The sequence below is a fragment of the Actinoplanes sp. GCM10030250 genome (assembly GCF_042666575.1).
Classification (GTDB): domain Bacteria; phylum Actinomycetota; class Actinomycetes; order Mycobacteriales; family Micromonosporaceae; genus Actinoplanes.
In genome coordinates this window covers 1-57,454 of record NZ_JBHTDO010000037.1, presented here as the reverse complement: position 1 = coordinate 57,454, position 57,454 = coordinate 1, and the positions used below count along the sequence as shown (strand labels likewise).

Below are 57,454 nucleotides of genomic sequence, written 5' to 3'. Positions count from 1 at the left end.
CCGCCGTCAGCCGCCGCCTTCCGGTCTGGCGACTCCCCTGGGTTCACCGAGTTGGCGCGGCAGCTACGGCAGATCGTCGACGACCTCGATCGGGGCGACGTCGACGCGGCCGCCGGCCGGCTCAACACGTTTCTCGTTGAGCATCCCGCGCACCCGCACCTCGCCAAGGAGGACGGCCGGTGGCGGCTGCATCACCACCCGGCCGACGCCGCCCTCGTTCCGATGTGGACTTCCATCTGCGCCGCCTCCATTGCCCGGCTCGTCGGGGCCGGACTCCACGACCGCGTCGGCACGTGCCACGCCCCCGGCTGCGACCTGGCGTTCATCGACGCGTCCAAGAACGGCAGCCGGCGCTTCTGCTCAACGCCCTGCCAGAACCGGGTCAAGGCGGCCACGTTCCGCCGGCGGGCCCAAACCCGATGACGCCGAGCCAGCCCCGCGAGACTGCAGTACCCCGAGACCACCGAACACCCTTCAGGGTGGAGATCCGCGGTGGCTCGAATGCAGGCTGAACTGGGTCCGGCTGGTTGTGGGTGCTGTGTCCAGCACCGCGAGACAGCGCCCAGAGCGGCACGCCGCCTTAACCCGAGATGAGCCAAGCCGCCCCAACCACCGACCCCACCACCCAGCCACCACGAATCCACCCGATCAAAACTTGATTCGTTCCAGAAAAGGCGACTAGAGTCTCGGCATGACGTCCGACTTCGAGACGCAGCTGCGAGCCGTCTCGTTGCGCGTGACACGGCCCCGCCTCGCCGTGCTGGCTGCCCTGCACGACCACCCGCACATCGACACCGACACTGTCATCGCGCTCGTTCGAGCGGATCACCCGACCGTGTCCCACCAGGCGGTCTACGATGTGCTGCGTGCGCTCACCGACACCGGTCTGGTGCGCCGCATCCAGCCTGCCGGTGCGACCGCCCGCTACGAGTCGCGGGCGAGGGACAACCATCACCACGTCGTGTGCCGCTCGTGCCGCGCGATCGCCGACGTCGAATGCGCCACCGGCGCCGCCCCCTGCCTCACCGCCTCGGACGACCACGGTTTCGTGATCGACGAGGCGGAGGTCGTCTTTTGGGGCGTCTGCCCCGACTGCGTGACCTCCAGCACCCTCGAGTCATCCGCCAGTTCGGAAGGAATCTGATGAGCGACACCCGAGACGACCGCCCCGCCAGTGCGCAGGGCGTGGACCAGAAAGCGGCCGAGGGCTGCCCGGTCGCGCACGACTCCGTGACCGCGCACGGCAGCGAGAGCGAGAACCCGGCGATCGACTCGCCGACCCCGAAGACCGGCGGCCGTCCCCGCTCGAACCGCGACTGGTGGCCGAACTCGCTCGACCTGTCGGTGCTGCACGCGCACTCGTCCAAGGGCAACCCGCTGGGCGAGGACTTCAGCTACGCGGCCGAGTTCGCCAAGCTCGACGTGGCCGCCCTCAAGCAGGACATCGTGCAGGTGCTCACCACCTCGCAGGACTGGTGGCCGGCCGACTTCGGGCACTACGGCGGCCTGATGATCCGGCTGAGCTGGCACGCCGCCGGGACGTACCGTATTCAGGACGGCCGTGGCGGCGCCGGCGACGGCGGGCAGCGTTTCGCCCCGCTCAACAGCTGGCCGGACAACGCCAACCTGGACAAGGCCCGCCGCCTGCTCTGGCCGGTCAAGCAGAAGTACGGCCAGCAGATCTCCTGGGCCGACCTGCTCGTCCTGGCCGGCAACGTCGCCCTGGAGTCGATGGGCTTCAAGACTTTCGGCTTCGGTTTCGGCCGCGAGGACGTCTGGGAGCCCGAGGAGATCTTCTGGGGCCCGGAGGACGCCTGGCTGGGTGACGAGCGCTACGCCACGGACAGCACGATGTCCGAGGGTGTCGGCGCGACCGAGATGGGCCTGATCTACGTCAACCCGGAAGGCCCGCGCGGCAACGCGGACCCGCTCGCCGCCGCGCACTTCATCCGGGAGACCTTCGCCCGGATGGCGATGAACGACGAGGAGACCGTCGCTCTCATCGCCGGTGGCCACACGTTCGGCAAGACCCACGGCGCGGCACCGGCCGACGGCCACGTGGGCGCGGAGCCCGAGGGCGCCCCGCTGGAGGCGCAGGGCCTGGGCTGGCTGAGCACCCACGGCAGTGGCAAGGGCGGTGACACGATCACCAGCGGTCTCGAGGTGACCTGGACCGACCTGCCGACGCAGTGGAGCAACCGCTTCTTCGAGATCCTCTTCGGGTACGAGTGGGAGCTCACCACCAGCCCGGCGGGCGCCAAGCAGTGGGTCGCGAAGACCACCGACGAGATCATCCCGGACGCGCACGACCCGTCCAGGAAACACCGGCCGACGATGCTGACGACCGACTTGTCCCTGCGCGTGGACCCTGCGTACGAAAAGATCTCCCGCCGTTTCCTGGAGAACCCGGACGAGTTCGCCCTGGCCTTCGCCAAGGCCTGGTACAAGCTGTTGCACCGCGACATGGGCCCGGTCCCGCGCTTCCTCGGGCCGTGGGTCCCGGAGGCCCAGCTGTGGCAGGACCCGGTGCCGGCCGTCGACCACGAGCTGGTCAGCGACGCCGACTTGGCGGCTCTCAAGGCGAAGGTTCTGGAGTCCGGCCTCAGCACCGCCCAGCTGGTCTCCACCGCCTGGGCCTCCGCGGCGACCTACCGGTTCACCGACAAGCGCGGTGGCGCCAACGGTGCCCGGATCCGCCTGGAGCCGCAGCGCAACTGGGAGGTCAACCAGCCGGAGCAGCTCGCGACGGTCCTGGGCACCCTCGAGGGCATCCAGCAGGAGTTCAACGCCGCCGGCGGTGCGAAGATCTCGCTGGCCGACCTGATCGTGCTGGCCGGCTCGGCCGCCGTCGAGAAGGCCGCGCGTGACGCGGGCGTCGAGGTGACGGTGCCGTTCCACGCGGGCCGCACCGACGCCACCCAGGAGCAGACCGACGTCGAGTCGTTCCGGGTTCTGGAGCCGCGCGCCGACGCGTTCCGCAACTACCTGCGCCCGGGTGAGAAGACCCAGCCGGAGGTGCTGCTCATCGACCGCGCCTACATGCTGAACCTGACCGCTCCCGAGATGACGGTTCTGGTGGGCGGCCTGCGCGCGCTGGGCAACAACGTCGGCGGCGCTCAGCACGGTGTGCTCACCGACCGGCCGGGCGTGCTCACCAACGACTTCTTCGCCAACCTTCTCTCCCCGGGCACCCGGTGGAAGGCGTCAGAGTCTCAGGAGCATGTGTACGAGATTCGCGACCTGGCCACCGACGAGGTGAAGTGGACCGCCACCGCGGTCGACCTGATCTTCGGCTCGAACTCGCAGCTGCGCGCCCTCTCCGAGGTCTACGCCAGCTCGGACGCCTCCGCCAAGTTCGTGACCGATTTCGTCGCGGCTTGGACGAAGGTCATGGAGCTCGACCGCTTCGACCTCCGCTGATCCCCATCACGTAAGCCGAAGAGCCCCGGGGCAATCCCCCGGGGCTCTTCGCTATACAAAACGTCGACATACCAATCACGGCCAGTGACACAACTCATCCGGACGGCGGAGTCGATAGTCGATCAGATGCCCTAGCATCCACAAACATCGAATCGATGCTTGTCAGTGGGGGGCTCGGCATTGAATGTCTTCGGCAAACCCAATCTCCGGCGCTCGGTAACGGTCTTCGCGATCGGTGCCACCGTCGTCACACTCGCGGCACCAGCGGCGAACGCCAAAGCGCCGGCCGACCCGGCGGACCGGACGTACGCCCAGATCGCCGCACTCCAGCAGCTCAAGAAGTCTCTGACCCCGACCGAGCGCAAACTCGACAGCCGTCTCGCCGTCGAATTGCGCAAGCGCGACAACAGGGTGGCGACAAGCGCGCTGCCGAAGCTCACCACCGGCCTCGAGATCTCCAAGTCGGGTACGACCGAGGTCGAGGTCCACGCGAAACAGGTTGATGACAACCTGCTCGACCGGCTCCGCAAGGCCGGCGCCGGGATCCGCTTCCCGTCGCCGAAGACCGGCACCGTGCTGGTCGAGGCACCTCTCACGGCACTGCCGGCGATCGCCGCCTGGCCGGACGTGACCCGCGTCAACGCCGAGCACGGCCAGATCAGCGGCCGGCAGATCGACCCGGCCCGCAAGCCGGACACCGAGGCCAAGGACGAGAAGGCGGCAAGGATCGAGACCGCCCTGCGGGCAGCCGAGGCAGCTCCGCGGGTCGCTGCGGCCAGTCAGGGGTCGGTCGTCTCAGAGGGCGACCGTACGCACGCAGCCGACACAGCCCGTTCCCGATACAAAGTCACCGGTACCGGCGTCAAGGTCTGCGCCCTGTCCGACGGCGTGGACTCGCTCGCCCAGGCGCAGGCGAGCGGTGACCTGCCCGCCGACCTCGACGTGCTGCCCGGCCAGGAGGGCTCGGGCGACGAGGGCACCGCGATGCTGGAGATCCTCCACGACCTGGTGCCGAACGCGAAGCTCGGTTTCGCGACCGCGTTCACCAGCGAGATCAGCTTCGCGGAGAACATCCGCGCGCTGCGCTTCACCGGCAACTGCGACATCATCGTCGACGACGTCGTGTACTACCACGAGAGCCCGTTCCAGGACGGCCTCCCGGCTCAGGCGGTCAACGACGTCACCGCCGACGGCGCGTTCTACTTCAGCTCCGCCGGCAACGAGGGCAACAAACTCGACGGTACGTCCGGCAACTGGGAGGGCGACTTCGCCGACTCGGGCCGCGGTATCGGCAAGTTCGCCGGCGCCGCACACGACTTCGACCCGGGCTCGGGCGTGCAGGTGCTGAACCCGTTGTCGCCGAACAGCGCCAACCGGGTGACCACCCTGTGGTGGGCGGACCCGCTGCTGGGCTCGGCCAACGACTACGACCTGTACCTGCTGAACTCCGCGGGCGAGGTGACGTCGTTCTCGCAGGACGTGCAGGACGGCGACGACGACCCGTTCGAGATCCTCGCCACCGGTGCCGCCGCCAACCAGCGGCTCGCCGTGGTGAAGTTCTCCGGGGCGGCGCGCTATCTGCAGCTCAGCGCGTTCCGCGGCCGGTTCGTCGACTCGCCCGACGGTACACTGAAGGGCTTCTCGACCTCCGGCATCTCGCGCGGGCACAGCGCCGCCGTGAACGCGTTCTCGGTCGCCGCGACCCCGGCCAAGGACCCCCTCGACTTCAACCTCGAGGTCGGTGACCCGCCGAACCCGGCCGGGCCCTACCCGAACGTGCACACCCGGCAGTCCAAGCCGGAGCGGTTCACCTCGGACGGTCCGCGCCGGATCTTCTTCGACGCCGACGGCACCGCGATCACGCCCGGGGACTTCTCCTCCACCGGCGGGACCGTGCGGGCCAAACCGGACATCACCGCTGCTGACGGCGTGAACACGTCGATCGCCGACTTCGCGCCGTTCTTCGGCACCTCGGCGTCGGCACCGCACGCCGCCGCGATCGCGGCGCTGGCTCTCTCCGGCAACCCGGGGCTGACCAACGCCGAGATCCGTGCCGCGCTGACCGGCACCGCGCTGGACCTGGCACCGGCCGGATACGACAACCGCACCGGCCACGGCGTGATCCGCGCCGACCTCCTGCTGCGCAACACCGGTGCCACACCGCAGCCGCTGGTCCGGGCGAGCACGCCGACGGTCACACCGACCACCGGCGACGGCGACGCGTACCTCGAGCCCGGCGAGCAGGCCACCGTGGCGCTGCCGGCCGAGAACGTCGGCGACGGCACCGCAACCGGCGTCAACGTGGTCGTCGAATCGGACGACGCCAGGGCGACGGTCACGCCGCGCGCCTCCTCCTACGGCAACATCGCCGCGGGAGCCACCAAGTCGAAGAACTACACGCTGAAGCTCGCCGCCGGGTATCCGCTGGGCCGCCCGGTCACCCTGCGCGTGCGGGTGACGTTCGCCGGCTACCTCTCACCGACAAGCACCACCCTCGTGATCGGAACCGGACAACCTTCAACAACAGTGCAAGATTTCGCGTACGGTGGCCCGGCTATTCCCATCCCGGACAACGACCCCACCGGCGCCACGGCCACCGTCGACGTCACCGGCGTCGGCTACGCCTCGTCGCTCACCTTCTCCCTCGACGGCACAGCCTGCTCCACAACGGCCGCGTCGCCCACGGTGGGCATCGACCACACCTTCGTCGCCGACCTGGTCGGCACCCTCACCGCCCCCGACGGCCGCTCCGCGACGCTCTTCTCGCGCAGCGGCGGCGGCGGCAACAACCTGTGCCAGGTGGTCTTCGACGACGCCGCCACGACACCGTTCTCCTCGGTGACGTCGACCGGCGCACCGTTCACCGGCACGTGGAAACCCGACAGCGCCCTGTCGTCGCTCCGGGTCTCCTCAGCCGACGGCACGTGGAAGCTCCACGTCCGCGACGCCGTCGGCGCCGACACCGGCTCGATCAGGGCCTTCTCGCTGCACATCGCCGGCTTCGAACCGGCCTGACCCACAAGGCCGTCCACGACCGGACGCCACGACCGGAGCCCGTCTATGCCCCCAGGCATAGGCGGGCTCCGCCGGTAGCAAGATGTGCGGCGACGGGTGGTTCCGTGATGCTGAGCGGCATGACGAACGAGAACAGTTCCGGGCGCCGCGGATGGGTCATCGCGGCGGTGAGTGTCGGCCTGGTCGCCCTGGTCGCCGGAAAGCTGATGGGACCGGCAGAGCTCGCCGACCACGTGCTGGAGACCTGGTACGGCCAGGTGGCCTCGGGCGCGGTCATGATCGGCCTCGTCGCGCTGACGCTCTGGCTGTTCGACCGCGCCTACCGCCGCTGACCGGTGGTCAGAACCAGCAGGGGTGTCCCTCGCGGGCGTCGCCCTTGGTGAGGGTCTGCTCGCCGGTGCCGTCGGCGCGCTGGACCACGACCTTCGGATGGTTGAGGTCGCCGCGGACGAAGGCGAACCACTCGCCGTTCGGGGACCAGGTCGGGTCCATCTCACGCTCGGGCTTGCTGGTGACCTGCTCCGGCTGCGAACCGTCCGTGCCGATCATCCAGATGTCGGTGTTCTCGTCGTCGACCTTCTTCGTGAACAGGACCTTGTCGCCCTTCGGGGAGATCGCCGGGTCGACCGCCTCGCCGAGGCCGGCCGGCGTGATCGGGCGCCCGGGCTCCTGGGGGTCGGCGACGTTCAGTTCGAAGACGGATCGGACACCGTCGTTCTCGGCCCAGTAGATGATGGACCTGCCGTCGGGTGACCAGACCGGGTCGTCCTTTGCCGCTTTCGAGCTGGTGAGCTGCTCGGCGTCACCACCGGCGATCGGCTGGACGAAGATCTGGTTGACCTTCCTCACCTGCTTGACGTAGGCGATCCTGGTGTCGTCGGCCGACCAGGCGACCCGGCCACCGGTGACGTCCTCGGCGAACTGGCTGCGGTCGTTGCCGTTCCGGTCCATCAGGAAGATCGCGTTCTTCCCGCCGGCCTCCCGGTGCGTCAGTGCGATCAGCTGACGGTTGTTGGACCAGCGCGGGAGGACGTCGCCGGCCTCGGTCCCGGGCAGTTCGCGCCGGGTGTCGCCGTCGGGGCTGAGGAAGAAGATCCGGGGCTTCCAGGTCGCCCGGTCGCCCATGTCGCCACCGGTGTCCATCCGGACCAGCATGGTGTCGGTGGGCAGCGGGGCAGGCCCGGCGACCGACGGTGAGGCCGCGGTGCTCGGACCAGCGTTGGAGCGCTCGCCGTCGGGCCAGTTCGACAGGGCCACCCCGGTCGCGGCGGCAGCCAGCGCGACCACGGCGACGCCGGCGATCACAAGCGTGCGGCGGCGGTTACCGGCGGGCGCCGAGGGCGGAGCGTAGGTGGTGGGGACGAACTGGGTGCTGGGCTCGGCGACATCAAGGCCGGAAGCGGGCCCGAGAGCGGAAACGGGAGCGGGAGACGAAGGCGCATCCGCCTGCGTGGTGCCGTCGAACGCTTCGATCCGGGTGGCGCTTCGCGGAACGGGAATGCGCGTGGTGGACGCCTCAGCCGCCGCGGCCAGCGCGGCAGCAGCCTCAGCAGCCTCCGCCGCGGCCCAGGGGTCGGCCGGGGTACGCAGGTCGGTGAAGTCCGCCTGGTGCCCGCGAGCGGGAGACACCGCGGGGCCGCTGAAAGCCGGTGCCGCACCGTTGGGAACCGTAGTGGCCGGCGCCGCCGCCGGTGCCGCCGCCGCCGGCGCCGTGTAGGCCGGCTCAGCCGGCTCGGTAGCAGCTGCACCAGCCGTGGCCCCGGCCGTCGCGTTGGCCGGCGACACATCGGCCAAGGCAGTATCGGTGGCCACCGCAGCGGGAACAGGAGGAGCCGCAGCAGGGGCGACAGCAGCGGGAACGGGTCCGGAAAGGTGCAGCGCCGCCCCGAGCGCCACACTGTGCTCCGGATGCGAATCCGCGATCACCGGCCGCTCGAACTCCGCACCCAGCACCCGGGCGATCAGCGGAATCCGCGACGACCCGCCCGCCAGCAGCACCGCGCTCAACTCGGCCGGCTCCACACCGGCCGACCGCAGGGCACGCCTGGTCGCGTCCACCGTGTCCCGCACCGACGGCGTGATCATCGCCTCGAACTCGGACCGGTGCAGCCGCACCCGGGTGTACCGCCCCGGCAGCGCGATCGGCACCGTCACCTCGGAGTCGAACGAGAGCGACTCCTTCGCCTCGACACAGTCGCGGCGCAGCCGGGCCAGCGCCGGCGCCGTCTCCGGGTCGTCCGGGTCGACGGATTCCCGGCCGCCGTCGAGCGTGCCGAGGATGTGGGCGAGGACCGCCTCGTCGAAGTCGGCCCCGCCCAGCTGGTCCACACCCTCCGGTGTGCCCAGGAGCGTGAACCGGTCGCCGTCGCGGCGCAGCACCGCCACGTCCAGGGTGCCGCCGCCCAGGTCGTACACGACCACCGTCGCTCCCGGCTCGATGCGCCCGGCCGCGGCGTGCCGCTGCGCCACCGCTTCCGGCTCGGAAAGCAGCCGGACCGGTCCGGTGTCGGCCAGCCGGATCGCCTGATCGAGTTGCTCCCGCTTGTACGGCCCCCAGTGCGCCGGATAGGTCAGCGTCACCTCGGCGGGCGGCCCGTCCTGCTGCCGGGCGACCGTGTCGAGCACGTGCCGCAGCAGCTTGGCGGTCAGCGCGTGCGCGGAGAACGGCACCCCACCGGCCAGGATCGGTACGGGGTCACCCAGCCGCCGCTTGAACTCGCGCGCCAGCCGTCCCGGCTCGTCCTGCCCGCGCCGCTCGGCGGCCTCGCCGAACAGCAGCTCGCCGTCGTCCTTGACGAACACCGCCGACGGTATCTCCATACGCCGCGTGCCCAGGCGTACCGACTCGGCCCGCCCACCGGTGCGGACGGCCGCCGCCGTGTGGGTGGTGCCGAGATCGATGCCCAGGCCGTACTCCGCTGTCACGCCACTGACCTTATGGGTTCCCCGCACGCCGGCGGATCCTCCGGTCGGTAGGCATCCTCCGCGTCGCACGCGCCCGTGTGGTCCTGCGAGGTGCGGCTACGGGGAGGGTGCACGCGGTGGCGGCGTTCGCGGCCGGCGGTCTGGCCGGGGGCCTGCTACCCCGGCTGCTCGGGCCGGCGCTAGGCCTGGCCGGGTTCAGCGCCGGGGTGGTCGGCCGGACAAGGGTCGAGCCGTGGCTGCCGGTCGCCGCGGCGGCGCTGCTCGTAGCGGCCCTCGGCGTTGCGATCGTGGTCGAGAGCCTGGCCGGCCGCAGGTTGCGCCTCGGTGAGGTCCTGCGCGTCGGCACGCGGGACTGACCCGGTCAGCCGCTCGAGCGCCTCCTGGGCCCGCTCACGGGCGATCGACGCCCGGTGGTGAAAGGCCGCGGCGTTGGCGACCCGCCGCTCGGCCCGTTCCCGTGCCGCCTTGGCCGCGTCGGCAAGGTCCCGCATTCGCTCGTCCGAGTACATGTCTTCCATCGACCGGGCCGCGACCTCCAGAATCAAAACGGAACCGGCTGGGCGTGCGTTCCGTGAACGAGAAGTGCGCAGCCGGCACAGCGGGCAGACGGGAGGCCGCCGTGAACGCGCCGTCAGCGATGATCCACGTCCGGCGCGCGGACATCGGTACGACCGACATCGCCAGGACCCACGATCTGCTCAGCCGCACCTATGTGGAGCACGAGCCGCGCCTGGCACGACCGGGCGCCGGCTTCGCCTTCCACTCGCGTACGGCGTCCGCGGCCGACCTGAGCATCGACCGGCTGGAGTACCGGGGCGCCGTCGAGGCCACCGCCGACCCGTTCGACTCGATCACCGCTGTCGTCGTCTTCGACGGCTGGTACAGCGTCGACGAGGGCGGCCACACCCGCCGGTACAGCGGCGGTGACGCCTTCCTGGTACCGCTCGGCAGCCGGCTGACCGTCGCCTGGGACCACATCGACCTGCACAACGTCCGGTTCGCCCTGTCGGCCGCCACCCGCGTCGCCGGCCGGCTCGGTGTGGCCGCCGCGGACTTCCGGTTCGACGGCTCGACGCCCGTGTCACAGCGGATGAAGCGGCACTGGATCGCGGCGGCGGGCTTCGTGACCCGCACCTTCGCCGGTACCGAGCCGGCCGTCGCCCACCCGCTCGTCTACGCCAACGCGATCGACACCGTGGCCACCGCCGCCCTCGCCGTGTTCCCGAACACCACCATGACCGTGGCCTACGTCGCCGGTCCCGGCCGGGTGCCACCGGCCGTCGTCCGGCGGGCGATGGCCTACATCGACGAGCACGCCGCGGAGCCGATCACCCTGGAGGACATCGCCGCGGCGGCGCGGATCGGGATACGCGGGCTGCAGGCCGCGTTCGCCAGGCAGGGCGACACCACGCCGATGGGCCACCTCCGCCGGGTACGCATGACCGGCGCCCACCGCGACCTGCGCAGCGGCGACCGGTCCCGGGGGGACACGGTCGCCGCCATCGCCGGCCGCTGGGGTTTCACCACGCCGGGCCGGTTCTCCGTCGAATATCGCAAGATCTACGGCCGGTCACCGGGTCACACCCTGCGAATGTGAGGATCAGCCCCAGATCGCGGTGCTCCACGCCTCGCTGGAGCTGAACCGCGCACCGGTCCACGCGTCCGCCGACCAGGCGCGGCCCGACCAGGCACGGCCGCTCCAGCTCGGGTCGGTCCAGGCCCGGCTGCCACCCCACGGTACCGACGACCACGTCGCCGCGCCCCACGTCTTCGAGGCGAACGACCTGCCGGTCCAGCCGTCACCGGCGATCGGCGCGCCCATCCAGGTGCCACCGTTCCAGGACACCCCGGCCGCCGACATCGCCGCCCAGTTCGCACTGTGGAACGGCCCGAAGATGGTGAACTCGCCGGTCAGCGGCACGTTGTTGCTGACCACCCGGCTGTCGCCGCGGGCGTCGTCGAGTTCGCCGCTGCCGGTGGAGAGCGGGAAGTTCTGGGCGCTGCCCGAGCCGGGCGCCAGACCCAGCGCGGTGTTCACGTTGATCTGCCGGAGCCGCAGCGAGCCGGCCTTGCCGCTGGTCAGGGCGGTGCCGCGCTTGAGCACGTCCTTGACCTGGTCGGGCGTCAGCTGCGGCTTCGCCTGCAGCAGCAGGGCAACGGCCGAGGAGGTGATCGCGGCGGCCTGGGAGGTGCCACTCCCGCGGAAGAGGGTGGTCCCGCTACGGGCTGAGGGGTACGCGTCGTCGATGCTCGATCCGGAGTCCCGCAGCGACAGGATCGACTCGCCGGGAGCCAGTACGTCGATCGGCTTGCCCGCCGTACCGCTGTTGGTGAACGTCGCCAGGTCGTCGTCGGCGGTGGAGAGCGTGCCCTTGGTCGCCGCGGCACCGACCGAGATGACGAACGGGTCGGTCGCCGGGTTGGTCAGCTGCGCCTCGCCGTTGCCGTCGTTGCCGGCCGCGGCGACCACCACGATGCCCGCCTTCCAGGCACGTTCCACGGCGTACTGCAGCGGGTCGGTCGCGGCGGACGGGTTGCCGCCGCTGCCGTACGCCAGGTTCAGCACCCGGATCGGATTGTTCGGGTCGTCGTTGCGGTGCTCGACCACCCAGTCGATGCCGGCGATCACCTGGGAGACGTCGACGGCGCCGTTGGCCGTACCCAGCTTCAGCGAGATCAGCTGGGCACCCGGGGCGAGACCCTTGGTGCCGCTGGCGGCGTCGTTGGCGATGATGATGCCGGCCATGTGGGTGCCGTGACCGTACGAGTCGAGGTAGCGCAGGTTGTCCGCCTGCGACTCGAACGACAGGTCCGGCCCGTTGACCACCCGGGCGGCCGGCAACCCGGCGACCGGTGCCACACCGGTGTCGAGCAGCGCGATGCCGACACCGGCGCCGGTGAGCTTCGCGGCGGCGCCGGCGTCCGCGCCGATGATCGTGCGGACGTCCTTGAGGCTGGTGCCGGCGCCCGTACCGGTCGCCGTGGTCAGCCACGTTCCCGACCAGGCGCGCCCCTGCGGCGCCGCTCTACCCGGGAAGGGCCGTTCGGATATGACACGATCGGGCGCGTCCGGTGCCGGTGCGGCCGAGACCACGCCCGGCGAGCCCATCACGCTGCTGCCGACCAGTGCCAGCGGCAGGGTGGCCGCCGCCGCGGTTCGCCATGCATTTCTCGTACGCGTCATTACGACGTCCTCCGTAGCCTGCCGGTTGCTGTTCGGTCGCAAGCCATCGGCGGGCCCGTACCGGGTCTGAGCTTTTTCCTTTCTTCAGTTCCGCCGTCCGGTGCCGATTACCACGGCCGTGATCCAGGAAGCGCTGTCGGCCGAACTCGACGACCTCGAGAACCACGAGGGTCACGACGTCACGGCCATCCTCGACCGGGCCACCGCCGCCGCGGAGGCAGCGGACCTGCTCGGTGACGTCGTCATGGCGCACCGGGCCAGGCTCGTGCAGGCCGACATGCGCCGCCGCGAGGGTGAGGTCGACCAGGCGGTCCGGGTCTTCCTGACCACGCACCGCTGGGCCGAGCGGCACGAGTGCCGTCCGCTGCTCGCCCGTACCCACTTCCATCTGGCGCTGACGTACCACTACCTCGGTGACCACGCGGCCAGCCTGGAACACTCGCTGAACGCGGTGGAGCTGCTCGACGAGGCGGCGCCGGGCGGGCTGCGGATCATCTACCTGATCCGGCTGGCCAACTCGCTCGCCGAGAACGGCTCGACCGACCAGGCCCGGGAGCGCTACCGGCAGGCGGAGCAGATCGCCGTCGACATCAGTGACGTACGACGTCAGCTGCTCGCCCTGAACAACCTCGCCTACACGGAGCTCGAAGCCGGCAACGCCGCCACCGCCCTCGCCGCCGTCGAGCGGATGTACCGCACCGCCCGCGCCATCGGCCGGGACCTGCTGATCATCGAGCGGGACACGGTCGCCAACATCCACATCAGCGCCGGGCGGTACGCCGAGGCGGAAGCGATCCTCGCCGACGTCTACGACGCACCCCCCTGGTACGAGGCGCACGACGCGGTCGAGGCGGCACTGACCCTCGCCCTCGCTCAGCGGCACCGCAACGCCCTCGACCGGGCACAGGCCAGCCTCGAACACTGCCGGCAGCTCTGCGCCGAGCACCAGCTCAACGCCGTCGCCGTCCGGGTGATGGCCGAACAGGCCGAGCTGTACGCCGCGGCCGGCGACCACCGGGCCGCGTTCGAGGAGTACAAGCGTTACCACTCGGCCAGCGAGCAGCTGCGCTCGACACAGCAGGAGGCCAAGGCCCGCGCCCGCCAGGCCCTGTTCGAGACCGCCGAGGCCCGCCGCGACGCCGAGCGCTACCGCGAGCAGGCCCGCCGGGACCCGCTGACCGGCCTCTACAACCGCCGCTTCGTCGACGAGCGCCTGCCGGACACGCTGGCCGCGGCGACCTCCGGCGCACCGGTCACCCTCTCGGTGATCGACATCGACCACTTCAAGCGCATCAACGACACGCTGTCACACGACACCGGCGACCGGGTGCTGATCGCCGTCGCCGAGGTCCTCTCCGACGAGCAGGACCGCCTCGCCGCCGACGGCTTCGTCGCCCGCCTGGGCGGCGAAGAGTTCCTGCTGGTCCTCCCCGGCATCGGCGCCGGCCGCGCGGACGCGGTCCTGGACGCCATCCGCCTGCGCATCGCCACCCACGGCTGGCATCCGATCACCGGCGACCTCCCCGTCACCGTCAGCATCGGCGCGGTCAGCACCGAAAGCCCCGCCGCCGCCGGCCGCGCCGACCTCCTGGCCGAAGCCGACCGCCGCCTCTACGCCGCCAAACACAACGGCCGCAACCGCGTAATAACCAACTGACCCGCCCACCACCCGCCCACCGGCTGCGCCGGCTGCTCACGGGCTGCGCCGACTGCTCACGGGCTGCGCCGACTGCTCACGGGCTGCGCCGGCTGCTCACGGGCTGCGCCGGCCCGCCCGGCCGGCGCTCACGCACATAATCCGTCGCCCATAAGGTGCGTGAGTGCCGGCTGAGCCCGCCCGGCCGGCAGCCATGCACCTTATCCGGCACTCATAAGGTGCGTGAGTGCCGGCCGGGCGACCGTCTGCCGTGAGCACCTGTGGCAGGGCGGCCGAGTAGCGCGAGGATGTGCTCCAGCGTCGAGCTGTCCGGGGGTACGGGGCGGCGCGGGGCGAACGCAGCCCCCGGCTCCAGGCGGGACGTGTCGTCGGGCACCGCCTCCGCGATCGGCAGAGCAGCATCCAGGACGTCCGGCGGCAGTTCCCAGGGCACACCGAGGGACTGGGCGACATCCCACCCGTGCACCACGAAGTCGACGAAGTGGAAGCTGATCGCCATCCGGCCCGGGATCGGGTACGGCGCCTCGGCCAGCTCAACCTTGCGATCCAGCACGTCGTCCTGTGCGAACGCGGCAAGCACCATCTCCGCCGCCGCTCGATAGGCACCCGAAATGTCCAGCGCGGACGGGGAGGAGGCCGCAGACGGGGAGGAGGCCGCAGATGGGGAAGAGGCCGCGGACGGGGAAGCCCCGAACGCTGCGGCGAAGGCGTGATGCTGCTCCGTCATATGCGCGAGCAACTCCCGCAACCGCCACCCCTCGCACGGCGTTGGCCGATCCAGATCATCGGCACCAACCCGCTCCACCAGCTCGACACTCGCGCGGACCGCGACAGCGTCCAGCGCCCGCAGATCCGGAACATTAATAAGCATTCGCATACTATCTACATCTGCCTACCATCTGTCAATCGGCTAACTTGAGGACGTGAACCGTCCCGACCTGGGCGCGATGCTGATGCGGCTCGCCCGGCAGCTGCTCGCCGTCGAGCAACCCATCCTGGAGAAGCACGACATCTCGATGTGGGGCTACGCCGTCCTCACCGGCCTGGGCGACGGGCCCGACGAGCCGATGCGCACCCAGGCGGCCCTGGCCAGGTCGATCGGCGCGGACAAGACACGCATCATCACGACCTTGGACGAGCTGCAGCGGCGCGGCCTGATCGAGCGCGAGCCCGACCCGGCCGACCGGCGCGTTCGCCTGCTGCGGCTCACGCCCGCCGGCCGGGACCTGCTCACCGCGACACAGACGGCGATCCGGGCAGCCGAAGAGACCGTTCTTGCCCAGCTGCCGCCCGCCGACCGCCGCGTGTTCCTCCAGGCGCTGCAATCTTTGAGCGACGCCGCGGGCTGAGCAACAAAGCAAGCTCAGAGGGGCGCAGCAAGCTCAGAGAGGCGCGGCAGCCGCCGCGGATCTGACAAGACCTGCTTCCGTACGGGTAAGCAGCCCCGCCCCCTCCCAAGCCCGAACCGCCTCCGAAACCCCCCGCACAAACGCCCGCCGATCCCGGAACGGAGCCTGCTCCCACAGCCTGTCGAGGAAGGTCGTGCCGGACGGATCAGCGCGGTTCTCCACCCCCGAGTCCCGCCCCGCGAACACGATCCGCGGCTCCTGACGGCGGAAATAGGCGTGGTAGGGATCGGTGTCACCGAGATAGAACGGCTCGAACGGCACGCCGCCCGCCGTGAACGTCATCGGCTCCGCGCCCGGCTCCACGACCTCCGCGAGATCACCGGAGAGCGGCAGCGACGAGTACCACGACATCGGCAGGTACTGCGTCGAAGCCGACTTCGCGACCAGCGCCACCGGCCCGTAGAGCAGCGCCTGCAGGCCCGGGTCGTCCAGGGCACGCTCGACGTGCAGCCGGTACGGGAGGCGGACCACCACCCGATCGCCGTCACGCCAGTGCCTGTCGACACCGGCGTAGCCGTCGCGGCTCACCCGTACCCCAAAGGGTTTGTCATTGACCGTGACCGCGAAGCCCGAGCGTGCCCACGACGGAACCCGCAGGCGAAGGTCGAGCCGGCCGCGACCGGAAACGGTCAGAGTGGTGGTGGACGAGCGCGGATAGTCGCCGCTCTGGGTGATCGTCAGCCCGCGCTGCTCCCAGCGCAGGGTGGACGCGATGTAGAGGTTGACGTAGAGCTTGTCGCCGCGGGCTGAGCGGAAGTAGATCGAGTCCTGGTACTTGGTGTGGTTCTCCAGGCCGGTGCCGCCGCAGCAGGTCCCGGTGTTGCCGTAACCGCGCCGCGCCCCCGCACCGACCGGAACCATGTAGGTGACGAGCGGGTTCGTCGTGCTGTCGGTGTCCTGGCGGGAGGCGAGGATCTGGTTGACCAGGGCCTTCTCGTAGTAGTCCATGAGGCGGCCGTCCGGCGCGTGCAGGAAGAGGTTCCGGGCGATCTTGAGCATGTTGTAGGCCGCGCACGACTCGGCGTTCGTCGTGGTCACGATGCTCCCGGCGATGACGTCGCGCTTGCGGAACACCTCGCCCTGGCCGGTGCCGCCGTGCACGTAGGTGCGGTGCGGCACGACCATGTCGAAGAAGTTCTCCGCGGCCGTACGGTAGTCCCGGTCCTGTCCCTGCTCGAACATCCGCAGATATCCGAGGAACTGCGGGATGTGCTGGTTGGCGTGTTTGCCGTCCAGGCTGTCGGTGCCGGCGGCGCAGTCGGCCAGCAGCGTGGTGTTGTCGAAGCAGCGGGCGGTCTCCAGGAAGGTCCGGTTGCCGGTCAGCGCGTACAGATCGGCCATCACCTCGTTCATGCCGCCGTACTCGCCGGCGATGTAGAGCGCCCACATCCGGTCGAGCTGCTCGCGGGGGAGCTTGCTGAGCCGGCTGTGCACCCACTCACCCATGCCGCGGACCACGTCGAGCGCCGCCTGGTTGCCGGCCAATGTGTGCGCGTCGAGCAGCCCTCGCATGATCTTGTGGCAGGTGTAGTAGGGCGCCCAGATCGCCGGATAGGTCGTGTACTGCTCGAGCAGGACGAACTGCGTCTCGGGGTAGGCGGCGAGGAAGCCCGCGTGGCTGGGCCCGGGTGCACCGCCGGCGCCGGTGACGACTGCCGCGTCCCAGCCCCGGCCGGAGGAGTCCGCGACAGTGGTGCCCGCCGTCTCGTCGAAGCGGTAGTGGATGAGGTTGCCGGTCAGGTCACCGGCGATCTCCCCGGCGGTCAGCGCCCGGTCGAACAGGTGGAAGTCGTCGACCACGCCGGCCAGCGTGGCGTCGCCGTACTGGGAGCGGCCGATCCAGTTGTTCTTCGGTGCGCCCAGGGCGGCCGGTGTCAGCGTCATCGCGGTGTTGGTGCCGGCCACGGCCCCGTTGACGTAGAGCGTGCCGGTCTGGCCGGTGAGGGTGACCGCCAGGTGCACCCACTCACCCACCGGCAGCGGCGCGGTGCTGGTGATCCGCTGCTCGCCGCCGCTGCCGCCGGTCGTGATGGCGAACCGGGGACCGGTGCCGTCGTGCACGGTCAGGAACATGTTCGCCGCGGTGCCGGTGCCGAAGTCGAACGCCCGCGACCAGGTGCGGTTCTCGCGCAGGTGGAGCCACATGGCGATGGTGACCTGTTCCAGGCCGTCGACCGTCGCGTCGGGCAGCCCGACGTACTGGCCGTCGCCGGTGAGCTCGAGGCCACCACCGGTCCGCCCGGTGGTCCAGGTGGCGGGCGGCGGCGGGGTGCCGGGCTGGCCGACCTTCGCGGTCCAGGCGTCCTGGCACTGCTGGAGCGCGGTGACGATGTAGTCGAGCTTCTCCTTGAAGACGGCCTCGCCGGTGTCGGCCCAGGCCTGGGCGAGCATCGACAGGAAGTGCCCGCTGTAGTGCCCGCGCAGGTTCCCGGTCGCGTCGTCCCAGCCGCCGGGCGGCTGCGCGCCGAGCGTGTCGAGTCCCGCGGCGGCCCGGAAGTTGCTCAGGATGCGGTCGGCCGGATAGGCCCGGGCGTACGCGAGGACGCGGTCGCGCTTCTCGGTGAAGATGCTCGGCCGCAGGTCGACCTGGTCGAGGGAGAACGGCACGGCTCGCCACGAGGAGGGCACCGGGAAGCCGTTGACCCGCGGCCGGGCGGGCGGGACCGCGGTGGCCGGCGCGGGGATGATGGGGGCGGCGACGGCAGCTGTTGCGGCTGCGGTTCCGTACTGGAGGAGTTGCCTGCGGGAGATCATCGCACTCCTAGATTTCGGCAGCAAAGAGTTTTGGCAGCTCAGAATGCTTCGAAAACGTTTTCGAGAACGTAACGCCCGCGCGACGGGATTGTCAAGAACGTCGATTCCCCTCAAGCCCGGCGCCGACCGGCCGATGGCGGATACGTGATGCGGTGGGCGGATTCTCAGGCGAGACAGGCGGGTCATCTGGCCCGGCAGGTACGCCTCAACCTGTGCGCCTTTGCCGCGCTGACCGTGCTGGGCCTGATCCGGGTCGAGCTGACCTGGCAGACCGCGAGCTGGGTGCCGGCGGTGCTGCTCCCGATCGTGCTGCTCATGCTGGCCGCGATGCGCCTGCCCTGGGAGACGATCCTTCAGCGCCGGTGGGCGTACGGCGCGCTGGTGTCCTGGTACGCCACCGCGCTCGGCGTGCTGATGCTCTACAACCTGGCCGACCCCGACCCGGTCGTGATGTTCCCGGTCGGCGCACTCGTGATCACCATGGCCGCCGCCACCACGATCGCCACCCGGGCCACCGTGGCGCTGGGCGCGTCCGGCGTGATCGGCTACCTCGGCCTGGTCACCGTGCGAGCTCCGGTGGACGTGGCGCTCGTCGTGTCGATGACCTGCGTGCTGGCGGTGGTCACCGGGCTGAGCGTGCTCACCGTGCACAACCGCCGGATCCAGCAGAGCCAGCGGGAGGCCGCCGAACAGCGCGCCGCCGCCCTGATGGAGAACGGCTCCGACGCCGTCCTGGCCATCGCGAACGGCGAGATCCGCTACGCGAGTTCCTCCACCGGCCGCATCCTGGGCCTCGATGCCGGCACGCTGACGATCGCCGACCTGATCGCGACAGCCCACCCGGACGAGGTGGACGCCGTCCACGCGTGGATCATCGAGCTACGCGCCTCCGAACCGGGGCACACCACCCGGATCGAGTCGCGCTGCATGCACGCCGACGGCCGCTACCTCGACACCGAGGTGACCGGCACGAACCACCTGGACAACCCGGCCATCGGCGCCATCATCCTGAGCATCCGGGACGTGACCACCCAGAACACTCTGCGCCGCGAGCTGACCCGGCAGGCGTTCGAGGACCCGGTCACCGGGCTGCCGAACCGGGCCCTGCTGCGCGACCGGATCGGCACCGCGGAGCGGCGGCACGCGCGTACCGCCGGGCGGGTGTCGTTGCTGATCATCGACCTGGACGACTTCAAGAAGGTCAACGACACCCTCGGCCACCCCGCCGGTGACGAGTTGCTGCGCCGGGTCGCCGGCCGGATGACCTCGGCGATCCGGCCCGCCGACACCCTGGCACGCCTCGGCGGCGACGAGTTCGCGGTGCTCGTCGAGGACCTGGACGACCTCGGCCTGCGTACGGTGGCGGACCGGCTGCTGGAGGCGGTGCGGGAACCGGTGCGCATCGCCAACCACGACCTGATCGTGACCGCCAGCATCGGCGTGGCCATCGTCAAGGCCGGCGAGACCCCCGGCGGCAGCGCCGTCGACGAGCTGATGCGCGACGCGGACCTGGCCATGTACTCGGCCAAGGGCGCCGGCGGCGACCGGGCCGCGTTCTTCGAGCCCTCGATGTACGCGGCCGCTGTCGCCGAGGCCGAAGCCCGCGGCGAGATGGAGGACGCCCTGGCCCGTGGTGAGTTCACCGTCGTCTACCAGCCGATCGTGGACCTGCCCGGCGCCCTGCCGATCGGGGTCGAGGCCCTGGTCCGCTGGGAGCACCCGACCCGCGGGCTGATCGGGCCCTACGAGTTCATCCCGCAGGCCGAACGGACCGGGATCATCATCTCGCTCGGCGCCTTCGTGCTGCGTACCGCGCTGCTGCAGGTCGCCGGCTGGCACCGCGACATCCCGGGCGCCGAGCGGGTCCGGGTGAGCGTGAACCTGTCGGCCCGGCAGTTCCAGGAGCCGGGCCTGGTCGAGGTGGTCCGGGACGCCCTGATCGAGTCCGGCATCGATCCGGGCCGGGTCGTTCTCGAGATCACCGAGTCGCTGCTGATGACCGACGTCGACGCCACCATCGAGATCCTGCACGCGCTGCGCGACCTCGGCGTCCGGATCGCCATCGACGACTTCGGCACCGGCTACTCGTCGCTGTCCTACCTGCGCCGCTTCCCGATCGACATCCTGAAGATCGACAAGGCGTTCATCGACGGCATCACCGTCAGCCAGGACGACGCGACACTGGTCGAGGCCGTGGTGGGACTCGGCCGCGCGCTGCGGTTGCAGACCGTCGCGGAGGGCATCGAGCAGCCGGGCCAGCACTCCATGCTCTCCGAGCTCGGCTGCACCTACGGCCAGGGCTACCTGTTCGCCAAGCCGGGTTCGGCACAGGAGATCACCGACCTGGTCCGCGCGGCGTACGGCCCCGGCGCATGAGGGCGATCGCGGACGATCACGACGCGGAGTACTGGCACCGGCAGATCCGGGTCGGCGGCTGGCTGGCCACCGGGATCACCCTGTTCGGCTGGCTGCGGATCGTCACCGCCTGGGAGCCCGGCCTGCGGTGGGCGGCCTGGCTGCTGGCCCTCGCCGCGGCCTTCCAGACGCTGCTCACCCTGCGGCCCTGGTCACGGCTCGTACGCCGGCGCGGCGTCCGCGAGGTGCTCTTCTCCTGGTGGGTGCTGGAACTACCGGTGCTGTACACCTTCTGCATGGTCGACGCCAACGGCGACGCCCTCTTCCTGCCCGGCGCCCTGCTGGTCATCACCAGCGCGGCGGCCCTCTACCCACCGCTGTGGGTGATCGGCCTGGGCGCCACGAGCGTGCTGGCCTTCCTGGCCCTGCAGGCCGGCCCGCATCCGCCGAGCCTGACGTTCACCGCGGCGATGGCGCTGCTGCTGGGCGGCGTCGCCACGCTGAGCGCGATGACCGCGGCGAACCGCTGGCGCCAGGACCGGCGCCGCCGCGCCGCCGAACGCCGGGTGGAGATCCTGCTGCGCAACTCCTCCGACGCGGTCGTCGCGGTCACCGCCGACTGGCGGATCTGCTACGCCGGTCCGTCGGTCCGCGCCCTTCTCGGGTACGAGCCGGAAGCCCTCGCCGGCCGCGGCGTCGACGAGTTCATGCAGCCCGAGGACGTGATCGACGCGCACACCTGGCTGCACGACGTCGTGCAGTCCAGCGGCGCGCGCACCGGCCGCCGGGAGCTGCCGCTGCGCCGCGCCGACGGCTCCGAGGTCTACGTCGAGGCCATCGCCGCGGCGCAGACCGAGGACCCGGCACTCGGCGTCGCCGTGCTGAGCCTGCGCGACGTCAGCGCCCGCCGCGCCCTGGAGGAGGAGCTGACCCGGCGGGCGAACACCGACCCGCTCACCGGGCTCGCCAACCGCGCCCTGTTCAACGAGCGCCTGGACGCCGCGCTGGCCGGCCGGCAGGGTTTCGCCCTGCTGGTCATCGACCTGGACGGGTTCAAACCGATCAACGACACCTGGGGGCACGGCGCCGGCGACGAGGTGCTGACCGAGACCGCCCGGCGGCTCAGCGCGCACACCCGGCCCGGCGACACCCTCGCCCGGCTCGGCGGCGACGAGTTCGCGCTGCTCGCCACCGGCCTCGACGCCGCAGAGGCCGACCGACTCGCCGCCCTCCTGACCGCCACCGGCACCGAACCCATCGCGACGGCCGGCACGGCGGTGCGCTGCGGCCTCAGCGTGGGTGCCACCGCGGTACCCGCCGGCGACTCGACAGCGACCGCCGGCGCCGTCCTGAACACCGCGGACGAGGCGATGTACGCGGTCAAGAATTCCCATCGGGGTCACGCGAACATCCCTCACGAATGGCATCATGTACGCCACTGAGGACACTGTGGACCGTGGAAGGATCCCCCGTGGCGGAGCCGTCGAGCCAGCACCTGGACACGAACACCCCACACTCCGCCAGGCTCTGGAACTACTGGCTCGGTGGCAAGGACAACTTCCAGCCCGACCGGGACGCCGGTGACGCCATCGCCGGGATGCTGCCGTCGATCGTCGCCCTGGCCAGGGAGGACCGGAAGTTCTTGCGCCGCTCCGTGGAGTACATGGTCGGCGAGGGCGGCATCCGCCAGATCCTCGACATCGGCACCGGCCTGCCGACGGCCGACAACACCCACCAGGTCGCCCAGGCCGTCGCGCCGGAGACCAAAGTCGTCTACGTCGACAACGACCCGCTGGTCCTCGTGCACGCCCGCGCCCTGCTCGCCGGCTCCGCCGAGGGCGAGACGTCGTATGTCGAGGCCGACCTCAACACCCCCGAGTCGATCCTGGCCGCGGCCCGCGACACCCTCGACTTCTCCCAGCCGATCGCACTGACCCTGCTCGGCATCGTCCACTTCCTCCGCGACGACGACGCCGCCCTGGCCGTCGTGCGTGAGCTGGTCGGCGCGCTCGCCCCCGGCAGCTACCTGGCGATCGCCCACGGCTGCCACGACATCAACACCGCCGAGGCGCACCGCATCGTCGACTTCTGGAACGAGCGCGGCACCCCGAAGATCAAATACCGCAGCGCCGCGGAGATCACCGCCTTCTTCGACGGCCTGCGCCTGCTCGAGCCGGGCGTCGTGCCCTGCAACCAGTGGCGCCCGGACGCCAAGACCGGCACCGAAGACGTCAACCAATACTGCGGCGTGGCCATCAAGGAGTAGGCGGCCGGTGGCCACCGAGGAGTGGAACGAACGGTCCCCCAGATCTGGACAAGCGCGTGATCCGGGTGCGGCACCGGGCGTGTGAGACTGCCCGGCGTGGAAATCTCGGATCGACGCAAGCGCCGCTATTACCAGCTCGGGGCGGTGTTCGCGCTGATTCTGCTCGGCAGCTTCGCCCTGGCCGGGCTGTTCCGCGAAGACGATCCGAACGCCTCACCGCAGTTCATGCCCGGCAGCACTCCGCCCGCGTCCGGCGCGGCGGCTCCGGGCACCGCCGCCTCGGGCACCGCCGCACCCGGCGCTTCCTCCAAACCGGGCACGTCGTCCAAACCGGGCACGTCTTCCAAGCCGGGCAAGACCAAGAAGCCGACGGCCGAGACGCCCTCACCGCGGATCGACGACGACAGCCGGGAGGCGGGCGTCTACTACCGCAACTGCACCGAGGCCGGCCTCGCGAACGCCACCCCACTGCGCAAGGGCGACGAGGGCTACCGCGACGAGCTCGACCCGGACGGCGACGGCACCGCCTGCCCGTAAGGCTGGCGGGCGTCGAGCACACTGGCGGGGGTGAACACGCTCGCCTGCGGCCACGTGGCGCATGCCGGTCACAGCCGCGTCTGCCCCCACCTGCTGCGGCCGGCCGAGGACGAGGACGTCGACTTCGTCCGGCTGCTGACCGGCCGGGGTCTCGACGCCGATCTGTGCTGCACCACCTGCGACCAGGCCCGCGAGAAGGGCGTGCCGGTGAGCCTCGCGGTGATCTGCGAGGGCTGCGTGGCGCTCTACGACGACGAGGACGCCGGCTGTTTCTCCGGCTGGCGGGGTGAGCCGGGCATCGGTGAGCGCCCCGAGCCGGTGGACACCACGGTCGTCACCACACCACTGCCGGTCGGCATGGGTGCCGTGCGTGACATCGCACCGCTGCCCGCCGGCTGGCTGATCCTCACCGAGACCGGCCGGCTCTTCCGGTTCGACCCCGGCTCCGGCGCCCACGAGAGGGTGGCGAAGGTGAGGCTGCCCGCCGAGACGGGCAAGCGGCTCAAGCAGCGGCTGCACACCTCACCGGACGGCCGGTTCGCCGCTGTCGTCAACGACTTCGGCCGGTACGGCCAGGTGCTCGACCTGACCACCGGCAAGGTGACCCTGAAGCTCGACGGCGGCGGCTACCACAACGAGCAGGTCCCGCTGTCGCTGGCGTTCGTGGACGACAAGGTCGTTCACCGTACGGCCTGGAACCGGCTGGACGTCAGCGAGGCGTCAACCGGCCGGCTGCTGACCGCGCGCGAAATGAACCGCGAAGTCGACAGCGGGATGGACCGTGACCGCTCGTCGGGCCTGTTCCGGGGTGAGCTGCGGGTCTCCCCGAACGGCAGGTGGATCGCCGACGACAGCTGGGCCTGGGCGCCGGCCGGTGTTCCGTACCTGTGGGATCTGCGCCGCTGGCTGGACGAGGACGTGTGGGAGTCCGACGACGGCCCCAGCCGGCGGCGGCTGTGCCAGCGGTTCTACCTCTGGAACACCCCGATGTGCTGGGTCGGTGACAACCTGCTGGCCGTCAGCGGCCTCGGCTCCGACGACGAGGACATGCTGGCCGGAGTGCGGATCTTCGACGCCGGGAGCGGGGTGGAGCTGCACACCTTCGCCGGGCCGGAGGGCGACCTGTTCAGCGCGGGCCGGCGGTTGTTCGCCGCGGCACCGGGCGGCCTGGAAATCTGGGATCCGTTCACCGGTGAACGGACCGCGCGGATCCCCGGCTTCCGGCCGACCCGGCACCACCGGGCCGCGGGTGAGCTCGCCGAGATCCGGGACGCCGGGCTGTTGCGCTGGAGAATCCATGAGCGTCTATTGGTGGGATGACCGCTGTCAGCAGACGTGAACTTCTCGCCGGCGTGGCCGGCACCACCGTGCTCGGACCGCTGGCGACCCGGGCCACCGCCGCCGGGACCAACCGGACCGGTCTCGATCAGGGCACCAACCTCGCCGTGCGGCTGTCGCCGGACGGCCGGCGGATCGCGATGGACCTGGCCGGCGTGCTGTGGGTCCTGCCCGCCTCGGGCGGGCCGGCGCGCCGCCTGACCGGCGACCTCTTCGACATCGCCCAGCCGGACTGGTCACCGGACGGTGGCACGATCGCGTTCCAGTCCTACCGGACCGGCACCTTCGACGTGTGGACGATCCGGCCGGACGGCTCCGGCCTGCGGCGGCTCACCTCCGGGCCGTACGACCACCGCGAACCCCGCTTCTCCCCCGACGGCCGCCGCATCGCCGTCTCCGCCGACATCTCCGGCAGCTACGGCATCCACCTACTCGATGTGGCATCCGGGCAGCTCACCGCGATCGCCGACAGCGCCGCCGAGGAGTACGAACCGGCCTGGTCACCGGACGGCCGGCGGATCGCCTTCGTCGTCGCGAACACCCGCATCGACGTCGTCGACGTCACCACCGGCAGCCGCAGCACCGCGATCACCGTGCCCGCCGGGCAGGTCATCCGCGGCCCGGAGTGGACACCGGACGGCGCCGGGCTGATCTACCAGCTCACCCTGGACGGGCGCAGCGAACTGTGGCTCGACGGCGCCCCCGTCGTGACCGGCGAGGAGGTGTTCCCGTTCCGGGTGACGTGGCGGTCCGGCCGCGAGATCGTCTACGCCGCTGACGGTGGCATCCGGCGGCGCACGCTCGGCTCCACGGCACCGGCCGCCCGGATCGGCTTCGCCGCACCGGTCTCGCTGACCAGGCCGCGATACCGCAAGCGCAGGCGGGACTTCGATTCGCGTACGCCCCAGCCGGTCCTCGGCGTCGGCAGCCCGGTGCTGTCGCCGGACGGCCGTTCGATCGCGTTCCGGGCGCTCAACGACATCTGGACCATGCGAATCGGGCAGCCACCCAAGCCGCTCACCCGCGACCACTGGTGGAAGTCGGATCCTGCCTGGTCACCGGACGGGCGCTCGCTGTCCTACTCCACCGACCGCGGCGGCAAGCTGGACCTCTGGATCCGGGACCTGGCCACCGGCGCCGACCGGCAGCTGACCTCGCTGCCCGGCGCGGCAGCGGTGTCCGGGAGCTGGTCCGCCGACGGATCGCACCTCGCGTTCCTGGACCAGACCGGCGCCCTCTACACGGTCGAGGTGGCCACCGGCGCGGTCCGGCAGCTGTTCGCCGCCACCTTCGAGCCGGGACGGCCGAGCTGGTCGGCGGACGGGCGGACCATCGCCCTGGCCGCTGTGGTGCCCTACTCGGCCCGGTTCCGGGAGGGGCTCAGCAAGATCCTGCTGGTCGACGTCGCCACCGGTGCGGGCCGCTACCTCGATCCGCTGCCGCACCGGTCGATCCAGACCCGTGGCGACGACGGCCCGGTCTGGTCTCCGGACGGCCGCAAGCTCGCGTTCGTGCTGGCCAGCGTGCTGTGGGTGGTGGACGTGCACCCGGACGGCAGCTATGCGGGGACACCGCGGCAGATCACTCACGAGGTGACCGACGCGCCGAGTTGGAGCGGTGACTCGGCCCGGCTGCTCTACCTGAACAAGGGGAGACTCCGGACGGTCCATCCGGATGGCGGCCGGCCGTCGACCGTACCCCTGCATTTGCATTGGGCGAATGCCGCGCCGCGCGGCCGGACCGTCATCCATGCCGGCGCGGTCTGGGACGGCACCCGGCGTGACCTGATCCGCGACATCGACATCGTGGTGGAGGGTCATCGGATCACCGCGGTCGAGCCGCACCGTCCCGGCCGGGACGGGCGGCAGGTGGACGCGCGCACCGCGGTGGTCACGCCAGGACTGATCGACATGCATCACCATCGAGAAATGCAGGGGTACGCCTACGGCGCCCGCCAGGGCCGGCTGTGGCTCTCCCTCGGCATCACCACGACCCGCTCCCCCGGCAGCCCGGCCTATCACATGGTCGAGGAACGCGAGTCGATCCAATCCGGTGCACGGATCGGCCCCCGCTATTTCGCCACCGGTGAGGCCATCGACGGCTCCCGGATCTTCTACAACTTCATGCGCCCCACCTACGATCCGCGGCAGGTCGCGCTGGAGCTCGAGCGTGCCGGTGCGCTCGACTACGACCTGATGAAGTCCTACGTCAGGTTGTCGCCGGAGCGCCAGCGCCAGGTGATCGAGTGGGCGCACCGGCACCGCATCCACGCCACCTCGCACTACCACTACCCCGCCTTCGCCTTCGGCGGCGACGGTCAGGAGCACGTCGGCGCCACCAGCCGGTTCGGCTATTCGCGTACGGTGACCGCGCTCGGCAACGTCTACTCCGACGTGGACGACGTCTTCCTGACCACGAGGGCGGCCCGGACACCGACGCTGTTTGCGGCCGTCACGCTGCTGCGCGAGGACGACAGCCTGCTCACCGACCCGCGGGTCCGCACCCTCTATCCCAGCTGGGAATACGCGAACCTGCAGACCATCGCCGCCGCCGCCCGGACCACCGACCAGACCGTGACCCGGGAGAACCTGGCCCGGCAGGTCGCCCACCTGATCCGCCTGTACCGCGGCGGCGGCACCGTCATCACCGGCACCGACTCGCCGATCGCGCCCAACGCGGTGAGCACCCACCTCAATCTGCGCGCCATGGTGGCCTACGGCATGACGCCCTACGAGGCGCTGAGCACCGCCACCCGCATTCCCGGCGAGTTCCTGGAGGAGCCGCTCGGCCTGATCGCTCCCGGACACTACGCGGACCTCGCGGTGCTGGGCGGTAACCCGCTCGCCGACATCACGCAGGCCGCCAACGTCCGCCAGGTGATGTCCGCCGGGGTGCTGCACACGGTCGACGAGCTGCTGGAACCGTTCCTGACGAGACCGGTGACGACGATGGCAGCGAGCCCGGTTCTCCCGTCACTCGCCGCCAACCCCGCCAACGACCGCTTCTGGTGGCACGACCCCGCCTACGTCGAGGAGAGCCGGCACGCCTGCTGCGCCCACTGAAGTCGAGTTTCGCCGCGGCGGGGCGGGCCTCCCGCCCCGCCACGGTCCTCTCACATCCAGCCGTTGCCGACGATGAAGCCGCAGGAGTCCGACGGGTACCAGTAATGGCTGCTCGAGATCACGGCGTGCCGCAACCAGCGCAGCCGCCCGCTTCCGTCGACGCCGTAGATGACCTCACTGTTCGAGTTGTAGCCGCCGGCCTGCACGGTCTGGAACCCGCAGTTGCCGCCGGTCCAGTTCCGGTGGATGACCTGGCCGACGCCCTGGTTGTCCCACCTGTTCAGCGCCCAGTTGTACTGGTAGAACAGCACGTCGCCGTTGGACTGGACGCCGTAGAATTTGCTCTGCGACGCCGTGGCGTACAGGAAGCCGCCCCAGCCGGCGTTGGACATCAGCCCGCTCTCCGTGAAGCCACCACCCTCGCCCGGGACCCCGGAGAAGTGGTAGTAGTACAGCTGGCCGCTGTCGGTGATGCGGTAGACCTGCGTCTCGTATCCGTAGTTGCCGCCGGAGATCAGTTTCTGGGTGCCCTGCCAGCCCTGGCCGACCAGCGTGCCGGCCGGGTTCACCCAGCGCTGCTCGTTGTGCTTCCAGTAATAGGCGTACATGTTTCCGTTCGACGTGGTGGCCAGGTACATGTTGTCGTACGAGTCGTTCACACCGACGCTGATCACCTTGACGAACGCGTTCCAGCCGTCGCCGTGGTCGTAACCCGGGCTGAAGTTGGCGGTGCCGTCGATCCAGCCGTGGTGGTAATACATGAGCAGGTCGCCCCGCGGCGTGATGATGCTGAGGTTGCCGTTCTGACCCACCAGGACCTTGTTCTTCGTGGCCGCCGCGGCGACACGCGACTGCTGGGCGCCGGCCGGTGGGCGGGCGACGGACGCGTCCGGGCCGGCCTGCTGAGCGGTGGCCGCGCCGGCCGGTGCGGTGATCGCCAGGGTGAGAGCCATCAGGAGGCCGCTGAGCCCCGAGATCACTCTGCTTCGTCGGTGCATGGTTGTTCCTCTCCGGTCGTGGGTTCGGAATTTCGGGCATGCGGGCACGGCGCATCGCCACCCTCGCGAGAGGGCGTGCGCGGTGCGTTCGGAGGCGGTGTTAGGGCGTGGGGCTGGGGTTGACGCCCTCAAGGCAGCTGCCGCAGACCGGGCGGGAAAGATCCACGGGCGGTCCCAGCAGGGCGCCGGCGAACCGCGGATCGTCAAGGGGTACCGGTACCGCGGTCAGGGCGCCGTTCACCTCGCCGGGCCCGAAGCAGCCCATCGGGTCGGCCACCCGCAGAGCCGGTTGTTCCGGGGCCGGGCGCAGGTTCCTGACCACACAGACGGCCCAGGTGTCGAGTCCACCCCAGTCCTCGAACGTGAAGGTGACTCGCGGCTCGGTGAGGGACAGGAACGACCTCGGCCCGTACGCCACGCCGCGGCCACCGGTCCGGAACGTGGCGATGGTCCAGGAGGCGCCGATGGCCACGTGGGAGCAGGCCCGCACCGTACCGCTCACCGTGAACGTGTACTGGATCGGCGACGCGGCGATGCTGTACTCGCTGAACTCGACCGGTATGCAGGCCGGGTCCGGCGGGACGGGCATCGTCGGGACGGGCCGGGGCAGAGCCGGTGCGGAATACGTCGGTATCACCGGCAGGGGCGTCGTCGGCACCGGTCGGGGCGGGAACACCGTCGGCGTGGGCTCTGGTGTCGCCGCCCACGCCGGCGTGGCGGCGGCGACGGCCATCGCCGTGACGAGCGAGGCGATCACCCGGTGGATCGACTTCATGACGCCTCCCCGGTCTCGGAGCTCTCAGTCACGGCCGGCCTGCCGGCGGCGCGGACGGCGCCGAGCGCCAGCCCGAGCTGGAAGCGGTTCTCGACACCCACCCGGTCCATCAGACCGCGCATGATGGTGGTCACCGATCGGGCGCTCAGCCGCAACCGGGTCGCCGCGCTGGCGTCGGTGTGCCCCTCGGCGAGCAGGTTGATCAGGGCTCGCTCCCGCTCGGACAGCACGATGTCGGGCATGCCGCACCTCCGTGGATCGACCGCCGAGTCCCAGCGCTGATCGAAGAGCGTGACCAGCGACCGAACCATCGCGGGATGGCTGACTTCCAGATAGCCGCGCTCGATGTCGTCCGGGTCGGCGGGGAAGAACGCCACCCGCCGGTCCACGACGACGAGCTTCATGGGCAGATCGGCCGCTTCCCGGTAGGTGCAGTGCGGCGTGTTCAGCAGGAACGGGTGAACCTGGAGGTCACCGTCGGCGGGCGGCAGGCTGAGCACCCGCAGCTGGATCCCCCGGGCCATCAGCGACCGGTCGAGCGGCGCCGCCGCGCGGGCCGACGGCGCGTCGAAGGACTGCTCGGTGTTGATGGCGAGCTGCTCGTGCCGCTCCACCGCGTTCAGGGCGGCCAGCCGGTCGCGGGCGGCGTCCCGGGAGTCCAGGTAGTGCACCCCGTCGCCGAGCTGCTCCCCCGCGCACGGCCGGACCCGCCCGCCGGTCGCGAACTCCACCGCCCGCCGGTGCGACCGGCTCTGCGTCTCCCGGTCGGCAACCCGCATCCGGCGCGCCCGGAGCCGCTCGACCACCTCGCCGGCGGGTGCGGCCATCCACACCGGCGCGCGCCCCGCACGCCGCTGGATCCCGGCGGTGACGGCACCGGCCTCGTGCAGCTCGGCCAGCGCGGCGTGCACCCGCCGGGCGGACAGCCCCAGCTGGGTGGCGAGCGCCGGCGCCGACCGCACCCCGAGCGTGACAACCGTCCGATAAACAAGATCCGCGTCCTGGGTCACTCCCCAGCGCGCCAGGGACGGAACCGCCGCACCAACCAGCAGCGGCGCCGTCCCGGCCGTTCGACCAGCCATCGTCACCCTCCCCCGTACCGATGCGGTCATAGAACCACCAACCTCGATGCGGGGAACCCCCGTGTCCGATTTATGAGTCCCGATTGCGGAAAACCGCAGTCCCGCCGTCAGCGGGGCCGGCGGAAAGCAGGCGCTCGGCGAGGACGCGGCAGCGGTCGTGCAGTTCCGGCGGCTCGATGATGTCGAAGGGGTGCCCGAGCAGGACCATGTGCATCAGAACGAAGTCCAGGCTGCCCGCACCGCTGAGCAGCTCGCACCGCCCGTCCTCGCGCGCGGTCACCACCGCCGCCGAGGCCGGGACCTGGGCGCGCACCGTCTCGGCCGGGGCGTGCACCAGGAACCGCGCCTGGAACCGGTAGACCCGGCTGGCCACGTTCTCCTGGACGTAGGCGGCGGCGTCCGGCGCCGGGCGCGGGCGGAAGCGCCAGGTCCGGGCGGACACCTCGGTCATCCGGTCGACCCGGAAGTTGCGCCAGTCGTCACGGTCCAGGTCGTACGCCAGCAGGTACCACCGCCGGTCCGAGGCGACCAGCCGGTACGGCTCGACCCGCCGCCGCCACACGCCGGAGGACCCGGACGGGTACTCGAATCCCGCCTCCACCCCGTCCCGGCACGCCCTGGCCAGCGTCATCAGCACCTCCTGGTCGACCGGGGTACGGGCTGAGGTGAACGACTCGACCGAGGACGACAATGCCCGTACCTCATGCCTCAACCGGGCCGGAAGCACCTGATCGAGTTTGGTCAGCGCGCGCAGCGCGGCGTCGTCGGCGCCCGCGCCGGCCAGCAGTGAGACCGCCGTGGCGATGGCCTCCTCGTCGTCGAGCAGCAGCGGCGGCAGGTTCTGGCCCGGTCCCAGCTGGTAGCCGCCGCCGACACCTTGGCTGGCGTGCACCGGATAGCCGAGCGTGCGCAGCCGCTCGACGTCGCGCCGCACCGTGCGGGGCGTGACACCGAGCCGGCCGGCGAGATCCGGACCGGTCCAGACCTGGCGCTGCTGCAGCAGCCCGAGCAGCTTGAGAACCCGCTCCGTGGTCTCCATGGCCGCCACTCTTCCAGAGATAGCGGACCGATCCTGTCCTCCATCTCTGCGAGGGTGGGTGCATGCAGAACTGGAACCGGACGATTCGCGACCAGTGGGAGTTCCACTGGGACAACCAGCTCAAGGCGCGGCTCGACGGCCTCACCGACGACGAGTACTTCTGGGAGCCGGTGCCGGAGGCCTGGAGTGTCCGGCCGCGCGGGAGATCCACGGCGCCGATCCAGGCCGGCAGCGGCGACTTCGTGATCGACTACGCGTTCCCGGAACCGGAACCGCCGGCCTTCACCACGATCGCCTGGCGGCTCGGCCACGTCATCGTCGGTGTGCTGGCGGCGCGCAACGCGTCCCACTTCGGCGCACCGCCCGCGTCCTACGAGAGCTGGGAATACGCGGGAACCGCGTCCGGCGCACTCGACCAGCTGGAGCAGCAGCTCGGAGTCTGGCTGGAAGGGGTGCGCGGACTCGGCGAGGATGGGCTGGGAATGCCGGCCGGCGACAAGGAGCCCTATCCGGACCTGCCGATGGCCGCCCTGATCCTGCACATCCAGCGTGAACTGATCCACCATTTGTCCGAGGTCTGCCTGCTGCGTGACCTCCACTTTCGACAAGGAGCCCTCCGATGAGCCGCGAATTCCAGGTCACCTTCGACGCCCACGACCCGCGGGCGCTGTCCGTCTTCTGGGCCGACGCGCTGGGCTACCTGATCCCCGGGCCGCCCGGCGTCGAGCTCCCCGAGGGCGCCGACCCCTTCGCCGCGTGGGAGGAGGCACTCGCCCGGTTCGGCGTACCGAAGGAGGAGTGGAACTCCCGATCGGCCATCGAGGACCCCGAGGGCAAGCGGCCGCGGATCTTCTTCCAGCGGGTGCCGGAGGGCAAGACCGCCAAGAACCGGCTGCACCTCGACGTCCGCTCGGCGCCCGGCCTCGACGGTGACGAGCGGATGGCAGCGCTGGAGGCGGAATGCGACCGGCTGGTCGGGCTGGGCGCCAAGCGGCTGCGCCGTGACGAGCCCACTCCCCCGATGAGCGCCGGTTACATCGTGATGGCCGACCCCGAGGGCAACGAGTTCTGCCTGGACTGACGGAACTGCTGCGGAGCGGTGCCCCGGACCCGCTTGAACGCGACGGTGAGGGCGAACGCGTTGGCGTACCCCACCTGCCGCGCGATCGAGCTGACCGTGGCGTCGCTGTTCCGCAGCGCCTCGGCCGCCAGGTCGAGGCGCCAGTGCGTCACGTACGTCATCGGCGGCTGACCGACCAGGTCGGTGAACCGGCGCGCGAAGGCCGCCCGCGACGACCCGGTGGCGGCAGCGAGACCGGCCACGGTCCACTGCCGCGCCGGATCGTCGTGGATGACCCGCAGCGCCGGCCCGACCAGCGGATCACCGTGCGCCCGGTACCACCCCGGCGGATCGGCCGCCGGGCGCGCGAACCAGGCCCGCAGCGTCGCGATCAGCGCCAGGTCCAGCAGCCGGTCGAGAACCACCTGCTGTCCCGGCTCGTCCCGGTCCACCTCGGTCGCGAGCAGATCCATGATTGGCGACCGGACCTGCTCGCGCGGCACGTGCACGATCCGGGGCAGCGACGCCAGCAGCCGGCCGCTGACGAAGCTGGAAACCTGATAGGTCCCGCTGGCCAGCACCGTCGAGCCGCCCGCGCTGCCGAGCCGGCTCATCACCGTCTGCCGCTTCGCATCGGTGGTGACGTCGATCCCGTCCAGGCTGATCAGCCGGTTCCCCGGCCGGACGAAGATCGACGGCCGGGTCTCCGGGCTGTCGGCAACCGTGTAGGGCTCGGGCCCCTGAACGATCGCCACGTCACCGGTCCTGATGAGAACCGGCTCGCCCTCATCGAAAATCACCCAGGCGTGGCCCCGCAACGGAATCGCCAGCGCCAGCGGTGCCTCGTCCTCGATCCGCAGCCCCCACGGCGGATCCAGCACCGCCTGGCAGAAGGCCGCGGTGTGCGCCCGCACTCCGTCGAGCAGGTCCCCCAGCGGATCCATTGCCGCAGCGTAGACGATCAGACATGCGAGCGAGCCCCACGAACATGGATCGTCTCGCTCCCTGCCGGTTCACTGGAATCAACCCCAAACAGGCAGGAGATCATCATGTACGCCATCACCGGGATCACCGGGCACGTCGGCGGAGCAGCCGCCCGGGCGCTCAGCAACGCGGGCGAGCCGGTCCGCCAGGTCCTCCGCGACCCCCGCAGGGCCGGCGACTGGTCCGAGGTGGCCGTCGCCGACCTCACCGACCGCGACGCCCTGGCCAAGGCCTTCACCGGCTGCCGCGGCGCGTTCGTGCTGCTACCCACCATCGCGACCGGCGGCGACACGGAGCACCGCGCGATGGCCGGCACGATCGCCGGCGCGGTCGCCGACAGCGGCGTCCCCCACGTGGTCATGCTCTCCTCCTATGGCGCCGACCTCGCCGACGGCACCGGCCCGATCCGCTGGCTGCACCACCTGGAGAACCTGCTGCGCGACACCGGCACCGTGGTCACCGCCATCCGGGCCCCCCACTTCCAGGAGAAGGCCGAGGAACTTCTCCCCGCGGCGACCGGCGCCGGCATCTACCCGGTCTTCGGCGACACCGCCGACGTGCCCATCCCGATGGTCGCCACCCGCGACATCGGCGAGGCCGTCGCGCTCGCCCTCCTCTCCCCACCCGCGGCGAGCGAGGTCGTCGTCCTGGACGCGCCGGCCTACACCGAGCGGCAGGTAGCCGAAACGTTGGGCGACGTGCTCGGCCGCAAGTTGGAGGTGGTCACCGTCCCGCAGCCGGCCTGGCTGGACACCCTGACCCAGACCGGCATCCCGCCCCTGCTGGCCACCGAGCTGGTCGCCCTCTACGACGCCGGCAACCGCGGCCTCCTCGAACCCCGCGGCGACCGCACCCACCCCTGCACCACCGATCTCGCCACCACCCTGCGCGCCATCGTCCACGCGCCATGAGCCTCACCGTGATCGTGACCGGCGCGACCAGCGGTCTGGGCGCGCAGGCGACGCGCGCCCTGGCCGCGGCCGGCCATAGGGTGATCATGGCGTGCCGCGATCCGGCCCGCGCACGCTCCGTCGCGTCCACCATCAAAGGCGATCTTGAGGTACGGGCAATCGACCTCGCCGACCTGACATCGGTACACGCCTTCGCCACCCACCTCGACGAGGAGGTGGACGTCCTGATCAACAACGCCGGCGTGATGGGCGTGCCGCGGGGCACCACCGCCGACGGCTTCGAACTGCACCTGGGCGTCAACCACCTCGGCCCGTTCGCCCTGACCGCCCTGATCATCAACCGGATCCGCGGCCGCGTGGTAACCGTCACCAGCGGCCTGCACCACCTCGGCCGCCTCCCCGCCGATCTGTCCCTGCCCCTCCGCCGCTACCACCGCTGGCCCGCCTACAGCCGTTCCAAGCTCGCCAACCTCCTGTTCGCCTACGAACTCCAGCGCCGCCTGGCCGCATCGGGCCGCCGCACCATCTCGGTGGCCGCCCACCCCGGCGTCACCGCCACCGAGGGCCAGCGCCGGGACACCTCCCTGCAGGGCAAACTCCTCGCGGGCGGCCGGGCGCAGCCTCCGGAGATGGGCGCGCTCCCCCTCCTGTACGCCGCGACAGCCCCCGACATCACCGGCGGCACCTTGATCGGCCCGGACGGCTTCCTCCAGCGCAACGGCCACCCCGCGGTGGTCCGCTCCAGTCGCCGCTCCCACGACCCCGCCCTCGCCACCCGCCTCTGGAACTTCTCGGAACACGCCACCGGCGTCCGTTACCCCCCTCTTGTCTGACAGAAGCGCGGAGATGACATGGCGACGCTGTCCACCCAGCCGGCGCTTGCGTCATGCTGAGTCCACCAGCCGAGCGCTGCCCGGAGGCCTCCGTGGAAGAACAATTCGGCACATTTCTCGCTCAACTTCTGGGCGACGCCTGCATCCGGCTCGGCGCCGACGCGTCGGCCGTCCCGGGACACCGGCTATTCGTCGACCTACTGCCTCTCAGAAAACCCGAAGTCACCATGAAACCCGCCCAGCAGTAACGCCGCCCACCAGCTGATTCCCGGTGCTGCCTCCCGCAAGCCCCACCGCCGCACCGGGAGCCGGCCCGGAAAGCGGAAGCACAATGTGCGTGCGCGCGCATAGTCGCGGCAACTGGGCCGGCTGGGCGTGAGCGGTGCCCCGCAACGCCGCAACCACCCCTCACAGCCAGCCCACCCACCCGGCTGGGCGTGAGCGGTGCCCCGCAAGACAAAAAGCACCGCTCAGAGCCAGCCCACCCAACCAGCTGGGCGTGAGCGGTGCCCCGCAAGACAAAAAGCACCGCTCAGTGCCAGCCGACCGACCGGCTGGGCGTGAGCAGCGGAACGGGAGCGGGCGGGCATTTACGAACCGCTATGTGCGGGACGACCATTCCGGAGACCGTGTCACATCCGCGGGACCGGCGGTGCTCTCCTGGTGTGAACCAACAATTACAGCTGGCCGCGCCCCTGGTGCTGCCGGCAGAGCGAGCCGAGCGGAGGGACGCGGTGGTCCGACCGGACCTGGAGCAGGTCTTCCGTACGGCGTACCCGCGCGTCGTCGCGGTCGCCGCGCGGGTTCTCGGGTCCCGGGACGAGGCCGAGGACGTCGCCCAGGAAGTGTTCCTGACGTTCGGGCGGTCGTCGGTCCCCGCCGGTGAGGCCACCGGGTGGTTGTCGGTCGCGGCGGCGCACACCGCGTTGAACCACCTGCGTACCGGCCGCCGCCGCACCTCCCGCGAGGAGGCGGCCGGTGGTCGTTCCCCGATCTCCCCGGACGTCGCCGACACCGTCGTGGCCCTCGAGGAGCGGCGCCGGGTGCGTGCGGCGCTGGCCAGGCTGCCGCGCAAGCAGGCCGTCGCGCTCGTCCTGCGGCACAGCGGTCTCAGTTATGCCGAGGTCGCCGCCGCTCTTGATCTTTCCCCCGGCAGCGTCGGCACCACCGTGCGGCGCGCCGAGTCCGCCCTACGCGAGGAGTTGAACGGTCATGCGTCATCCCACTGACGGCACGCTGCGCCGGCTGGTGGACGAGCCGGCCGGTGTCGCCGACGCCGATCGTGAGCACGTCGCCACCTGCCCGTCCTGCCTGTCCGCGCTGGCCAACGCCCAGCAGGACGCCGCAGCGGCCGGTGCGGCCCTGAACTACGAGGTCACTCCCGACGTCGACGCCGCCTGGCAGCGCCTGTCCGGCACCGTCGCCACCGCCGAGCCGGCGCGTGTCCCGGCCGCCGACCGGGTGGGGCGCTGGCGGGCCAGGCTGAGCCGGCCGGTGGTAGCGGCCGCCGCCGTGGTCGCGCTGCTGACCGGCGCCACCGCTGCCGCCGCCACGGACTGGCTGCAGGTCTTCCGGACCGAGCAGATCGCGCCGGTCACCATCTCGCAGGCGGATCTACTTCAACTTCCAGACCTTTCGGGGTACGGAGAAGTCAGCCTCACCGAGCCCGCCCGCATACGCCAGGTCCCGGATGCCGCAAAGGCTCGCGAGGCCACCGGGTTGTCCGTCCCGCGGGTGGCGCAGCTGCCGCGCGGCGTGTCCGGGGAGCCGCAGTTCCAAACCGGCGATCGGGTCAGTGCGGAGTTCACGTTCTCCGCCGAGAAGGCCGCGAAGTCGGCTTCCGCGACCGGTCACACGCTGCCCGCGATGCCCGCCGGCCTGGACGGCAGCCGCTTCCGGTTGACCGCCGGTCCGGGTGTCGCGGCGGTCTGGGCCGAGGACCGGGGCGTACCGTCCCTGATCGTCGGCCGGGCCTTCTCGCCCACCGCCTACTCCTCGGGTGTCCCGTTCGCCACGGCCCGCGACTACCTGCTCTCCCTGTCCGGCCTGCCCGAGGACGTGGCGGCTCAGCTGCGCCGGTTCTCCGGTGACGGCAAGACGCTGCCGGTGCACGTGATGGCGGAGGAGCTGACCAGTTCGACAGCCGACGTGAACGGCTCCCCCGCGACGGTGTTCGCCTCCCGCGATCAGGTTCTGGCGGCCGTGGTCTGGGTCCAGGACGGTGTGGTCACCGCGGTGGCCGGTTCGCTGAGCACCGATGAGGTCCTGACCGTGGCGCGCGGGTTGAGGTGGGACAGGTGACGGCCGTACCCGAAGAAGCCACCCGGCAAGCTCTCGCCGGCCTGCCTGCCTCACCCGCGGTGTGGTGTTCCGGCCTGCGCAAACGGTACCGGCGACGGACAGCTGTGGACGGGGTGTCGTTCACCGTCGCCCGCGGCGAGGTGATGGGCCTGCTCGGGCCGAACGGCGCCGGCAAGACCACGGTCATCAAGATGCTGCTCGGGCTGGTTCACCCGGACGCCGGTGAGGTGCTGCTGCTGGGCCGGCCGGCGAAGGACCCGCAGTCCCGGGCCCGCGTCGGCTACCTGCCGGAGCTGTTCCGCTATCAGCCGTGGCTCACTGCCGCCGAAGTGCTGAATCTGCACGTACGCCTGGCGGGCGCCACGATCCCCGACGCGGAACGGCGCGAGTGCCTGGGCCTGGTCGGCCTCGCCGATCGCGCCGGTGACCGGGTGGGCGGCTTCTCCAAGGGCATGCAGCAGCGGCTCGGCCTGGCCGTCGCCCTGGTGGCCCGCCCGGAGTTCGTCGTGCTGGACGAGCCGACGAGCGCCCTGGACCCGATCGGCCGCGCCGACGTCCGGGACCTGCTGCTGTCGCTGCGGGAGCGCGGTGTGGCGGTACTGCTCAACTCGCACCTGATCGGCGAGGTGGAACGGGTCTGCGACCGGGTGGTCATCCTCGACAAGGGCCAGGTCGCCGCGGCCGGCACCCTGCGGGAACTGCTCGGCGGCCGGGAGCTGCGGATGCGGCTCGACGGGGTGACCGGCCCGGCCCGGAGCCGGCTGGCCGCCACCGGTGAGCTGACGCAATCCGGCGACGAGTTCACGGTCGCGATTCCGGACGGGGAGGACTCCGTGGTCGTACCCGATCTGGTCGCTGATCTTGTTTCTCTCGGGGTGCGTGTGCACTCGGTGGAACCCGCGCGGGTCAGCCTCGAGGAGCGGCTCCTGAGCATCCTGCGGGCCGGACACGACACGACCGGACACGACAATGCCGGACAAGGGAGTGACGAATGACCGCGCGCGTCGTACTCACGATCGCCCATCTGACCCTGCAGGAGGCGGCACGGCGACGGGTCCTTCGGTCACTCGCGGTGCTCACCGTCGTACTCCTGGGTCTCAGTGCCTGGGGTTTCTCCCGGATCGACGCGGAGTTCGGCGGCCTGACCAGCGGTGAGGCACGCCTGGCCGCGGCCATGGTGCTGAACCTGGTGATGTTCGGCCTGAGCCTGATCGCCGCGCTGGGCACCGCGTTCCTCGCCGGGCCGACGCTGTCCGGCGAGATCGAGTCGGGCATCGCACTGGCCGTGCTGGGCCGTCCGGTACGCCGCTCGGCGATCCTGCTCGGCAAGTGGCTCGGCCTGGTCTGCTTCGGCAGCGGCTTCGTGGCGGTGGCCGGTTTCGCACTGCTGCTCATCGTGCGCGGCACCGTCGGCTACTGGCCGCCGCAACCGGTCACCGGCCTGGCGCTGCTCGCCGGGCAGGCCATCGCGCTGCTGACCCTGGGCCTGCTGCTGTCCACGGTGATCTCGCCGATGGCGTCGGGCATCGTGGCTGTCGGCCTCTTCGGCGCCACCTGGATCGCCGGTGTGGTCGGCAACGTCGGCGTCGCCCTCGGCAACGCGAGCGTGGAGCGGATCGGCACGGTCTCCCAAATTCTGCTGCCCACCGACGGGCTGTGGCGCGGTGCGATGCGGGCGTTCCAGGATCCGACGCTGTTCGCACAATTCGAGAACGCTTTCCAGGCGCACCCGTTCCTGAGCATCTCGTCGCTGACCGGGGCCTATCTGTCCTGGGCGGGCGTGTGGGTCCTGCTCGTGCTCGGGCTGGCCGCGGTGGCCTTCCAGCGCCGGGACCTGTAGCCGCGGTTCAGGCCGCCGCGCGGTGCAACGCCACCCGGCGAACGTTCCAATCGAAGGTGCCCTCGCACACGACGGTCCCGGCCTCGCTCGTCACACACGCGGACGTCCTGAAACGGACCCGTTGCTCCTCGCCGCCGCAGACGGCGGTGAGGAGCCGCCGGGCATCCTCGGTCAGCTCGCAGGTGGCGAGCAGCCGCCCCCGGGCCGGCGCGAGGAAGCGCAGCGCGGCCGCGGTACCCAGCGGGACGAGCCCGTCGAAGGATCCCTCGCCGGGACAGGCCGAGACGATGGCGGCCAGTCCCGCCGCGTCGATCAGGGTGATCAGGCCGCTGGAGTGCAGCGCGCCGATGACGTTGCCGAACCGCAGCGGCACCTGCACGGCCACCTCACCGACCCCGTCGGCGGACCATACGACGTCGAGACCGAGCGACTGATGTGCCGGGATGGAGCCGAGCAACGAGCGGGCCAGGCCGGTCGCGTCCATCCGGCGAGTGTGACCGGGGCGGATGAACAGCACCTGGCCAGGACAAGTTGCCCGGCTGAAACCTGGAGGCCGGGTGCCGTCGGGGCTCACCTTGTAACGACACACCATGGTTGCCGTTCCCGGTCTGCGGCAGCGTTGAGGCATGAGAAAAGTGACGACATCGCCGATGCCCGACCTGACCGGCCGCCTCGCCCTGGTGACCGGTGCCGGCGGCGGGCTGGGCCTGGGCCTCGCGACCCGGCTGGCCGCCGCCGGCGCCGAGGTGCTGCTCGCCGTGCGTGACGAGGCCAAGGGCGAGGCCGCGGCCCGCCGCATTCGCGACGAGGTGCCGGGCGCCTCGGTCGCGCCGCGGAGCCTGGACCTGGCCTCACTCGCCTCGGTCGCCGCGCTGGCGGACAGCCTGACCGGCGAGGGCCGGCCGATCAACATCCTGGTCAACAATGCCGGCGTGATGGCGCCGGCCACCCGGCACGCCACCGCCGACGGTCTGGAACTGCAATTCGGTACGAACCACGTCGGCCACTTCGCCCTCACCACCCGGCTGCTGCCGCTTCTGCGGGACGGGCGGGCACGGGTGACGACCGTGACCAGCAGCGCTGCCCGGCAGGCGAAGCTCAACCGCACCGGCCCTTATTCGGCGGTTCGCGCGTACGGGCAGTCGAAGCTGGCGAATCTGCTGTTCGCCCTCGAGCTGGACCGCCGCGAGCCGGCCATCGTCAGCAACGCGGCCCACCCCGGCACCACGCTGACCGGCCTCTATGCCGCCGGCCCGAACCTGGGACGCGAACGGCCCGCACCGCACGAGGCGATCATGACGCGGCTGGCCAGATGGGGCGTGCTCGTGCACAGCATCGATCAGGGACTACAACCTATTTTGTACGCGGCAACCAGCCCCGCCGCCGGAGGTGGCAAGCTTTACGGGCCGGACGGATTCGGGCAGTTCACCGGCGGGCCGGCCGAGCTGACGGTCTACCGCTCCGCATCCGATCTCGATCAGGCGGCCCGGCTGTGGGACCAGTCCCTGGAGTTGATGCATGGATCGCGCTCGCTTCGCTGAGTTTCTGCGCACCCGCCGGGAGGCGCTCCAGCCCGAGGATGCCGGACTCCCTCGCGGGCAGCGCCGCCGCACCCGCGGCCTGCGCCGGGAGGAGGTCGCCGTGCTCAGCGACATGTCGATCGACTACTACACCCGGCTGGAACAACCGCGCGGCCCGCACCCCTCCGAACAGATGCTCTCGGCGCTCGCCCGGGGCCTGCGCCTGTCCCTGGAGGAGCGTGGCCACCTGTTCCAGCTCGCCGGGTACGCGACACCGCGCCGCTCGGCGGACTCCGGCCACGTCAACCCGGGCATGCTCCGCATCTTCGACGGCCTGCGGGACGCCGCCGCCCAGGTGGTGTCCCCGCTCGGCGAGACCCTGCTGCAGACGAGGCTGTCGGTGGCGCTGATCGGTGACGAGAGCGTCCACACCGGCCTGGCGCGCAGCCTGCATCACCGGTGGTTCACCGAGCCGGCGACCCGCCTGATCCATCCCGAGCAGGATCGGGCGGAGCAGAGCAGGGTCATCGTGGCGGACCTGCTCGGGTCGTACACCCGGGACGGCCCCGGCTCCCGCGCCGGCGCCATCGTCGACGCGCTGCTCGCGGCCAGTCCGGAGTTCGCGGAGCTCTGGCACGAGCATCCGGTGCCGGGCCCGTACTGCGCGGCGAAACGTTTCGTGCACCCGCAGGTCGGTGTGCTGGAGCTGAACTGCCAGCGGCTCATCGATCCGGATCAGTCACAGCAGCTGGTGGTCTACACGGCCACGCCCGGCAGCTCCAGCCACGCCCGCCTCGAGCTGCTGTCCGTCCTCGGCCCGGTCACCGATTCCTGGGCCGCCCAGTCCTGACCTACTTCGGCCCTTCGCGGCTCGGGTCAGGCTGACCGGGTCGGGCTGACTGGGTCAGGCTGACTGGGTCAGGCTGACCGGGTCAGGCTGACCGGGTCAGGCTGACCGGCTCAGGCTGACCGGGTCAGGCTGACCGGGTCAGGCTGACCGGCTCAGGCTGACCGGGTCAGGCTGACCGGGTCAGGCTGACCGGGTCAGGCTGACCGGCTCAGGCTGACCGGCTCAGGTCAGGCTTACCGTCGCCAGGGCCGCGGTCACCAGCAGGCCCAGGCCGTTGGTGGCCCAGTGCAGAGCGGCTGCCGCGAGGAGGCTCCCGCTGCGGCGGCGCAGTTCGCAGAGCAGCATGCCGGCCACAGCGGTGAAGGCGACGGCCCCGAGCACGGTGAGGATCTGCCCGGCGGCGTCGGTGCCCAGCGCCGACCCGACCGCCTTGTTGGCCTCGGCCAGGCGCAGGGACGGCAGGATGTGCCACAGCCCGAACAGCACCGACGACACGACGCTCGCCCAGGCGGCACCGCGGTGCCGATTGACAAGACCGAGGAGTACGCCCCGGAAGGCCACCTCCTCGAGCAGCACCGTGCCGAGCGGCACCACCACGAACGCGGTCACCAGCGCGGCGCTCAGGTGCAGGTGATAGCGCACGTCCTGAAAAGCCGGCCGGGTAGCCGGGATAGCGGCACCGATCGCGTAGACCACTGCCACCGCAAGGACGGCACCGAGCGCGTACTTCAGACCCGGCACCAGCGTCCGCCTGGACAGCCCGAGGTCGTGCCAGCTCAGACCGGCCCGCCTGCCGAGCAGCACGAGCCCCAGCGCCACGAGCGGCCCGGCCACCAGCCCGGTGTGCGGCGGACCGAACTTGTTGGCCACATTCACCGCCGCCAAGATCACCAGAACCGCGCCGAACACGAGAACCAGCCGCCGGCGGGAAAGCTGGCCGGGCGGGAGAACGAGGGCAAACGTACGGTCGGACACGGGAAACAGACAGTACCCGCGGATCCGCCAAGATAACGTCAAAGGTGACTTCCTGTGACGCTCAACTCGTCACCCTCCCGAGCACCCCGCCCCCGCGCCGGCCCCTCGCCGCCGCGCCCGCCCCTCGCCGCCGCGCCCGCCCCTCGCCGCCGCGCCGGCACCTCGGCCCCGCTCCGGCGCCCTCGTCCGCCTTCCGGGGCCCACACCCCCGGATTCGTCAAGAACAGTGCACTGGCAACTTCCTGTTAAATTGCTGAAGACATCGACCTCCGCAATATCCAAAAGCGGCGGATCGATACTGTAGTAAGTCAGTCGAAATTCTTGTAAACTGCGGCGCAACACGCCAGCGGAGGCCCTCTCAGCGCTTCCGCCATGCTTTGTCGTGCTCGTAAATTCGAGAAATCCCCCGACTGCGCAGGTAAGGACGATGTTCAATCGCACCGTCATGTTCGCCAAGCAGAACACACCCGATTCCCTCAGGGTCGTCGCCCGCCGCACACTGCAGCAGACACACAACGCGCGTCTTCGCCTCACGGTTCCGGTGACCGAGCGCTGTGAATACACAAACATCTATCATTGCGCAGTGCGCAAAACTGCGAGCCAGTGGATTAAGGAGTTGTTCAGCGACCCCATCGTCTACAAGCACTCCGGCCTGCTGACCTACGACCCCCGGTTCTACAACTGGAGCCACCCACGGGTCTGCCCTCCCCAGCGCGTCGCACTCTCCCTCTTCTTCCCCCGCAAGCGCTTCGACAAGATCGAGAAGCCGGAGAAGCACCGCGCCTTCTTCGTCTACCGGGATCCCCGGGACCTGCTCGTCTCGAGCTATTTCTCCACCCGCAATTCGCACGCACCCATGGGCGACGTGCTCGAGGTCCGCAAGGTCCTTCTGGAGAAGCCGAAGAAGGAGGGGATGATCTACCTGGTGGAGCATCTCACGAAGAAGGGGACTTTCAAGGCAATCCGCTCATGGGCGGCAGCTCCGGAGTCGGAAAACATCCGCCTTTTCCGCTATGAGGACCTGACCGGCGAGCACCAGACCGAGCAGGTGGACCGACTGATGCGGCATTGCGGCATCATCATTCCGCCACCCGAGCTGGAGACGCTGCTGTCAAAATACAGTTTCTCCAAAATGAACGACCGCAAAAGCGCCGGCTCGATCTCGCATTACCGCAAGGGCGAACCCGGCGACTGGAAGAACCATTTCGACGACGACATAGCCGAGGCTTTCGACAACTCGACCGGCAACCTCATCGAGCTCCTCGGCTACCCGTCCACCGCCGGTGTCCGCAACGGCTGACGTCCGGAGCGGGTGACGTCCGGAGCGGGTGACGTCCGGAGCGGGTGACGTCAGCGCCTCGCGATGCCGCTCCAACGCTCCTTGTGCCACTCCACGCTCCTTGTGCCACAACGCTCCTAGGTGCCACAACGCTCCTAGGTGCCACAACGCTCCTAGGTGCCACAACGCTCCTAGGTGCCACAACGCTCCTTGGTGCCACCTCAGCGCTCCTGCGGTGGCACCTCACCGTTCCCGCGGTGCCACTGCCTCAACACGGTCCGTCCGCGGTGCATCCGGCGGCGGAGTGTCGTGCCGCATAGTCGGAGAGGCCGGTGGCCAGGTGAGCCGCGCTGCCGGAGAACTGAGCGAGCAGCTCGGCGAAGATTGGTGTGGCCTCGCCGTCACCGCGCGGGCCGGGTCTGCTCCGGCCGGGGACGCCGAGCATGTTGCCGGCCCCGCGGATCCGGCCCGCCATCGACTCGAGCAGCACGAGGTCCAACTGGGCGCGATCGGCCATGATGTTTCCCCCTCACCGGTCACCGTTGTCCCTATATACACGTGACGGGGCCCACCGGTTCAGTGTGGATCATAAAAATGTCTACTCACCGCTGTCGCAGCGTCACTCACACACGACACCCCACCACGCACAGTGATGATCGAGAGCGCCCACTCACCCAACGCTTCCACCCAGGTGAACCTGCCCCGAAAAAGATCAGCCGCAGCTCAGGCCATCCGCGGCACCCGCACCTGGACCCCGCGGACACCGCTCTCACAGCAAGCCCCACCCCATCCAGATCGTTCTCGGACCGTTACCACTCCCCGTGCCGCCTCAACCCGCTCGAGACAGGCTCGAGACGGCACCCACAACTAGCCCAGCCCATCGAGCATCCAATGAGGAAAGTACTTGCCAACCGGGAAAGTGACGGTTACTTTCCTAGCAGGAAAGTACATGCTCGAGGAGGAAGTGATGACCACACCGCACATCCCGCCCGTCGACGCCGAGATCGCTCTGGCCGAGATGCAGGCCCGCCGCGCCCAGGTAGTCGACACCAACCTCGTCCCGCCCTGGTTCTGGTACAGCATCGGCGGCCTCATGGTGCTCTTCGTCGCCGCCGTCGAGAGCGAGATCAACTGGCTCGTCGCCGCCGGCAGCGTCGTCTACGCGCTCGGCCTGGGCGCCCTGATCTTCGCCGTGGTCCGTAAAGCTCGCGTCCAGGTCCGACCGGAATTGATCGGCGTCCGCGGCGCGCTCGCGATCACCGCGTTCACCGTCGTGCTCGTCGCCACGGGTGTCGCGCTCGGCTTCACGCTGGAGGCCCTGGGCGTACCCCTGCCGGCCACCCTCGGCTGTCTCCCGGTCGCGGTGGGCCTGGCCCTCGGCGGGCCGCGCCTGATGGCGTATCTTCGCCGGGTGATGCTGTCCCGGCCGCTCGGCGGCTCCCGGTGAGCGGCACGCCCCGGTTCGACGAGCTGATCCACGCGCCGACCCGGCTCTCCCTCGTCAGCCTGCTGGCCGCCACCGAGTGGGCCGACTTCCGGTTCCTCCGTGACACCCTCGGCCTCTCCGACTCGGCGCTCTCCAAGCAGCTCACCACCCTCGAAGAGGCCGGCTACGTCGAGATCCGCAAGGGTTTCGTCGGCAAGCGCGCGCGTACGTCGGCCCAGCTCACCCCGCAGGGACAGCGGGCGTTCACCGACCACGTCGCCGCACTGCAGAAGATCGTCGCGCAAGCCGGCCTGGCCGTTCTGCCCGACCAGCTGACTCATTGATCCCACCAAGAAGCGATCCGGCCGAAAAGCGCAGCCGGCGAATACCCGGCCGGCCAAAGGCTAGGACCGCAGCGACAGGCAGACGAACGGCCCCCGTACCCCAGCACTGAACCGCTCCGCCGCCCGCAGCGCGAGCCGTACCCGAGCCCGGGGTTTCATCCCCCGCCCCGCCGTCGCGAACAACGCGCCCAGCGCCACCTGATCACCGCAGCCCACCGCCGCGAACCCGTCAGCGGCCTTGCCCACCTGGTAGTCGTCGTGGATCACGAAGAGCCGGCCACGCACCCCGACCAGGAACGTCCCGCCCATCTCCTGCTCCTCCTCCTTACGCGCGTACCCGCCGCTCTTGAGACAGTCCCGCAGCGCGTCGACGAACGTGGTGGTCATGAACCGATCGAGGTCACCTTTCGGGGCGGATGGCGCCAGTGAGTACCGGATCAGCTGGCCCATCCGGAACGAGGTGGTGAACCCGAAGAGGTAGGCGCCGTTGCGGAACACCTTGGTGTCGGCGCGGACGGACAGGTTCATGCCGCTCACACCGGCGCTGTCGCCACCGATGTAGACGGCGCCCTTGCGCAGCAGGCCCACGATCGCAGTCATAGGTTCAGCGGACATCGCCAATCAGCGATCCGTCAACCAGCGATCCGTCAACCGCGAGGCGTCCGCTTCGGCACGGACCGCGGCGTGGATCTGCCGGGTCCGGACCACCGGCCCGAACCCGGGTGGACCACCGGCCAGGACCCCGGCGGACCGCCGGCCCGGACCCGGCGGACCGCCGGCCCGGACCCGGGCACGGGCGCCGTGAAGATCATGCCGGGCCCGGGGATTTCCGCCTGACGCAAACGCCCTTTCGGTGCCGCGCGTACCGGCTGCGAGGACGCTACCAGCGGGATCGACCGCTGATGAGTTTCTATTCGTAACCCGTTGCACATCTTGCCGAAAACGTTTTCGTAGGGGAACCTGACTTCCACAGGGGACAGATGGACGGAGTCCTCGCCCGGGTCACCTCGCGAACCAGGGGCACCCGGCGGCCGGGCACGGCCGCCCGGGAAATGGCCGCGAGCCGGCACCCGGCGATCACAGCTGCGCAATTCACACGGGGGTGCACCACTGTCAAAGGAATAGATGCACGTCTATGTCATGGAGGTTCCATGAGAACACGACCGGTGCGAGCCCTCCTCACGGCGATCATCGCCGTCCTGGTGGGCGCGAGCCTCATCCCGGCCGCCGCGCACGCCGCTCCCCCCACCTGGAGCCCGCCGTCCAACCTGGTCACGCCGCTCAACCAGGTTTGGCAGCACCAGGAGCAGACCTACAACAACGGCAATCTGTACGGGTTCCGCAACTACGGCTGGGACCAGGTCATGGCCAACCGCGGCTACATCAACTACTGCGTTCGCTGGGACTCCTCGGCGACCGTGACCGCGGCACAGCGCGACCAGATCCACGCCGCCGTGGCCCGGCAGTACAAGAAGTGGACCGATGAGTTGGTCGGGCACAACGCCTGGCCGTACTCCAGCGTTCCGGTCCGGGTCGTCGGCTGGGCTGTCCGCAACCGCTCCCAGCTGCAGTGGAGCGACAACTCGGTGGACATCTACGTCAACGACATCCGGGAGAACGCGCCGCAGTGCGCGGCACCGTGCGGCCGGTTCTTCAACCAGAACGGGCAGTACAACAACTGTCCCGGTGGTGCCGCCCGGCACTACGACCAGTCGCTGTGGCTGACCGACGGCTTCGGCGGCGGCGCGGGTGGCGACTGGGGCCAGCGGGTGGGCCGCGAGTACTTCATGAACAACATCAACGCCAACAACATGCACATCCTGCTGCACGAGATCGGCCATACCTGGGGTCTTGACGACTTCTACGACTGGACCCCGAGCGGTGTCAGCAACTTCATCATGCGGGCCGGCAGTTCCACGCAGATCACCGAGTTCGACGCGTGGATGTTCCGCGACTGGTGGCGGCACCTGAAGAGCCGCTACGGCTACTGATTCCCACGCCCCGGCCGGATCCGATCCGGCCGGGGCGCCCGACGAAAGGTGCCACCCATGCCCTCCCGTCGTTCCGTACTGATCGCCGGCGCCGCAGCCGCGGGCGCCTCCGGCGGCCTGCTGTCGACAACCGCCGCCGAAGCGCGCCCGGACAACGGCGTCTCGGCGTACGCGTTCCCGCTCACCGCCGTCCGCCTGCTGCCCGGCCCGTTCGCCGACAACGCAGCCCGCACACACACCTACCTGAAGTTCCTCAACGCCGACCGGCTGCTGCACATGTTCCGGGTGACCGCCGGCCTCTCGTCGTCGGCAACCCCGTGCGGCGGCTGGGAATCACCCACCACCGAACTGCGCGGACACTCGATCGGCCACGTGCTGACCGCATTGGCCCAGGCGTACGCGAGCACCGGCGACACCGCGTACAAGACAAAGGGCGACTACCTGGTCGCGCAACTGGCCCTCTGCCAGCGCTCCAACGGCTATCTGTCGGCCTATCCGGAGAGCTTCATCGACCGGGTGGAGACCGGCCAGCAGGTATGGGCGCCGTACTACACGCTCCACAAGATCGTGCAGGGCCTGCTCGATCAGCACCAGCTGGCCGGAAATGCCCAGGCCCTCACGGTCCTTGCGCGCAAGGCGGCCTGGGTCCAGGCTCGCAACAGCCGTCTGACGTACGCCCAGCGGCAGCAGATGCTGCGTGTCGAGTTCGGCGGCATCGGCGAGACCCTGTTCAACCTCTATCAGCAGAGTGAGAACACCGCGCACCTGACCACCGCCCAGTACTTCGACCACGCCCAGGTGCTCGACCCCCTGGCGAACAACACCGACGCACTCGCCGGTTTCCACGCCAACACCCAGATCCCGAAGGCGCTCGCCGCCATCCGCGGTTTCCACGCCACCGGCACGACCCGGTACCGCGACATCGCCGTCAACTTCTGGAACTTCGTGGTGCGACAGCATTCGTACGCGATCGGCGGCAACTCCAACGGCGAGTACTTCCAGGCTCCGAACCGGATCGCGAGCGAGCTCTCGGACACGACCTGCGAGTGCTGCAACTCGTACAACATGCTCAAACTGACCCGGCAGCTGTTCTTCACCGACCCGGGCCGGGCCGCCGAGCTGATGGACTTCTACGAGAAGGCGCTCTACAACCACCTGCTCGGTGCGCAGAACCCGAACTCGGCGAACGGGCACCACTGCTACTACGTGCCGCTGCGGGCCGGCGGGATCAAGACGTACAGCAACGACTACGACAACTTCACCTGCTGCCACGGCACGGGCATGGAGACGAACACCAAGTTCGGCGACAGCATCTATTTCAACAACGGGACCACGCTGTACGTGAACCTGTTCGTCGCCTCCACGCTGACCTGGCCGGGGCGCGGCATCACGATCCGGCAGGACACCACCTACCCGGAGACCTCCACGTCGCGGCTCACGATCACCGGTTCCGGGGCGATCGATCTGCGCCTGCGCATCCCGTCCTGGACCAGCGGCGCCCAGGTCCATGTCAACGGCACCCTCACCGGCTCACCCGTGCCCGGCTCGTACCTGGCGATCAACCGGACCTGGGCGAGCGGCGACACCGTGGACATCAGCTTGCCGATGGCCCTCACCCTCGAACCCACCCCGGACAACCCGGCGGTCCGCGCGGTGAAGCACGGGCCGATCGTGCTGGCCGGGCAGTTCGGCAGCACGAACCTCGGCTCGCTGCCCACGCTCAGCCAGGGCAGCCTCACGCCCACCGGCACCCCGCTCGAGTACACCGCGGGGTCGGTGCTGCTCCGCCCGTTCTACAAGACGCACGGCCAGCGGTATTCGGTCTACTGGAGCGTCGCCGCGGGCGCCCGGGAAGCGCACTATCCCTTCGACGAGACGTCCGGCACCACAGCGGTCGACGCCACCGGCAACGGCTGGAACGGCACGCTGAACGGCGGCACGACCCGCACGACGGGACGCAGCGGCAACGCGGTCCTTCTGAACGGCGGCAACGCGTACATCAGCCTCCCGGCCGGAATCCTGGCCGGCGCCGCCTCGTTCTCGATCGCCGCGTGGGTGCGCCTCGACGCCGCCGCGACCTGGACCCGGCTGTTCGACTTCGGCAGCGGGACCGGCGCCTACCTGTTCCTCACGCCCCGCAGCAGCGCGGGAACCGCGCGGTATGCGATCTCCGCCGGCGGCGCCGGGGGCGAGCAGCGCATCGACGCACCGGCCGCGCTGCCCACCGGAACGTGGACGCACGTGGCCGTCACCCACACCGGCAACCTCGGCGTGCTCTACGTCAACGGCGCCGAGGTGGCCCGCAACAGCGCGCTGACGGTACGCCCGTCCGCGCTCGGTTCCACCACCCAGAACTGGATCGGCCGCTCGCAGTACGCCGGCGATCCCTACCTGACCGCGGCCGTCGACGGATTCCGGATCTCCAGCCGGGCCCTGTCCGCGTCCGAGGTTTCTCAACTGCACGCCACCGGTCAGTGAAGAGGAGTCAGATGTCCAGGAGGAGATGGCCGGCCGCTCTGTGCGCGCTGGTCACCGCTGTCGCCGCGGTAGCGGTCGCCACCCCGGCCCAGGCCGCCAACCCCATCATCACCAATATCTACACCGCCGATCCAGCACCGCTGGTCGTCGGCAACACCATGTACATCTACGCGGGCCGCGACGAGGCGGCCAGCGGCAACAACAACTTCGTGATGCGCGAGTGGCACGTGCTGTCCTCGACCGACGCGGCGAACTGGACCGACAACGGCGCCCGCGCGAACATCGGCACCTTCCCGTGGGCCGGCGCCGACGCGTGGGCCGGTGAGGTCGAGCCGCGCAACGGCAAGTACTACTGGTACACCTCGATCAACGGCAACGGCGCGGGCTGGATGAACATCGGCGTCGCGGTCGGTGACACTCCGCTCGGCCCGTTCACCGACGCCAAGGGCGGCCCGCTGATCAGCGACAGCACTCCCAACTCGTCCGGGCTCAACATCGACCCGACGGTTTTCGTCGACGACGACGGCCAGGCGTACATGTACTGGGGCGGCTATTGGGGCGTGCGTGCGGTCAAGCTGGCCAGCAACATGATCGACACGGTCGGTTCGGTGGTAACGCCGGCGGGACTCACCAATTACTGGGAGGCCCCGTGGATGTTCAAGCGCAACGGCCTCTACTACATGATGTACGCCGCCAACGACACAAGCGGCTGCGTCACCAACTCCAGTTACGCCTGCCAGCGCTACGCGACGGCGACCAGCCCGCTCGGGCCGTGGACGCACCGCGGCATCGTGCTCGGCCAGACGTCGTCGACCACCAACCACGCGGGGATCGTCGAGTTCAACGGCCAGTGGTACATCGTCTACCACAACGCGAACGCGCCCGGCGGTGGCAACTTCCGCAGGTCGGTGGCGGTGGACCGGCTGTACTTCAACGCTGACGGCACCATCCAGCAGGTCACACAGACCACAGCCGGCCCGCCGCCGAACCCGGGTGGCGGCGGTGGTGGCAGCGGCACCAACATCGCACCGTCGGCGACCGCGTCGACGTCCTATGTGTCCTCGTGGGAGAGCCTCGCGGCGATCAACAACGGCGGGACGCCGGCGAACTCGCAGGATCGGTCGAGTCTCGCCTACGGCAACTGGCCCGAGCAGGGCAACCAGTGGATCGAGTACCAGTGGCCGGCGGCCCGCTCGATCAACCGCAGCTCGGTCTACTGGTTCGACGACAACCAGGGCATCGATCTGCCCGCTTCATGCCGAATCCAGTACTGGAACGGCAGTGCATATGTTGACGCACCCGGCCAGTCAACATGTGGAACCGCAGGCAATGTTGAGAACGTCATCACGTTCAATCCAGTCAACTCAACACGTCTTCGCTTGCTGATCACTTCACGCACCGGTCTCTCCACAGGAGTCCTCGAGTGGAAGGCGTTCCAGTCGTGAGGCGCCGGCTCTCCGCGTACGCGATGACTTTGATCTTGATTGGTGCCGGTCTGACCACTCAGGCCACGCCGGCGCAGGCCGCCCAGCCCATCGGTTATCCCACCTTCACCGGCGCCGGTTCGATCCCGGCGCCGCCGGTCGGCTATTCGACCGGCGACACCATGCGCGCGATCTACGACGCGGAGGCGGGCGGCACCGATTTCTGGATGGATCGGCTGCTCGCCCGCACCGGTAACGACCCGGCCGGGCCCTGGCTGATGACCCGCGGGCGCGCGGCGTTCATGTACACGCACAACCCCGCAGTGATCGGTTTCGGCGGTAACGCCGCCTACTGGGACAACATCAGCAGCCAGAACGCCTACGCGATCACGGCCTCGCCGGGAACGTTCACCGAGCAGCCGGCCCAGCGCCGGCAGACGCCGAGCCACTGGCGCAGCGTGCACACCGGCGGCTCGGTCCGGCTCGACGTCACCAAGTTCATCACCAACAACAACGTGCTGGTCACCAACGTCGCGGTGGTCAACACGGGCAGCGCCTCGGCGACCGTGCAGCTGAACGCCACGTCGCCCTACGCGACAACGGTCAGCGGCACCGAACTGACCGGCACGCGGGCGGTGAAGAACAACCTCACCACGCTCTACCCGCGGTTCTCCGGTGACGGCTTCACGCCCTCGGGCAGCGCCCTGAGCCGATCAGTAACGGTCGCGGCCGGGCAGACGGTCACGGTCAAGGTGCAACTGGGCCTGGTCGCCAACGAGATCCCCCAATCCCGTACGGAGTACGACGCCTACCGGGCTCTGACGGCCCCGAACGCGTTCGCCACCCATGTGCGGGACTACAACCGGTGGTGGGCGGACAACGTGCCCTACATCGACGTGCCGGACGCGGCGATCAAGAAGAACATCTACTACCGCTGGTGGCTGATGCGCTTCAACCACCTCGACGCGGACATCCCCGGGCAGGACTTCCAGTTCCCGCAGTCGATCGAGGGTGTGACCGGCTACAACAACGCGATCGCGCTGACCCAGCCGATGCACATCGACGACTTGAAGTACCTGCGTAACGCCGAGTACTCGTACGGTCCCTACCTGGCGGTCGGGCAGTACTCGGCGAACGGCCGGTTCATGGACAATCCGGGTGACCCGGAGAACTGGTCGAACTCGTACACCCAGTACATCGCCGAGGCGGCGTGGCGGGCCTACCAGATCCACGGCGGACAGCCGGCGATGCTGAACAACTTCGCCCGCTACGCCGAGGGTGACGCCAAGGGTCAGCTGGCGACCTACGACACCAACAACAACGGCGTCATCGAGTACGACTGGGGCGCGATGACCGGCAACGACGCCGATGCGGTGTCGTTCCACTGGCGGTCCGGCAACCTGGACCGGGCCGAGACCGCGTACGTGTGGTCGGCGGCCAACGCGGCCCGCGACGCCTACACGCTGATGGGTAACACCGCCAAGGCGACCGAGATGCAGACGCTCGCCGACCGGATCCGCAACGGCGTGGTGAACACCCTGTGGAACCCGGCCCGGCAGCTGCTCGAGCACAAGCACGTCTCGACGAACACGCACGTGCCGTGGAAGGAGATCAACAACTACTACCCGTACTCGGTGGGGCTGATGCCGAACACCGCCCAGTACCGGGAGGCGCTGCGGCTCTTCGGCGACCAGGCCGAATACCCGATCTTCCCGTTCTACACCGCCAACCAGAAGGACAAGGCGGCGGCAGCGGCGGCCGGCAACCCGGGCAGCAACAACTTCTCCACGATCAACTCGACGGTGCAGTTCCGGCTCTACTCGTCGGTGCTGCGCAACTACCCCAACTCGTGGATGAACAACGAGGACTACAAGAAGCTGCTCTACTGGAACGCCTACGCGCAGTACGTCGACGGCAACACGGCCTGGCCGGACGCCAACGAGTTCTGGGCCGACTGGAACGGCAACTCCATCACGTACCGGTCGTGGATCCACCACAACATCCTCGGCAGCAGCAACTGGACGATCATCGAGGACGTGGCCGGGCTGCGGCCGCGCAACGACGCCCAGATCGAGCTGTCGCCGATCAACATCGGGTGGACGCACTTCGCGGTCAACAACCTGCGCTACCGCAACGCCAACCTGTCCGTGGTCTGGGACGACCCGGCGGACGGCGTGACCCGGTACACCGGCGTACCGCAGGGCTACTCGATCTTCCTCAACGGGACCCGGGTCGCCACTGTGGACCGGCTCGTGCCGTTCGTCTACAACCCGGCCACCGGGGCGGTCACCTTCCCGGGCGCCACCGGCACGGTGTCGTACAACGCGGCCTTCTCCGGGATGCAGGCACCGCAGAACGTGGTGCAGAGCAGCGCGCGGGTGGTCGACATCTTCGCCAAGGCGGGCGTCGACCTCACCTCCACGCGTCCCAACCTGGCCGCGGGGGCGGCGGCTTCGGCGTCGTACACCACCTCCGGCACCTCGCCGGCGGCGGCCATCGACGGCCTGCCCACCAACTCACCGCTGTGGGGAAGTTACGGCAGCGCCAACGCGTCCGACTGGTTCGAGCTCAACTTCGGGGCCAATCGTACGGTCGACGAGGCCTGGATCTACTTCCGCAACGACCGGGCCACCAACCGGTACCGGCCGCCGTCCGCCTACAACGTCCAGTACTGGAACGGCTCGGCCTGGGTCGACGCGGCCTCGCAGGTCAAAACCCCCGGTACGCCACAGTCCAACTACAACAGGGTGACCTTCACGCCGGTCAGCACCGCGCGGCTGCGCATCCAGTTCACCCAGCCGTCCGGCAGCGCCAAGGCCGGCCTCACCGAGGTCAAGCTCTACGGCCAGGGCACCGTCCCGTCCAACCCGAACCTCGCCGCCTCGGCGACGCCGAGCGCCTCCTACACCTCGTCGTGGGAGAACGTCGCGGCCATCAACGACGGCATCGACCCGCCGTCCTCCAACGACACGGTCAACCCGCGCTGGGGGACGTGGCCCAACACGGGCCAGCAGTGGGCGGAACTGACCTGGCCCGCGGCGCAGACCCTGCGCTCGGCCCAGATCTACTTCTTCGACGACGGCCAGGGCATCGACCTGCCCGCCTCGTGGAAACTGCAGTACTGGAACGGAAGCGCCTACGTCGACGTCCCCTCACCGAGCGGTTATCCGGCTGTGGGTAACCAGTACAACCAGGTGTCGTTCGGTCAGATCAGCACGACCCGGTTGCGGGTGGCGCTGACCAGCGGAGCGTCGTCGGTCGGCCTCCTGGAGGTCAAGGCGTACGCCTGACGCGGTTTGCGGGCCCGCATCCCCTTGCGGGCCCGCAAGCTTGGCCGGCGCACAGCCGTTCGCGGGCGGTCGCCGGTCTGATCCGCACCCCCGACCCAGCTGTGACGCCCGGTGGTCGGCCGGGGTGCGGGCCTTTGTGACGCCCGGTAGTCGGCCGGGGTGCGGGCCTTTTGTGACGCCCGGTAGTCGGCCGGGGTGCGGGCCTTTTGTGACGCTCGGTGGTCGGCTGGGTCACGCGCGGGGCTTGCGTTGTGGGTTTGCGGAACCTCGTGGTGGTCAGCACCGCTCCGCGGTTCCGCACAACGGCGAAACGGCCTCAGACCCGCTCACCGTGAGTGCTTGATGGCCCGAGTCACGCGTCCCGCCCACCGCGCTTGCCGGTGGGCGCTGAGCGGGTGGCGTGCAACGTCGCCAGCAAATGCAGGCGGTCGGCGTCGGCGGTGCCGGGTTCGGCGGTGTAGACGAGCATGACCGGGCCGGGGCTGCCGGGCAGGGGGTAGGTGTCCCAGTCCAGGACGATGTCGCCGACCTCGGGGATCCGGAAGGTCTTGGAGCCGCTGACCGATTCGCGGACGTCGTGCCGGGCCCAGAGCCGCCGGAACTCGGCGCTGCGGATGCTCAGCTCGCCGACGATCGCTGTGGCGCGGGGATGGGTGGGGTCGGTGGCGACGGCGGCGCGCATCATGCCGATGTAGTCGAGGGCCTGCCGCTCCCAGTCTGAGCAGGTTCGGCCGCTGGTCAGCATGTCGTCGAACATCAGCAGGAGCATGTTGAGGCGATCGGGCGGGAGACCGTACGGGTCGCCGAGCAGGGCTTCCGCCATCGGGTTCCAGTCGAGCAGGTCCAAGTGCCGGCTGAGGACGACCGCCGGGGTGTCCATCACCCGCAGCAGCCGCCGTGTGCTGTCCGGCACCCGCTCCGGCTCGCGGTTCACCCGGGCGGGCACCGGGCGGCGGGCGGCGTGGGCCAGCGTGAACAGGTGCCGGCGTTCCTCGTCGTCGAGGCTCAGCGCTGCGGCGAGCGATTCCAGGACGTCGTCGGACGGGCGTACCTCACGGCCCTGTTCCATCCGCTGGTAGTAGTCCGTGCTCAACCCGGCCAGCAGGGCCAGCTCCTCACGCCGCAGCCCGGCGACCTTGCGACGGCCGCCCGGCTCCAGGCCCACATCGTGCGGACGCAGCCGGCTGCGACGGGCCCTCAGAAAGTCGCCGAGCTCACGAGCGTACGGATGGTGGCTGCTCATGCCGCAAGTCTGCCGCGGCCCGGACCACCGAAGGTAGGTCCCGCGGACCTAGGCAACCGAGAACGACGGAGGCGCCCCGGATCGCCCCTAACGTCGGCGCTTCAGCACACCGACACCCAGTCGGTGCCTCAGTACACCGACACCCCCAGTCGGTGCCTCAGCACACCAACTCCCGAGGAGCCGCAGATGACCGGATGGACCGCCGACCGCATCCCCGACCAGCACGGCAAAGTCGCCGTCGTGACCGGCGCGAACTCGGGCCTCGGCCTGGTCACTGCCACCGAGCTGGCCCGGCACGGCGCGCACGTCGTGCTCGCCGTGCGCAACACCGCGGCCGGCCAGGAGGCCGCCCGCCGGATCGGCGGCGATGTCGAGGTGCGTGAGCTGGATCTGGCGTCGCTCGATGCGGTACGCGGGTTCGCCTCGAAACTGGCCGCCGACCACCCGGTCATCGACCTGCTGGTCAACAACGCCGGTGTGGTGCTGCTGGGCCCGCGCCGCACCTCCGCCGACGGCTTCGAGCTGCAGTTCGCCACCAACATGCTGGGCCACTTCGCGCTGACCGGACTGCTGCTCGGCAACCTGGCCGCGGCGCGTCGGGCCCGCGTGGTCAGCCTCAGCTCGATCACCCACAAGAACGCGCACCTCGACTTCGACGACCTGATGTTCGAGCGCGACTACCGGGCCGCCTCCGCCTACGGTCGGTCCAAGCTCGCCACCACGATCTTCGGCCTCGAACTGGACCGCCGCCTGCGCGCCGCGGGCTCGCCGATCGTCAGCGCGCTGGCCCATCCCGGCCTCACCCGCACCAACCTAATGGGAGCTACCGGGTCAGCCGCTGGCAGACTCGGTGCCTGGTAGCCGCGAGTGGGTGAGCACTCTCGCCGCC

At 70.2% G+C, this 57,454-nt stretch carries 47 protein-coding genes (1 of these 47 cut by a window edge); 33 read left to right on the top strand and 14 right to left on the bottom strand.

Going from position 1 to position 57,454, the window contains the following annotated elements:
- The 5 genes from ACFQV6_RS35205 to ACFQV6_RS35185 form a co-directional block, all read left to right on the top strand.
- Positions 1 to 423, top strand: partial view of a CGNR zinc finger domain-containing protein gene (locus ACFQV6_RS35205; RefSeq protein WP_378031998.1) — the 3' portion only. Its footprint begins 111 nt before the window's first position; 423 of the gene's 534 nt are visible here — the last part of the coding sequence; its start codon lies beyond the left edge, outside the window; the stop codon is at positions 421 to 423.
- Positions 424 to 691: 268 nt separating this feature from the next.
- Entirely contained in the window at positions 692 to 1,144 is a 453-nt protein-coding gene (locus ACFQV6_RS35200) for a Fur family transcriptional regulator (RefSeq protein ID WP_378031997.1), read from the top strand.
- Entirely contained in the window at positions 1,144 to 3,420 is a 2,277-nt protein-coding gene (gene katG / locus ACFQV6_RS35195; RefSeq protein WP_378031996.1) for a catalase/peroxidase HPI, read from the top strand. The genes ACFQV6_RS35200 and katG overlap by 1 nt, the downstream gene beginning before the upstream one ends.
- Before the next feature lie 165 nt (positions 3,421 to 3,585).
- The gene (locus ACFQV6_RS35190; RefSeq protein WP_378032039.1) at positions 3,586 to 6,435 is read left to right on the top strand and encodes a S8 family serine peptidase; all 2,850 of its coding nucleotides are present in this window, start codon (positions 3,586 to 3,588) and stop codon (positions 6,433 to 6,435) included.
- 119 nt (positions 6,436 to 6,554) lie between these two features.
- Positions 6,555 to 6,767, top strand: coding sequence for a hypothetical protein (locus tag ACFQV6_RS35185; RefSeq protein ID WP_378031995.1), 213 nt, complete (start codon positions 6,555 to 6,557; stop codon positions 6,765 to 6,767).
- A 7-nt stretch (positions 6,768 to 6,774) separates the two neighbouring features.
- On the opposite strand, the gene ACFQV6_RS35180 is transcribed toward ACFQV6_RS35185, so the two are convergent.
- On the bottom strand, positions 6,775 to 9,360 hold the full coding sequence (locus ACFQV6_RS35180) for an Hsp70 family protein (RefSeq protein ID WP_378031994.1): 2,586 nt from the start codon (positions 9,358 to 9,360) through the stop codon (positions 6,775 to 6,777).
- Between the two features lie 116 nt (positions 9,361 to 9,476).
- Here ACFQV6_RS35180 and ACFQV6_RS35175 point away from each other — a divergent pair, with 116 nt between their 5' ends.
- Together ACFQV6_RS35175 and ACFQV6_RS35170 are read left to right on the top strand one after the other, a co-directional pair.
- Positions 9,477 to 9,716: a hypothetical protein gene (locus tag ACFQV6_RS35175; protein WP_378031993.1), complete on the top strand. Its 240-nt coding sequence runs from the start codon at positions 9,477 to 9,479 to the stop codon at positions 9,714 to 9,716.
- Positions 9,717 to 9,979: 263 nt separating this feature from the next.
- Positions 9,980 to 10,957 (top strand): AraC family transcriptional regulator, encoded by a 978-nt coding sequence (locus ACFQV6_RS35170; RefSeq protein ID WP_378031992.1) that lies wholly within the window; start codon positions 9,980 to 9,982, stop codon positions 10,955 to 10,957.
- 3 nt (positions 10,958 to 10,960) lie between these two features.
- Here the strand turns inward: ACFQV6_RS35170 and ACFQV6_RS35165 are convergent, their stop codons facing one another.
- Positions 10,961 to 12,544: a S8 family serine peptidase gene (locus tag ACFQV6_RS35165; protein ID WP_378031991.1), complete on the bottom strand. Its 1,584-nt coding sequence runs from the start codon at positions 12,542 to 12,544 to the stop codon at positions 10,961 to 10,963.
- A 100-nt stretch (positions 12,545 to 12,644) separates the two neighbouring features.
- Here ACFQV6_RS35165 and ACFQV6_RS35160 point away from each other — a divergent pair, with 100 nt between their 5' ends.
- A complete protein-coding gene (locus ACFQV6_RS35160; RefSeq protein WP_378031990.1) occupies positions 12,645 to 14,201 on the top strand; it encodes a diguanylate cyclase in 1,557 nt (518 codons plus the stop codon).
- Between the two features lie 211 nt (positions 14,202 to 14,412).
- Here the strand turns inward: ACFQV6_RS35160 and ACFQV6_RS35155 are convergent, their stop codons facing one another.
- Positions 14,413 to 15,072, bottom strand: a complete 660-nt coding sequence (locus ACFQV6_RS35155; RefSeq protein ID WP_378031989.1) for a TIGR03086 family metal-binding protein — start codon at positions 15,070 to 15,072, stop codon at positions 14,413 to 14,415.
- Positions 15,073 to 15,124: 52 nt separating this feature from the next.
- Here ACFQV6_RS35155 and ACFQV6_RS35150 point away from each other — a divergent pair, with 52 nt between their 5' ends.
- Positions 15,125 to 15,550 (top strand): MarR family winged helix-turn-helix transcriptional regulator, encoded by a 426-nt coding sequence (locus tag ACFQV6_RS35150; protein ID WP_378031988.1) that lies wholly within the window; start codon positions 15,125 to 15,127, stop codon positions 15,548 to 15,550.
- 33 nt (positions 15,551 to 15,583) lie between these two features.
- Here the strand turns inward: ACFQV6_RS35150 and ACFQV6_RS35145 are convergent, their stop codons facing one another.
- The gene (locus ACFQV6_RS35145; RefSeq protein WP_378031987.1) at positions 15,584 to 18,364 is read right to left on the bottom strand and encodes a beta-L-arabinofuranosidase domain-containing protein; all 2,781 of its coding nucleotides are present in this window, start codon (positions 18,362 to 18,364) and stop codon (positions 15,584 to 15,586) included.
- Positions 18,365 to 18,511: 147 nt separating this feature from the next.
- Here ACFQV6_RS35145 and ACFQV6_RS35140 point away from each other — a divergent pair, with 147 nt between their 5' ends.
- The 6 genes from ACFQV6_RS35140 to ACFQV6_RS35115 all read left to right on the top strand — a co-directional run bounded on the left by ACFQV6_RS35140 (position 18,512) and on the right by ACFQV6_RS35115 (position 27,922).
- A complete protein-coding gene (locus tag ACFQV6_RS35140; RefSeq protein ID WP_378031986.1) occupies positions 18,512 to 20,740 on the top strand; it encodes a putative bifunctional diguanylate cyclase/phosphodiesterase in 2,229 nt (742 codons plus the stop codon).
- Positions 20,737 to 22,161 (top strand): diguanylate cyclase domain-containing protein, encoded by a 1,425-nt coding sequence (locus ACFQV6_RS35135; protein WP_378031985.1) that lies wholly within the window; start codon positions 20,737 to 20,739, stop codon positions 22,159 to 22,161. Before ACFQV6_RS35140 ends, ACFQV6_RS35135 begins: the two co-directional genes overlap by 4 nt.
- Positions 22,140 to 22,985: an SAM-dependent methyltransferase gene (locus tag ACFQV6_RS35130; RefSeq protein WP_378031984.1), complete on the top strand. Its 846-nt coding sequence runs from the start codon at positions 22,140 to 22,142 to the stop codon at positions 22,983 to 22,985. Before ACFQV6_RS35135 ends, ACFQV6_RS35130 begins: the two co-directional genes overlap by 22 nt.
- Before the next feature lie 96 nt (positions 22,986 to 23,081).
- On the top strand, positions 23,082 to 23,522 hold the full coding sequence (locus ACFQV6_RS35125; RefSeq protein ID WP_378031983.1) for an excalibur calcium-binding domain-containing protein: 441 nt from the start codon (positions 23,082 to 23,084) through the stop codon (positions 23,520 to 23,522).
- A gap of 30 nt (positions 23,523 to 23,552) precedes the next feature.
- Positions 23,553 to 24,842 carry a hypothetical protein gene (locus ACFQV6_RS35120; RefSeq protein ID WP_378031982.1) on the top strand — a complete coding sequence of 430 codons (1,290 nt, stop codon included), beginning with the start codon at positions 23,553 to 23,555 and terminating at the stop codon, positions 24,840 to 24,842.
- Entirely contained in the window at positions 24,839 to 27,922 is a 3,084-nt protein-coding gene (locus ACFQV6_RS35115) for an amidohydrolase family protein (RefSeq protein ID WP_378031981.1), read from the top strand. The genes ACFQV6_RS35120 and ACFQV6_RS35115 overlap by 4 nt, the downstream gene beginning before the upstream one ends.
- 50 nt (positions 27,923 to 27,972) lie before the next feature.
- Here the strand turns inward: ACFQV6_RS35115 and ACFQV6_RS35110 are convergent, their stop codons facing one another.
- The 4 genes from ACFQV6_RS35110 to ACFQV6_RS35095 form a co-directional block, all read right to left on the bottom strand.
- A complete protein-coding gene (locus ACFQV6_RS35110; RefSeq protein WP_378031980.1) occupies positions 27,973 to 28,920 on the bottom strand; it encodes a hypothetical protein in 948 nt (315 codons plus the stop codon).
- Positions 28,921 to 29,020: 100 nt separating this feature from the next.
- Positions 29,021 to 29,695, bottom strand: coding sequence for a hypothetical protein (locus ACFQV6_RS35105; protein ID WP_378031979.1), 675 nt, complete (start codon positions 29,693 to 29,695; stop codon positions 29,021 to 29,023).
- Positions 29,692 to 30,777 (bottom strand): LuxR C-terminal-related transcriptional regulator, encoded by a 1,086-nt coding sequence (locus ACFQV6_RS35100; protein WP_378031978.1) that lies wholly within the window; start codon positions 30,775 to 30,777, stop codon positions 29,692 to 29,694. Before ACFQV6_RS35100 ends, ACFQV6_RS35105 begins: the two co-directional genes overlap by 4 nt.
- 70 nt (positions 30,778 to 30,847) lie before the next feature.
- Positions 30,848 to 31,816, bottom strand: a complete 969-nt coding sequence (locus ACFQV6_RS35095) for a helix-turn-helix transcriptional regulator (RefSeq protein WP_378031977.1) — start codon at positions 31,814 to 31,816, stop codon at positions 30,848 to 30,850.
- Positions 31,817 to 31,878: 62 nt separating this feature from the next.
- Between ACFQV6_RS35095 and ACFQV6_RS35090 the strand changes: the two genes are divergently transcribed.
- Entirely contained in the window at positions 31,879 to 32,439 is a 561-nt protein-coding gene (locus ACFQV6_RS35090; RefSeq protein ID WP_378031976.1) for a DinB family protein, read from the top strand.
- Positions 32,436 to 32,897 carry a VOC family protein gene (locus ACFQV6_RS35085; RefSeq protein WP_378031975.1) on the top strand — a complete coding sequence of 154 codons (462 nt, stop codon included), beginning with the start codon at positions 32,436 to 32,438 and terminating at the stop codon, positions 32,895 to 32,897. Before ACFQV6_RS35090 ends, ACFQV6_RS35085 begins: the two co-directional genes overlap by 4 nt.
- Here the strand turns inward: ACFQV6_RS35085 and ACFQV6_RS35080 are convergent.
- Positions 32,849 to 33,820: an AraC family transcriptional regulator gene (locus tag ACFQV6_RS35080; protein ID WP_378031974.1), complete on the bottom strand. Its 972-nt coding sequence runs from the start codon at positions 33,818 to 33,820 to the stop codon at positions 32,849 to 32,851. The genes ACFQV6_RS35085 and ACFQV6_RS35080 overlap by 49 nt on opposite strands.
- Positions 33,821 to 33,925: 105 nt before the next feature.
- On the opposite strand from ACFQV6_RS35080, the gene ACFQV6_RS35075 reads away from it, so the two are divergent.
- From ACFQV6_RS35075 to ACFQV6_RS35050, 6 genes are all read left to right on the top strand, one after another.
- Complete coding sequence (locus tag ACFQV6_RS35075; RefSeq protein WP_378031973.1) at positions 33,926 to 34,771, top strand: NAD(P)H-binding protein; 846 nt, start codon at positions 33,926 to 33,928, stop codon at positions 34,769 to 34,771.
- Complete coding sequence (locus ACFQV6_RS35070) at positions 34,768 to 35,604, top strand: oxidoreductase (protein ID WP_378031972.1); 837 nt, start codon at positions 34,768 to 34,770, stop codon at positions 35,602 to 35,604. The genes ACFQV6_RS35075 and ACFQV6_RS35070 overlap by 4 nt, the downstream gene beginning before the upstream one ends.
- 734 nt (positions 35,605 to 36,338) lie before the next feature.
- Entirely contained in the window at positions 36,339 to 36,833 is a 495-nt protein-coding gene (locus ACFQV6_RS35065; protein ID WP_378031971.1) for a sigma-70 family RNA polymerase sigma factor, read from the top strand.
- Positions 36,817 to 37,905: a hypothetical protein gene (locus ACFQV6_RS35060; RefSeq protein WP_378031970.1), complete on the top strand. Its 1,089-nt coding sequence runs from the start codon at positions 36,817 to 36,819 to the stop codon at positions 37,903 to 37,905. The genes ACFQV6_RS35065 and ACFQV6_RS35060 overlap by 17 nt, the downstream gene beginning before the upstream one ends.
- Entirely contained in the window at positions 37,902 to 38,900 is a 999-nt protein-coding gene (locus tag ACFQV6_RS35055) for an ABC transporter ATP-binding protein (protein ID WP_378031969.1), read from the top strand. The genes ACFQV6_RS35060 and ACFQV6_RS35055 overlap by 4 nt, the downstream gene beginning before the upstream one ends.
- A complete protein-coding gene (locus ACFQV6_RS35050) occupies positions 38,897 to 39,745 on the top strand; it encodes an ABC transporter permease (protein ID WP_378031968.1) in 849 nt (282 codons plus the stop codon). Before ACFQV6_RS35055 ends, ACFQV6_RS35050 begins: the two co-directional genes overlap by 4 nt.
- Positions 39,746 to 39,752: 7 nt before the next feature.
- Here ACFQV6_RS35050 and ACFQV6_RS35045 read toward each other — a convergent pair whose 3' ends face one another.
- A complete protein-coding gene (locus tag ACFQV6_RS35045; protein WP_378031967.1) occupies positions 39,753 to 40,229 on the bottom strand; it encodes a PaaI family thioesterase in 477 nt (158 codons plus the stop codon).
- Between the two features lie 142 nt (positions 40,230 to 40,371).
- On the opposite strand from ACFQV6_RS35045, the gene ACFQV6_RS35040 reads away from it, so the two are divergent.
- Positions 40,372 to 41,286 (top strand): SDR family oxidoreductase, encoded by a 915-nt coding sequence (locus ACFQV6_RS35040; protein WP_378031966.1) that lies wholly within the window; start codon positions 40,372 to 40,374, stop codon positions 41,284 to 41,286.
- On the top strand, positions 41,264 to 42,115 hold the full coding sequence (locus tag ACFQV6_RS35035; RefSeq protein ID WP_378031965.1) for a helix-turn-helix transcriptional regulator: 852 nt from the start codon (positions 41,264 to 41,266) through the stop codon (positions 42,113 to 42,115). The genes ACFQV6_RS35040 and ACFQV6_RS35035 overlap by 23 nt, the downstream gene beginning before the upstream one ends.
- A 222-nt stretch (positions 42,116 to 42,337) precedes the next feature.
- Here the strand turns inward: ACFQV6_RS35035 and ACFQV6_RS35030 are convergent, their stop codons facing one another.
- Positions 42,338 to 43,090, bottom strand: a complete 753-nt coding sequence (locus tag ACFQV6_RS35030) for a CPBP family intramembrane glutamic endopeptidase (protein WP_378031964.1) — start codon at positions 43,088 to 43,090, stop codon at positions 42,338 to 42,340.
- 427 nt (positions 43,091 to 43,517) lie between these two features.
- Between ACFQV6_RS35030 and ACFQV6_RS35025 the strand changes: the two genes are divergently transcribed.
- Entirely contained in the window at positions 43,518 to 44,390 is an 873-nt protein-coding gene (locus tag ACFQV6_RS35025) for a sulfotransferase domain-containing protein (protein WP_378031963.1), read from the top strand.
- 247 nt (positions 44,391 to 44,637) lie between these two features.
- Here the strand turns inward: ACFQV6_RS35025 and ACFQV6_RS35020 are convergent, their stop codons facing one another.
- The gene (locus ACFQV6_RS35020; RefSeq protein ID WP_378031962.1) at positions 44,638 to 44,886 is read right to left on the bottom strand and encodes a hypothetical protein; all 249 of its coding nucleotides are present in this window, start codon (positions 44,884 to 44,886) and stop codon (positions 44,638 to 44,640) included.
- Between the two features lie 432 nt (positions 44,887 to 45,318).
- On the opposite strand from ACFQV6_RS35020, the gene ACFQV6_RS35015 reads away from it, so the two are divergent.
- Together ACFQV6_RS35015 and ACFQV6_RS35010 are read left to right on the top strand one after the other, a co-directional pair.
- Positions 45,319 to 45,816: a hypothetical protein gene (locus ACFQV6_RS35015; RefSeq protein WP_378031961.1), complete on the top strand. Its 498-nt coding sequence runs from the start codon at positions 45,319 to 45,321 to the stop codon at positions 45,814 to 45,816.
- Positions 45,813 to 46,139, top strand: coding sequence for a winged helix-turn-helix domain-containing protein (locus ACFQV6_RS35010; RefSeq protein WP_378031960.1), 327 nt, complete (start codon positions 45,813 to 45,815; stop codon positions 46,137 to 46,139). The genes ACFQV6_RS35015 and ACFQV6_RS35010 overlap by 4 nt, the downstream gene beginning before the upstream one ends.
- Positions 46,140 to 46,199: 60 nt before the next feature.
- On the opposite strand, the gene ACFQV6_RS35005 is transcribed toward ACFQV6_RS35010, so the two are convergent.
- Complete coding sequence (locus ACFQV6_RS35005) at positions 46,200 to 46,739, bottom strand: hypothetical protein (protein WP_378031959.1); 540 nt, start codon at positions 46,737 to 46,739, stop codon at positions 46,200 to 46,202.
- Positions 46,740 to 47,290: 551 nt separating this feature from the next.
- On the opposite strand from ACFQV6_RS35005, the gene ACFQV6_RS35000 reads away from it, so the two are divergent.
- The 4 genes from ACFQV6_RS35000 to ACFQV6_RS34985 are packed head-to-tail and all read left to right on the top strand — an operon-like array spanning position 47,291 to position 55,322.
- Positions 47,291 to 48,130 carry a hypothetical protein gene (locus ACFQV6_RS35000; RefSeq protein ID WP_378031958.1) on the top strand — a complete coding sequence of 280 codons (840 nt, stop codon included), beginning with the start codon at positions 47,291 to 47,293 and terminating at the stop codon, positions 48,128 to 48,130.
- 57 nt (positions 48,131 to 48,187) lie between these two features.
- Positions 48,188 to 50,608: a beta-L-arabinofuranosidase domain-containing protein gene (locus tag ACFQV6_RS34995; RefSeq protein WP_378031957.1), complete on the top strand. Its 2,421-nt coding sequence runs from the start codon at positions 48,188 to 48,190 to the stop codon at positions 50,606 to 50,608.
- Positions 50,609 to 50,619: 11 nt separating this feature from the next.
- Entirely contained in the window at positions 50,620 to 52,053 is a 1,434-nt protein-coding gene (locus tag ACFQV6_RS34990) for a glycoside hydrolase family 43 protein (protein ID WP_378031956.1), read from the top strand.
- Positions 52,050 to 55,322, top strand: coding sequence for a discoidin domain-containing protein (locus tag ACFQV6_RS34985; protein WP_378031955.1), 3,273 nt, complete (start codon positions 52,050 to 52,052; stop codon positions 55,320 to 55,322). Before ACFQV6_RS34990 ends, ACFQV6_RS34985 begins: the two co-directional genes overlap by 4 nt.
- A 352-nt stretch (positions 55,323 to 55,674) precedes the next feature.
- Here ACFQV6_RS34985 and ACFQV6_RS34980 read toward each other — a convergent pair whose 3' ends face one another.
- On the bottom strand, positions 55,675 to 56,565 hold the full coding sequence (locus ACFQV6_RS34980; protein ID WP_378031954.1) for a helix-turn-helix transcriptional regulator: 891 nt from the start codon (positions 56,563 to 56,565) through the stop codon (positions 55,675 to 55,677).
- Positions 56,566 to 56,751: 186 nt separating this feature from the next.
- Here ACFQV6_RS34980 and ACFQV6_RS34975 point away from each other — a divergent pair, with 186 nt between their 5' ends.
- Positions 56,752 to 57,426 (top strand): SDR family NAD(P)-dependent oxidoreductase, encoded by a 675-nt coding sequence (locus ACFQV6_RS34975; RefSeq protein WP_378031953.1) that lies wholly within the window; start codon positions 56,752 to 56,754, stop codon positions 57,424 to 57,426.
- Positions 57,427 to 57,454: the final 28 nt, after the last annotated feature.

What these genes read in the sequence shown, in the direction of transcription:
- ACFQV6_RS35135 (WP_378031985.1), top strand. Translation starts at nt 20,737, where the DNA reads ATGAGGGCGATCGCGGACGATCACGACGCGGAGTACTGGCACCGGCAG.
- ACFQV6_RS35040 (WP_378031966.1), top strand. Translation starts at nt 40,372, where the DNA reads ATGAGAAAAGTGACGACATCGCCGATGCCCGACCTGACCGGCCGCCTC.
- ACFQV6_RS35105 (WP_378031979.1), bottom strand. Translation starts at nt 29,695, where the DNA reads ATGAAGTCGATCCACCGGGTGATCGCCTCGCTCGTCACGGCGATGGCC.
- ACFQV6_RS35090 (WP_378031976.1), top strand. Translation starts at nt 31,879, where the DNA reads ATGCAGAACTGGAACCGGACGATTCGCGACCAGTGGGAGTTCCACTGG.
- ACFQV6_RS35130 (WP_378031984.1), top strand. Translation starts at nt 22,140, where the DNA reads ATGGCATCATGTACGCCACTGAGGACACTGTGGACCGTGGAAGGATCC.
- ACFQV6_RS35020 (WP_378031962.1), bottom strand. Translation starts at nt 44,886, where the DNA reads ATGGCCGATCGCGCCCAGTTGGACCTCGTGCTGCTCGAGTCGATGGCG.
- ACFQV6_RS35185 (WP_378031995.1), top strand. Translation starts at nt 6,555, where the DNA reads ATGACGAACGAGAACAGTTCCGGGCGCCGCGGATGGGTCATCGCGGCG.
- ACFQV6_RS35155 (WP_378031989.1), bottom strand. Translation starts at nt 15,072, where the DNA reads ATGCTTATTAATGTTCCGGATCTGCGGGCGCTGGACGCTGTCGCGGTC.
- ACFQV6_RS35015 (WP_378031961.1), top strand. Translation starts at nt 45,319, where the DNA reads ATGCTCGAGGAGGAAGTGATGACCACACCGCACATCCCGCCCGTCGAC.
- ACFQV6_RS35075 (WP_378031973.1), top strand. Translation starts at nt 33,926, where the DNA reads ATGTACGCCATCACCGGGATCACCGGGCACGTCGGCGGAGCAGCCGCC.
- ACFQV6_RS35200 (WP_378031997.1), top strand. Translation starts at nt 692, where the DNA reads ATGACGTCCGACTTCGAGACGCAGCTGCGAGCCGTCTCGTTGCGCGTG.
- ACFQV6_RS35085 (WP_378031975.1), top strand. Translation starts at nt 32,436, where the DNA reads ATGAGCCGCGAATTCCAGGTCACCTTCGACGCCCACGACCCGCGGGCG.
- ACFQV6_RS35025 (WP_378031963.1), top strand. Translation starts at nt 43,518, where the DNA reads ATGTTCAATCGCACCGTCATGTTCGCCAAGCAGAACACACCCGATTCC.
- ACFQV6_RS35035 (WP_378031965.1), top strand. Translation starts at nt 41,264, where the DNA reads ATGGATCGCGCTCGCTTCGCTGAGTTTCTGCGCACCCGCCGGGAGGCG.
- ACFQV6_RS34980 (WP_378031954.1), bottom strand. Translation starts at nt 56,565, where the DNA reads ATGAGCAGCCACCATCCGTACGCTCGTGAGCTCGGCGACTTTCTGAGG.
- ACFQV6_RS35050 (WP_378031968.1), top strand. Translation starts at nt 38,897, where the DNA reads ATGACCGCGCGCGTCGTACTCACGATCGCCCATCTGACCCTGCAGGAG.
- ACFQV6_RS35060 (WP_378031970.1), top strand. Translation starts at nt 36,817, where the DNA reads ATGCGTCATCCCACTGACGGCACGCTGCGCCGGCTGGTGGACGAGCCG.
- ACFQV6_RS35115 (WP_378031981.1), top strand. Translation starts at nt 24,839, where the DNA reads ATGACCGCTGTCAGCAGACGTGAACTTCTCGCCGGCGTGGCCGGCACC.
- katG (WP_378031996.1), top strand. Translation starts at nt 1,144, where the DNA reads ATGAGCGACACCCGAGACGACCGCCCCGCCAGTGCGCAGGGCGTGGAC.
- ACFQV6_RS35080 (WP_378031974.1), bottom strand. Translation starts at nt 33,820, where the DNA reads ATGGATCCGCTGGGGGACCTGCTCGACGGAGTGCGGGCGCACACCGCG.
- ACFQV6_RS34975 (WP_378031953.1), top strand. Translation starts at nt 56,752, where the DNA reads ATGACCGGATGGACCGCCGACCGCATCCCCGACCAGCACGGCAAAGTC.
- ACFQV6_RS35070 (WP_378031972.1), top strand. Translation starts at nt 34,768, where the DNA reads ATGAGCCTCACCGTGATCGTGACCGGCGCGACCAGCGGTCTGGGCGCG.
- ACFQV6_RS35110 (WP_378031980.1), bottom strand. Translation starts at nt 28,920, where the DNA reads ATGCACCGACGAAGCAGAGTGATCTCGGGGCTCAGCGGCCTCCTGATG.
- ACFQV6_RS35145 (WP_378031987.1), bottom strand. Translation starts at nt 18,364, where the DNA reads ATGATCTCCCGCAGGCAACTCCTCCAGTACGGAACCGCAGCCGCAACA.
- ACFQV6_RS35140 (WP_378031986.1), top strand. Translation starts at nt 18,512, where the DNA reads ATGCGGTGGGCGGATTCTCAGGCGAGACAGGCGGGTCATCTGGCCCGG.
- ACFQV6_RS35165 (WP_378031991.1), bottom strand. Translation starts at nt 12,544, where the DNA reads ATGACGCGTACGAGAAATGCATGGCGAACCGCGGCGGCGGCCACCCTG.
- ACFQV6_RS35100 (WP_378031978.1), bottom strand. Translation starts at nt 30,777, where the DNA reads ATGGCTGGTCGAACGGCCGGGACGGCGCCGCTGCTGGTTGGTGCGGCG.
- ACFQV6_RS35005 (WP_378031959.1), bottom strand. Translation starts at nt 46,739, where the DNA reads ATGACTGCGATCGTGGGCCTGCTGCGCAAGGGCGCCGTCTACATCGGT.
- ACFQV6_RS35095 (WP_378031977.1), bottom strand. Translation starts at nt 31,816, where the DNA reads ATGGAGACCACGGAGCGGGTTCTCAAGCTGCTCGGGCTGCTGCAGCAG.
- ACFQV6_RS34995 (WP_378031957.1), top strand. Translation starts at nt 48,188, where the DNA reads ATGCCCTCCCGTCGTTCCGTACTGATCGCCGGCGCCGCAGCCGCGGGC.
- ACFQV6_RS35045 (WP_378031967.1), bottom strand. Translation starts at nt 40,229, where the DNA reads ATGGACGCGACCGGCCTGGCCCGCTCGTTGCTCGGCTCCATCCCGGCA.
- ACFQV6_RS35000 (WP_378031958.1), top strand. Translation starts at nt 47,291, where the DNA reads ATGAGAACACGACCGGTGCGAGCCCTCCTCACGGCGATCATCGCCGTC.
- ACFQV6_RS34990 (WP_378031956.1), top strand. Translation starts at nt 50,620, where the DNA reads ATGTCCAGGAGGAGATGGCCGGCCGCTCTGTGCGCGCTGGTCACCGCT.